General features: G+C 63.6%; 53 protein-coding genes, 1 tRNA gene and 6 pseudogenes (2 of these 60 running past the window's edge). 29 read left to right on the forward strand and 31 right to left on the reverse strand.

Annotation, left to right across the window (positions count from 1 at the left end; translation table 11 throughout):
- Positions 1-621 carry the end of a discoidin domain-containing protein gene (locus tag AC6IW9_RS00310; protein WP_497767714.1) on the forward strand. Its footprint begins 1,530 nt before the window's first position, so the window shows 621 of its 2,151 coding nt (coding positions 1,531-2,151); its start codon lies off the left edge, out of view; it ends in the stop codon at positions 619-621.
- Positions 622-750: 129 nt separating this feature from the next.
- Here AC6IW9_RS00310 and AC6IW9_RS00315 read toward each other — a convergent pair whose 3' ends face one another.
- Entirely contained in the window at positions 751-3,432 is a 2,682-nt protein-coding gene (locus AC6IW9_RS00315) for a PAS domain-containing sensor histidine kinase (protein ID WP_497767717.1), read from the reverse strand.
- Positions 3,433-3,725: 293 nt separating this feature from the next.
- Between AC6IW9_RS00315 and AC6IW9_RS00320 the strand changes: the two genes are divergently transcribed.
- Both AC6IW9_RS00320 and AC6IW9_RS00325 read left to right on the forward strand, forming a co-directional pair.
- Positions 3,726-4,085 (forward strand): phasin, encoded by a 360-nt coding sequence (locus tag AC6IW9_RS00320; protein ID WP_497767720.1) that lies wholly within the window; start codon positions 3,726-3,728, stop codon positions 4,083-4,085.
- Positions 4,086-4,131: 46 nt separating this feature from the next.
- Positions 4,132-4,671 (forward strand): phasin family protein, encoded by a 540-nt coding sequence (locus AC6IW9_RS00325; protein ID WP_497767722.1) that lies wholly within the window; start codon positions 4,132-4,134, stop codon positions 4,669-4,671.
- Between the two features lie 61 nt (positions 4,672-4,732).
- Here the strand turns inward: AC6IW9_RS00325 and AC6IW9_RS00330 are convergent, their stop codons facing one another.
- The 5 genes from AC6IW9_RS00330 to AC6IW9_RS00350 form a co-directional block, all read right to left on the reverse strand.
- A complete protein-coding gene (locus AC6IW9_RS00330) occupies positions 4,733-5,575 on the reverse strand; it encodes a shikimate dehydrogenase (protein WP_497767725.1) in 843 nt (280 codons plus the stop codon).
- A gap of 18 nt (positions 5,576-5,593) precedes the next feature.
- The gene (locus AC6IW9_RS00335) at positions 5,594-5,950 is read right to left on the reverse strand and encodes a toxin-antitoxin system HicB family antitoxin (protein WP_497767728.1); all 357 of its coding nucleotides are present in this window, start codon (positions 5,948-5,950) and stop codon (positions 5,594-5,596) included.
- A 327-nt stretch (positions 5,951-6,277) separates the two neighbouring features.
- A complete protein-coding gene (ettA, locus tag AC6IW9_RS00340; RefSeq protein ID WP_497767732.1) occupies positions 6,278-7,930 on the reverse strand; it encodes an energy-dependent translational throttle protein EttA in 1,653 nt (550 codons plus the stop codon).
- Positions 7,931-8,274: 344 nt separating this feature from the next.
- Positions 8,275-8,430 carry a hypothetical protein gene (locus tag AC6IW9_RS00345; RefSeq protein ID WP_497767734.1) on the reverse strand — a complete coding sequence of 52 codons (156 nt, stop codon included), beginning with the start codon at positions 8,428-8,430 and terminating at the stop codon, positions 8,275-8,277.
- A gap of 123 nt (positions 8,431-8,553) precedes the next feature.
- Entirely contained in the window at positions 8,554-9,669 is a 1,116-nt protein-coding gene (locus AC6IW9_RS00350) for an ISAs1 family transposase (RefSeq protein WP_497767011.1), read from the reverse strand.
- 155 nt (positions 9,670-9,824) lie between these two features.
- On the opposite strand from AC6IW9_RS00350, the gene AC6IW9_RS00355 reads away from it, so the two are divergent.
- Positions 9,825-9,901: transfer RNA gene (locus AC6IW9_RS00355), tRNA-Met, on the forward strand.
- Here AC6IW9_RS00355 and AC6IW9_RS00360 read toward each other — a convergent pair.
- From AC6IW9_RS00360 to AC6IW9_RS00380, 5 genes are all read right to left on the reverse strand, one after another.
- A complete protein-coding gene (locus AC6IW9_RS00360) occupies positions 9,858-11,072 on the reverse strand; it encodes a recombinase family protein (RefSeq protein ID WP_497772580.1) in 1,215 nt (404 codons plus the stop codon). The genes AC6IW9_RS00355 and AC6IW9_RS00360 overlap by 44 nt on opposite strands.
- A gap of 319 nt (positions 11,073-11,391) precedes the next feature.
- Positions 11,392-11,694: a DUF736 domain-containing protein gene (locus AC6IW9_RS00365; RefSeq protein WP_476160615.1), complete on the reverse strand. Its 303-nt coding sequence runs from the start codon at positions 11,692-11,694 to the stop codon at positions 11,392-11,394.
- 331 nt (positions 11,695-12,025) lie between these two features.
- The gene (locus AC6IW9_RS00370) at positions 12,026-13,033 is read right to left on the reverse strand and encodes a tyrosine-type recombinase/integrase (protein ID WP_497763867.1); all 1,008 of its coding nucleotides are present in this window, start codon (positions 13,031-13,033) and stop codon (positions 12,026-12,028) included.
- Entirely contained in the window at positions 13,030-13,950 is a 921-nt protein-coding gene (locus tag AC6IW9_RS00375) for a tyrosine-type recombinase/integrase (RefSeq protein WP_497763866.1), read from the reverse strand. The genes AC6IW9_RS00370 and AC6IW9_RS00375 overlap by 4 nt, the downstream gene beginning before the upstream one ends.
- Complete coding sequence (locus AC6IW9_RS00380) at positions 13,944-15,173, reverse strand: tyrosine-type recombinase/integrase (protein ID WP_497763865.1); 1,230 nt, start codon at positions 15,171-15,173, stop codon at positions 13,944-13,946. The genes AC6IW9_RS00375 and AC6IW9_RS00380 overlap by 7 nt, the downstream gene beginning before the upstream one ends.
- Positions 15,174-15,571: 398 nt before the next feature.
- Here AC6IW9_RS00380 and AC6IW9_RS00385 point away from each other — a divergent pair, with 398 nt between their 5' ends.
- The gene (locus AC6IW9_RS00385; protein ID WP_476160615.1) at positions 15,572-15,874 is read left to right on the forward strand and encodes a DUF736 domain-containing protein; all 303 of its coding nucleotides are present in this window, start codon (positions 15,572-15,574) and stop codon (positions 15,872-15,874) included.
- A 129-nt stretch (positions 15,875-16,003) separates the two neighbouring features.
- On the opposite strand, the gene AC6IW9_RS00390 is transcribed toward AC6IW9_RS00385, so the two are convergent.
- On the reverse strand, positions 16,004-16,273 hold the full coding sequence (locus AC6IW9_RS00390) for a recombinase family protein (protein WP_497767738.1): 270 nt from the start codon (positions 16,271-16,273) through the stop codon (positions 16,004-16,006).
- 472 nt (positions 16,274-16,745) lie between these two features.
- Between AC6IW9_RS00390 and AC6IW9_RS00395 the strand changes: the two genes are divergently transcribed.
- Together AC6IW9_RS00395 and AC6IW9_RS00400 are read left to right on the forward strand one after the other, a co-directional pair.
- Entirely contained in the window at positions 16,746-16,997 is a 252-nt protein-coding gene (locus tag AC6IW9_RS00395) for a type II toxin-antitoxin system Phd/YefM family antitoxin (RefSeq protein WP_497767741.1), read from the forward strand.
- A 2-nt stretch (positions 16,998-16,999) separates the two neighbouring features.
- The gene (locus AC6IW9_RS00400) at positions 17,000-17,434 is read left to right on the forward strand and encodes a type II toxin-antitoxin system VapC family toxin (protein WP_497767744.1); all 435 of its coding nucleotides are present in this window, start codon (positions 17,000-17,002) and stop codon (positions 17,432-17,434) included.
- 644 nt (positions 17,435-18,078) lie between these two features.
- Here AC6IW9_RS00400 and AC6IW9_RS00405 read toward each other — a convergent pair.
- From AC6IW9_RS00405 to AC6IW9_RS00415, 3 genes and pseudogenes are all read right to left on the reverse strand, one after another.
- A pseudogene (locus AC6IW9_RS00405) lies at positions 18,079-19,920 on the reverse strand (S8 family peptidase); the annotation flags it as partial.
- Positions 19,920-20,912: an AAA family ATPase gene (locus AC6IW9_RS00410; RefSeq protein WP_497767748.1), complete on the reverse strand. Its 993-nt coding sequence runs from the start codon at positions 20,910-20,912 to the stop codon at positions 19,920-19,922. The gene AC6IW9_RS00410 and the pseudogene AC6IW9_RS00405, both read right to left, overlap by 1 nt.
- Before the next feature lie 308 nt (positions 20,913-21,220).
- Positions 21,221-21,343: a hypothetical protein gene (locus AC6IW9_RS00415; RefSeq protein WP_497767751.1), complete on the reverse strand. Its 123-nt coding sequence runs from the start codon at positions 21,341-21,343 to the stop codon at positions 21,221-21,223.
- 450 nt (positions 21,344-21,793) lie between these two features.
- Between AC6IW9_RS00415 and trbB the strand changes: the two are divergent.
- From trbB to AC6IW9_RS00455, 8 genes and pseudogenes are all read left to right on the forward strand, one after another.
- Positions 21,794-22,693, forward strand: a pseudogene (gene trbB / locus AC6IW9_RS00420) (P-type conjugative transfer ATPase TrbB); the annotation flags it as partial.
- Between the two features lie 10 nt (positions 22,694-22,703).
- Positions 22,704-22,892: pseudogene (locus AC6IW9_RS00425) on the forward strand (IS256 family transposase); the annotation flags it as partial.
- 167 nt (positions 22,893-23,059) lie between these two features.
- On the forward strand, positions 23,060-27,061 hold the full coding sequence (locus tag AC6IW9_RS00430) for a CHAT domain-containing protein (RefSeq protein WP_497772581.1): 4,002 nt from the start codon (positions 23,060-23,062) through the stop codon (positions 27,059-27,061).
- Positions 27,058-28,308 carry an alpha/beta hydrolase gene (locus AC6IW9_RS00435; RefSeq protein WP_497767754.1) on the forward strand — a complete coding sequence of 417 codons (1,251 nt, stop codon included), beginning with the start codon at positions 27,058-27,060 and terminating at the stop codon, positions 28,306-28,308. Before AC6IW9_RS00430 ends, AC6IW9_RS00435 begins: the two co-directional genes overlap by 4 nt.
- 771 nt (positions 28,309-29,079) lie before the next feature.
- Positions 29,080-30,459, forward strand: coding sequence for a lipase/acyltransferase domain-containing protein (locus AC6IW9_RS00440; protein ID WP_497767756.1), 1,380 nt, complete (start codon positions 29,080-29,082; stop codon positions 30,457-30,459).
- Between the two features lie 41 nt (positions 30,460-30,500).
- Entirely contained in the window at positions 30,501-31,961 is a 1,461-nt protein-coding gene (locus tag AC6IW9_RS00445; protein WP_497767759.1) for a M17 family peptidase N-terminal domain-containing protein, read from the forward strand.
- Complete coding sequence (locus AC6IW9_RS00450) at positions 31,958-32,182, forward strand: hypothetical protein (RefSeq protein ID WP_497767762.1); 225 nt, start codon at positions 31,958-31,960, stop codon at positions 32,180-32,182. The genes AC6IW9_RS00445 and AC6IW9_RS00450 overlap by 4 nt, the downstream gene beginning before the upstream one ends.
- 22 nt (positions 32,183-32,204) lie before the next feature.
- Positions 32,205-32,963, forward strand: coding sequence for a hypothetical protein (locus tag AC6IW9_RS00455; protein WP_497767765.1), 759 nt, complete (start codon positions 32,205-32,207; stop codon positions 32,961-32,963).
- Here AC6IW9_RS00455 and tnpC (AC6IW9_RS00460) read toward each other — a convergent pair.
- The 3 genes from tnpC (AC6IW9_RS00460) to tnpA (AC6IW9_RS00470) are packed head-to-tail and all read right to left on the reverse strand — an operon-like array spanning position 32,849 to position 35,293.
- A complete protein-coding gene (gene tnpC, locus AC6IW9_RS00460) occupies positions 32,849-34,486 on the reverse strand; it encodes an IS66 family transposase (RefSeq protein WP_497763766.1) in 1,638 nt (545 codons plus the stop codon). The genes AC6IW9_RS00455 and tnpC (AC6IW9_RS00460) overlap by 115 nt on opposite strands.
- Positions 34,487-34,535: 49 nt before the next feature.
- Positions 34,536-34,889, reverse strand: coding sequence for an IS66 family insertion sequence element accessory protein TnpB (gene tnpB / locus AC6IW9_RS00465; protein WP_497763765.1), 354 nt, complete (start codon positions 34,887-34,889; stop codon positions 34,536-34,538).
- On the reverse strand, positions 34,886-35,293 hold the full coding sequence (gene tnpA, locus AC6IW9_RS00470; protein ID WP_497763764.1) for an IS66-like element accessory protein TnpA: 408 nt from the start codon (positions 35,291-35,293) through the stop codon (positions 34,886-34,888). The genes tnpB (AC6IW9_RS00465) and tnpA (AC6IW9_RS00470) overlap by 4 nt, the downstream gene beginning before the upstream one ends.
- 77 nt (positions 35,294-35,370) lie before the next feature.
- Here tnpA (AC6IW9_RS00470) and AC6IW9_RS00475 point away from each other — a divergent pair, with 77 nt between their 5' ends.
- Both AC6IW9_RS00475 and AC6IW9_RS00480 read left to right on the forward strand, forming a co-directional pair.
- Positions 35,371-36,555: a phospholipase D-like domain-containing protein gene (locus AC6IW9_RS00475; protein WP_497767769.1), complete on the forward strand. Its 1,185-nt coding sequence runs from the start codon at positions 35,371-35,373 to the stop codon at positions 36,553-36,555.
- Between the two features lie 909 nt (positions 36,556-37,464).
- A complete protein-coding gene (locus tag AC6IW9_RS00480; protein ID WP_497767772.1) occupies positions 37,465-38,928 on the forward strand; it encodes a hypothetical protein in 1,464 nt (487 codons plus the stop codon).
- Positions 38,929-39,066: 138 nt separating this feature from the next.
- Here AC6IW9_RS00480 and AC6IW9_RS00485 read toward each other — a convergent pair whose 3' ends face one another.
- The 7 genes from AC6IW9_RS00485 to AC6IW9_RS00515 form a co-directional block, all read right to left on the reverse strand.
- Positions 39,067-40,830 carry a recombinase family protein gene (locus AC6IW9_RS00485; protein ID WP_497767775.1) on the reverse strand — a complete coding sequence of 588 codons (1,764 nt, stop codon included), beginning with the start codon at positions 40,828-40,830 and terminating at the stop codon, positions 39,067-39,069.
- 155 nt (positions 40,831-40,985) lie between these two features.
- Complete coding sequence (locus AC6IW9_RS00490; RefSeq protein WP_497767779.1) at positions 40,986-41,273, reverse strand: hypothetical protein; 288 nt, start codon at positions 41,271-41,273, stop codon at positions 40,986-40,988.
- On the reverse strand, positions 41,270-41,476 hold the full coding sequence (locus tag AC6IW9_RS00495; RefSeq protein WP_497767781.1) for a hypothetical protein: 207 nt from the start codon (positions 41,474-41,476) through the stop codon (positions 41,270-41,272). The genes AC6IW9_RS00490 and AC6IW9_RS00495 overlap by 4 nt, the downstream gene beginning before the upstream one ends.
- Positions 41,477-41,531: 55 nt before the next feature.
- The gene (locus AC6IW9_RS00500) at positions 41,532-41,930 is read right to left on the reverse strand and encodes a DUF4326 domain-containing protein (protein ID WP_497772582.1); all 399 of its coding nucleotides are present in this window, start codon (positions 41,928-41,930) and stop codon (positions 41,532-41,534) included.
- A gap of 277 nt (positions 41,931-42,207) precedes the next feature.
- Entirely contained in the window at positions 42,208-42,882 is a 675-nt protein-coding gene (locus AC6IW9_RS00505) for a hypothetical protein (RefSeq protein WP_497767784.1), read from the reverse strand.
- Entirely contained in the window at positions 42,879-43,067 is a 189-nt protein-coding gene (locus AC6IW9_RS00510; RefSeq protein ID WP_497767787.1) for a hypothetical protein, read from the reverse strand. The genes AC6IW9_RS00505 and AC6IW9_RS00510 overlap by 4 nt, the downstream gene beginning before the upstream one ends.
- Complete coding sequence (locus AC6IW9_RS00515) at positions 43,064-43,210, reverse strand: hypothetical protein (protein WP_497767790.1); 147 nt, start codon at positions 43,208-43,210, stop codon at positions 43,064-43,066. The genes AC6IW9_RS00510 and AC6IW9_RS00515 overlap by 4 nt, the downstream gene beginning before the upstream one ends.
- A 62-nt stretch (positions 43,211-43,272) precedes the next feature.
- Between AC6IW9_RS00515 and AC6IW9_RS00520 the strand changes: the two genes are divergently transcribed.
- From AC6IW9_RS00520 to AC6IW9_RS00535, 4 genes are all read left to right on the forward strand, one after another.
- Positions 43,273-43,545, forward strand: coding sequence for a spike base protein, RCAP_Rcc01079 family (locus tag AC6IW9_RS00520; protein WP_497767794.1), 273 nt, complete (start codon positions 43,273-43,275; stop codon positions 43,543-43,545).
- A gap of 170 nt (positions 43,546-43,715) precedes the next feature.
- Positions 43,716-44,117, forward strand: a complete 402-nt coding sequence (locus AC6IW9_RS00525; RefSeq protein WP_497767797.1) for a hypothetical protein — start codon at positions 43,716-43,718, stop codon at positions 44,115-44,117.
- Positions 44,118-44,248: 131 nt separating this feature from the next.
- Entirely contained in the window at positions 44,249-45,109 is an 861-nt protein-coding gene (locus AC6IW9_RS00530; protein ID WP_497767800.1) for a hypothetical protein, read from the forward strand.
- Positions 45,106-46,431: a phage capsid family protein gene (locus tag AC6IW9_RS00535; protein ID WP_497772583.1), complete on the forward strand. Its 1,326-nt coding sequence runs from the start codon at positions 45,106-45,108 to the stop codon at positions 46,429-46,431. Before AC6IW9_RS00530 ends, AC6IW9_RS00535 begins: the two co-directional genes overlap by 4 nt.
- On the opposite strand, the pseudogene istA reads toward AC6IW9_RS00535, so the two are convergent.
- From istA to AC6IW9_RS00550, 3 genes and pseudogenes are all read right to left on the reverse strand, one after another.
- Positions 46,352-47,146 (reverse strand): annotated as a pseudogene (istA, locus tag AC6IW9_RS00540) (IS21 family transposase); the annotation flags it as partial. The gene AC6IW9_RS00535 and the pseudogene istA overlap by 80 nt on opposite strands.
- Before the next feature lie 83 nt (positions 47,147-47,229).
- A complete protein-coding gene (locus AC6IW9_RS00545) occupies positions 47,230-47,400 on the reverse strand; it encodes a hypothetical protein (protein WP_497767804.1) in 171 nt (56 codons plus the stop codon).
- Positions 47,401-47,743: 343 nt separating this feature from the next.
- Positions 47,744-48,208 (reverse strand): hypothetical protein, encoded by a 465-nt coding sequence (locus AC6IW9_RS00550; RefSeq protein WP_497767807.1) that lies wholly within the window; start codon positions 48,206-48,208, stop codon positions 47,744-47,746.
- 139 nt (positions 48,209-48,347) lie between these two features.
- Between AC6IW9_RS00550 and AC6IW9_RS00555 the strand changes: the two genes are divergently transcribed.
- Together AC6IW9_RS00555 and AC6IW9_RS00560 are read left to right on the forward strand one after the other, a co-directional pair.
- Positions 48,348-48,443, forward strand: a complete 96-nt coding sequence (locus tag AC6IW9_RS00555; RefSeq protein WP_497767810.1) for a hypothetical protein — start codon at positions 48,348-48,350, stop codon at positions 48,441-48,443.
- On the forward strand, positions 48,428-48,625 hold the full coding sequence (locus AC6IW9_RS00560) for a sugar transferase (protein ID WP_497767813.1): 198 nt from the start codon (positions 48,428-48,430) through the stop codon (positions 48,623-48,625). Before AC6IW9_RS00555 ends, AC6IW9_RS00560 begins: the two co-directional genes overlap by 16 nt.
- On the opposite strand, the gene fcl is transcribed toward AC6IW9_RS00560, so the two are convergent.
- Entirely contained in the window at positions 48,619-49,587 is a 969-nt protein-coding gene (gene fcl, locus AC6IW9_RS00565) for a GDP-L-fucose synthase (protein WP_497767817.1), read from the reverse strand. The two genes, AC6IW9_RS00560 and fcl, sit on opposite strands and share 7 nt — an antisense overlap.
- Before the next feature lie 156 nt (positions 49,588-49,743).
- Positions 49,744-50,529: an IS5 family transposase gene (locus tag AC6IW9_RS00570; protein ID WP_497767819.1), complete on the reverse strand. Its 786-nt coding sequence runs from the start codon at positions 50,527-50,529 to the stop codon at positions 49,744-49,746.
- 50 nt (positions 50,530-50,579) lie between these two features.
- On the opposite strand from AC6IW9_RS00570, the gene AC6IW9_RS00575 reads away from it, so the two are divergent.
- From AC6IW9_RS00575 to AC6IW9_RS00600, 6 genes and pseudogenes are all read left to right on the forward strand, one after another.
- On the forward strand, positions 50,580-51,068 hold the full coding sequence (locus tag AC6IW9_RS00575) for a GNAT family N-acetyltransferase (protein ID WP_497767823.1): 489 nt from the start codon (positions 50,580-50,582) through the stop codon (positions 51,066-51,068).
- Positions 51,069-51,240: 172 nt separating this feature from the next.
- Positions 51,241-51,858, forward strand: a pseudogene (locus tag AC6IW9_RS00580) (IS630 family transposase); the annotation flags it as partial.
- 94 nt (positions 51,859-51,952) lie between these two features.
- Positions 51,953-52,360, forward strand: coding sequence for an IS66-like element accessory protein TnpA (gene tnpA / locus AC6IW9_RS00585; protein WP_497763764.1), 408 nt, complete (start codon positions 51,953-51,955; stop codon positions 52,358-52,360).
- Entirely contained in the window at positions 52,357-52,710 is a 354-nt protein-coding gene (gene tnpB, locus AC6IW9_RS00590; protein WP_497763765.1) for an IS66 family insertion sequence element accessory protein TnpB, read from the forward strand. Before tnpA (AC6IW9_RS00585) ends, tnpB (AC6IW9_RS00590) begins: the two co-directional genes overlap by 4 nt.
- A 49-nt stretch (positions 52,711-52,759) precedes the next feature.
- The gene (tnpC, locus tag AC6IW9_RS00595; protein WP_497763766.1) at positions 52,760-54,397 is read left to right on the forward strand and encodes an IS66 family transposase; all 1,638 of its coding nucleotides are present in this window, start codon (positions 52,760-52,762) and stop codon (positions 54,395-54,397) included.
- A 126-nt stretch (positions 54,398-54,523) separates the two neighbouring features.
- Positions 54,524-54,859 (forward strand): annotated as a pseudogene (locus tag AC6IW9_RS00600) (transposase); the annotation flags it as partial.
- A gap of 114 nt (positions 54,860-54,973) precedes the next feature.
- On the opposite strand, the gene AC6IW9_RS00605 reads toward AC6IW9_RS00600, so the two are convergent.
- Positions 54,974-55,960: the 3' portion of a DEAD/DEAH box helicase gene (locus AC6IW9_RS00605; protein ID WP_497767826.1), read on the reverse strand. 732 nt of this gene lie beyond the right edge of the window; the window shows 987 of its 1,719 coding nt (coding positions 733-1,719); the start codon falls outside the window, past its right edge — the gene reads right to left on this strand; its stop codon occupies positions 54,974-54,976.

Consider the following 55,960-nt stretch of genomic DNA (forward strand, 5'->3'; position numbering starts at 1 on the left):
TATGAACTCGCGCAGCAGTTCGTCGCGCCGTACTTCGGATTGCCTCCGGTTTCGCAGGAAGGCGAGCCGGAGGGCGCCGGGGAATTGGTCATCCACATCCGATCCGGAGATATTTTCTCGACCAATGTGCATCCCCTCCTCGTTCAGCCGCCGTTGAGCTACTATACGACGATCGTGAACGATCTCATGGGCCGAGGAACGATCGACCGGGTCGTCATCGTCGCGGAAGATCGGCTGAATCCCTGCATCGACGCGCTGGAATCATATCTCTCGACGAATGGCGTACCCGCTCGTCTTCAAAGCGGCAGCTTGTTCGAGGATTTGGCCTGTCTGCGCGGAGCCCGGCATCTGGTCTTCGGCTCCAGCACGTTCGGCCCTGGCGTATGTCTCCTTTCCGGGCGGATCGACACTTTGCACGCGTTCGACGAGAGCGGATTTGCCGGCCTTCCGAACATCCGCGAATTGATCGTGCTCGCCCCGCGGGCGGGCTCCTATATCGCCAAAGGCGATTGGAAATGCACGCCGGAGCAGCTTCGGCTGATGCTCGAGTTTCCGCCGGAAGAGCTCGAATGGCGCAGATCGGCGACGACGCAGATCCCGTCAGCGGACGCAGCGGAATAATCGCCCCATTGCAAGTCTCGGCGAATTGCGCGCCTGAGGCCTCGACGATCCGATAGAGCGAGGGTGGACCACGAGCCTTCGGGCTCGCATGCCCGCGTCAAATCGATTCGGCCATCCCGCGGAGCGATCTCATTCCGCCGCCAGCACCTGCGGCGGCGGAAAGGCGACCTCGACCAGAGTGCCCTCGTTCTTGCGGCTCGCGATCGAGAAGGAGGCGTGGTTGGCCTCGATCAGCGCCTTGGTCAGCGGCAGGCCGAGCCCAGTGCCGCTGGCCTTGTGCGGGCCCACCTGGCGGAAGGGCTCCAGCGCCGTCTCGATCTCGCTCTCGCTCATGCCGATCCCCGTGTCCTTCACGCGGATCACGACGAAACCGGCGTCGGTGAGCGCGCTCGACACGATCACCTGCCCGCCCGCTTGGTTGAACTTCACAGCATTGGAGAGAAGATTGAGCAATATCTGCCGCAGCGAGCGCCGATCGGCCAGAACGCGCGGCAGGCGCGGCCACAGCGACAGCCGAATGAGGACGCGGCTGCGATTGGCCTGCGGCTGCATGATCGACACGCATTCGGCGATCATCGCATTGGCGTCGATGCGCTCGACGTCGAGCTCCATCTTGCCGGCCTCGATCTTCGACAGATCGAGCAGATCGTTGACGAGGCTCAGCACATGCTCGCCGGACGTGTGGATATCCTTCAGATATTCCTTGTAGCGCTCGCTGCCGAGCGGGCCGAACCGCTCCTCCATCATCACCTCGGCGAAGCCGATGATGGCGTTGAGCGGCGTCCGCACCTCATGCGACACTTTGGCGAGGAAATCGGTCTTGGCGGCATTGGCGCGCTCGGCCTCGCGACGCGCGGCGTCGAGCGCCTCGTCGGCGCCGCGGCGCGGCCCGAGCTCGCGCAGAACGGCGCAGCGCCTCTGCTCCGACGCCGCGCCGAGCGGTCGAAGAGTCAGATGCAGAGCGCGCGACGGCGCCCCTGCGCGGGCGGACGCCCGCAATCCGTCGGCGGCCGGATCGCGGCGGCGCAGATGATCGGCGACCGCTCCCCGATCGGCCTCGGCGAACAGCGCGGCGAGCGGCTCGCCGAGCAGCGCATCGGGCTCCTCGCCGAACAGGCGGCCGAAAGCTCCGCTCGCGCCGCGAATGCGGCCGTCGCGATCGACCATGGCGCAGGCGGCGCCGGTCGCCTCGAGCGCTGCGCGCAGCTCCTCGGCCTCGCGGCGGCGGCGCGCCAGCTCGGTCTGCAGCGCGCCGAGCCGCGCGGCGTCGGCGGAAGGCCGCGCGCTGCGCAAAGTCACGAGCGTCGCCGGATCGCCGTCCCAGTCGATCGCCTGCAGGCGCGCGTCGGCGTCGAGATATTCGCCCTCGCGGCCGCGCAGCTCGAGGACGGCGCCGCCGCCGTCGCCGGCATCCTGCAGCCGCGGGCCGGCGAACAGCCGCGCGGCTCCGCCCTCGGCGGCGAGCGCGGCGAGATCGGGATAGCCGAGATAGTCGAGCAGCGTGCGATTGGCGTAGAGCGCCCGCGCGCCGCGCGCCACCAGCACGCCGACCGGGAGCCGGTCCAAGAGACGGCGGGCGCGGTCGGGGCCGATCGGAGCCGGCTCATCGGCTTCGGCCGGCGGCTCGCGGTCGGTCGCCTGCTCCACCGCCTCGATCAGCTCGCGCGCCGGGCCTTTGCCCGGCTTCGATCCGGCGCCGAGCGCGCGGGAAATTTCGTCGAAAGCGGCGCGCTCGCTCGGCGTCAGCGGCTCGGCCGCCCCGCCTTCCTCGAAGCGCGCGTGAGCGAGCTGCGGACGCAGCGGCACCACCTTGGCGCCGGCCGACGCGACAGGCTGAGCCTCGGCTGTGTCCGTCTCCGGCGCGACGGGTTCTGGAACGGTCGCCTCCACTTCGGGCTCCGGCGGCTCCGCGCGCAGCCGGCCGACATGCAGCACGCCATAGCCCTGGAAGCCGCCGAAGCGCCGGCCATCGTCGAAGATGGGGAGCGCCCCGAGCGTCACCGGCACGCGCGCCGCGCCGCCTTGCAACGGCCAATCGAGCTCGACGCCGCTCCAGGAGCGGCGCGAGGCGAGGACATCGGCGAGGCGGCCGCCGGGATCGAGACGCAGGCGGCGCGCAGTTTCGACGAAACTGCGGCCGGCGATGTCGCCACTGTCGCGGCCGACCACATCGGCGAGCGTCGCCGTCACGTCGACGATGCGCCCCTCGGCGTCGGTGCGCCAGAGGAAGCGCTCGGGCCGCGCGGGCTTCGCCGCCGGCGGCGTCTCGGGCGTCGGCTCGATCGATGCGGGCGGAGGAGGAAGAGGAGGCGCCTCGGAGGCCGGCTCGTCCGCCTCCGAGGCATCGACGATCGACGGCGCGCATTCGGATGCGAAAGGCGGCGAAGGCGCGGTCGGCGACGCGGGCTCATTCTCGGGGCGCGCCCTGACGCCGAGCGCGGCGACGAGGAAAAGCCCGCCCTGCTCCGCCGCCCGCGTCTTGCGGCAGAGGATGGTCACCGTCTGGGCGATCGGCCCGAAGGAAAAGCGCAGGCGCTCGAGACGCGGCGCGGCGCCGTGCAGCGTCGAGACCGCGAGCTCGGCGAGGCGGCGGGCGCCCTCCTCCTCGCCGCGGAACAGCCGCTCGCCGAGCGCCGCGGCGTCCGCGCCGAAGGCGGCCCGGGCCGATTCGTTGAGGTAGACGATCTCCGGCGGCGCGCCCGCGGCCGCGACGATCGGCGCACCGGAATCCTCCAGCGCGGCGAAGGCCGGATCCTCGCGAATCTGCACGGCCGCATCGCCCCCGCTCACAAGCTCGACCTGCTCGCTCATCTCGACTGCGCCCCGAACGCGGCCGATCGACGATGGGTGATCGGTTAAGAGAAATTTAAAGGTTTCGCGCGGCTTGGTCTATGCGGCAGAAGCCGTTTCAACAAAGTTCGATGGTTATGGTGAACGGCCCCGCTCGGGGCACAAAGCATGTTGCATTGCAACATGAGTTGCGCCATAGTTCCGCCGTCCGGCTCCCCGAGAGACGGATCGGGCGTGATGTGCAGCGTCGCCGTGCCGACGGTCGCGATCGGTCCGGCGAGCCCCGCAGCGACGCGATGAGAAGGATATTCTTCGTGAGCGAACCGATCTTCCAGATTCCGAACGAAGTCCGCGACTTCGCCGAAAAGAGCATGGAGCAGGCGCGCAAGGCGTTCGAGGGTTACGCCGGAGCGGCGCAAAAGGCGATCGGCTCCCTGGAGACGACAACCTCCTCGTTTCAGACCGGCGCGACGGATGTGAGCGCCAAGGCGCTCGGCTATGCGGAGGCCAATGTCAACGCGGCCTTCGAGCTCGCCCGCAAGCTGCTGCATGCGAAGGACCCGCAGGAGGTGCTCACCCTGCAGACGGAATATGTGAAGACGCAGGTCGAGTCGATCCAGGCGCAGGCCAAGGAGCTCGGCGCAGCGCTGCAAAAGGCGACGACCGGCCGGTAATGGCGCGCCGCGGCGCGCGGCGTTTTGCAACAAGGAGCCTGCAGCGATGGCTACCCAATTCAAAGGTCCCGCGAAGCCGCGCGCGACGCCCAAGTCCGCGCCGATCTCCCTCAAGGACGTGCTCGAGGCGGACGAGCCGGTCGCGGCGCCTGCCGACACGCCTTTCGCCGCTCCGGCCGAGCCGGAGACCGCCGCGGCCGAGCCGGTCCCGAGCGAGCCCGCGGTCGAGGTCCTCGAGCCCGCGGCGTCGGTTCCAGAGCCGGTCGTCGTTCCGCCCGAACCGGTCGTTGCCGCCGCCGTGACGACGGCGAGCGTCGCGCCTGTCACGCCGCCGACCGTCGACGCCTGCGCCCTGCCTCTCAAGACGCTCGATCTCTTCAACGAGAACGCCGCCGCCGTGCTGGATTTCGCTCTGGCGCTCGGCAGGGCCAAATCGGTCGGCGACGCGCTCGAGCTGCAGTCGCGCTTCGCCAGCGAGCGCTATTCGAGCCTGATCCGCCAGGCCGGCGAACTCGCCGAGCTGACGCGGCGTGTCGCGGTCCAGAGCGGTCCGGTGAAGCTGAGCTTTTCCGCCTTCATCGCGTGATGTCTACACAAGGCGGCGTCGCTCACGAGGGACGCCCCACTGCCGATTTGGCGACGCCGACCTAGAGTGTCGCCTCGACCATTGCGCGCAGCTCCGGCGTCGCCTCGGGCATGATCCCGAACCAGTCGCGAAAGGCCGGCCGCGCCTGATGGATCAGCATGCCGAGGCCGTCCACGGCGGCAAGGCCGCGCGCACGCGCCTCGGCAAGCAACGGCGTCTCCAGCGGGGCGTAGACGATATCGGCGACGAGCGCCGCGGCGGGCAGCGCGTCGAGACGCAGATCGAGCGGCGGCTGGCCGACCATTCCCTGACTCGTCGTGTTGACGACGAGCGCGGCGTCCGCCAAGCGCGCCTCGCGCCGCTCCCAGCGATCGGCTGCGACCAATGGTCCGAAATCCTGCGCCAACGCCTCTGCGCGCTCCAAGGTGCGGTTGAAGACCGTGATCTCCGTCGCCCCGGCGTCGATGAGCCCGGCGACGACGGCGCGCGCGGCGCCGCCCGCGCCGATGACGACCGCCGGTCCGGCGTCGGAGCGCCACATGGGCGCCGCGGCGCGCAGCGAGGCAGTGAAGCCGAAGCCGTCATAATTGCGCCCCGTGAGCGCTCCGTTCTCTTCGACCACCACGCAATTGACGGCGCCGACGCGCCGCGCCGTCTCGTCGAGCTCGTCGACCAGGGCCTGCGCCGCCTCCTTATGTGGGATGGTGAGGTTGCAGCCGGAAAAATTCAGCGCCGGCAGCGCGCGCAACGCCGCCCCCAGCCGGCCCGGCTCGATCGCGAGCGGAATATAAGCGCCGGCGAGCCCGTAGCGGGCAAGCCAGTAATTATGGATCATCGGCGAGCGCGAATGCGCGACGGGCCAGCCCATGACGCCGGCGAGCAGAAAGCGGTCCTGGCCGTGCATGGTCGCTCCTCGATCTGGCTAGCCGGAGGGAACGGCGCCGATGCGCGCCGCTCCTAGGCGACTTCCGCGAGTCGCTCGGCGATGAACTGATTGACGCTCGCGCCGGCCTTCGCGGCTTGCTCGGCGATGCGCCTGTGCAGTTCGGGAGGAATGCGCAGAGAGAGCGCCGGAATAGGGCTTCTCGGGCTCGACGCCGCGCTCTTTGCACCACTCTCGATAGTCCTCGATCGTCTCGGCGAGCGCCCGGCGCAATTCGTCTATGTCGCGGCCGGCGAAATGAAGCGCGGCGCGCGCGTCGACGACGACGCCGTTCATGAGCGCGTCGCCCTCCTCATAGCCGACCTCGGCGATATAGCCGTCATGCTTCAGGATCATGGCTTCACTCCCACGCTTTCGAGGAAGCGGCGAACCGCTGCGACGGCTCCCCTATCGGTTTCCGGCCGAGGGGGGCGGGCGATGGAAAACCGCCTCGCAGCCGGGAGCAGGAAAGCGGACGCGTGAGCCGCGCCGCTCGGAACGCCCCGAGCGCAACGAGGAGGCTCTCGATTTCCGTCCAGCGCAGGTCCGAAGGGACCGGACGGGCGAAGATCGCCTCCGATATGCGCCGATGTTTCGCGTTCATCGGGCTTTGATACCAGAATAGGGCGGCCCGGGAATTTCCCGGACAGCCGAGACCGGACGACGAGGCGAGCCGCGCAGCGGCTATCGCGAGAATTTCTTGTATTTCAGGCGATGCGGAATCACGCTGTCGATGCCGAGACGGCGCTTCTTGTCCTCCTCGTAATCGGCGAAATTGCCCTCGAACCATTCGACATGGCTGTCGCCCTCGAAGGCGAGCATATGGGTCGCGACGCGATCCAAGAAGAAGCGGTCGTGCGAGATGATGACGGCGCAGCCGGCGAAATCGGCGAGCGCCTCCTCCAGAGCGCGCAACGTGTCGACGTCGAGATCGTTGGTCGGCTCGTCGAGCAGCAGCACATTGGCGCCGCGCTTCAAGATCTTGGCGAGATGCACGCGGTTGCGCTCGCCGCCCGAGAGCATGCCGACCTTCTTCTGCTGGTCCGTCCCCTTGAAATTGAAGGCGCCGCAATAGGCGCGCGAATTGATCTCGCGTTTTCCCAGATAGATGATGTCATTGCCGCCGGAAATCTCTTCCCAGACGGTCTTCTTGTCGTCGAGCGCGTCGCGCGACTGATCGACATAGCCGAGCTGCACGCTGTCGCCGACGGTGATGGAGCCTCCGTCGGGCTTCTCCTGGCCGGTGATCATGCGGAAGAGCGTCGTCTTACCGGCGCCGTTGGGGCCGATCACGCCGACGATGCCGCCCGGCGGCAGCTTGAAGGAGAGATCGTCGATGAGCAGCCGGTCGCCGAAGCCTTTCGACAAATGGTCGAAATCGATGACGTTGGCGCCGAGGCGCTCGGCCACTGGAACGACGATCTGCGCGGTCGTCGGCGCCTTCTCGTTCTGCTTGGCGACCAGCTCCTCATAGCGCTGGATGCGCGCCTTGGACTTCGCCTGGCGTGCTTTCGGCGAAGAGGCGATCCACTCGCTCTCCGCCTCGAGTGAGCGCTGGCGGGCCTTCTCCTCGCTGCTCTCCTGCGCGAGGCGCTTCTGCTTCTGCTTCAGCCAGGAGGTGTAATTGCCCTCGTAGGGAATGCCGCGGCCGCGGTCGAGCTCCAGGATCCAGCCGGTCACATTGTCGAGGAAGTAGCGATCGTGGGTGACGATCAGGATCGCGCCCGGATAATTGCGCAAATGGCCTTCGAGCCAGTTCACCGTCTCGGCGTCGAGATGGTTCGTGGGCTCGTCGAGCAGCAGCATCTCCGGCTGCTCGAGCAGGAGTCGGCACAGCGCGACGCGGCGCCGCTCGCCGCCCGAGAGCTTGGTCACATCGGCGTCGTCGGAGGGACAGCCGAGCGCCTCCATGGCCTGATCCACCTGGCTGTCGAGGTCCCAGAGGCCCTTGGCCTCGATTTCGTCCTGCAGGCGGGTCATCTCGTCCGCGGTCTCGTCGGAATAATTCATCGCGAGATCATTGTAGCGGTCGAGGATCGCCTTCTTGCCGGCGACGCCGAGCATCACATTGCCGCGCACGTCGAGCGCGGAATCGAGCTGCGGCTCCTGCGGCAGATAGCCGACGCGCGCGCCCTCGGCGACGAAGCCCTCGCCAGCGAACTCCTTGTCGATGCCGGCCATGATGCGCAGCAGCGTGGACTTGCCGGCGCCGTTGACGCCGAGCACGCCGATCTTGGCGTCGGGGTAGAAGGAGAGATGGATATTGTCGAGAACCTTCTTGCCGCCGGGGTAGGTCTTGGTCAGACCCTGCATGTGATAGATGAATTGGCGCGCCATGGGTGATCGGTCTCGCTCGGGTGGGAGTGCTCGGCGCGTTGTTTAGCGCCTTTTGCCGGGAAGTGAAAACCGGCTTTTTTCACATGCGCGTCTCTCGACCGCGGCGGACGGCGGTTCGCACGAGCGAGTCGGCGCGACCGGAGCCGTCTCGCCACGAAGGCCGATAAATCCGCCAATTCGAGCCTTTCGCTGCGCGACGTCCAGTCGTTCCGCAGAAAGCCCGAGCCGGTCACCCGGACGGCCCGATGCCGGAGGTATTTGCGCGCCGAGTCGCGCCGCCTTCGCGCCGGCTTCCTGCTCCCGCAAAATCCCGACGATCTGCTCTTCCGTGAACCGTTTCTTCTTCACATGTCCGCCCTGCGATCGGCCGGACTCTGATCGAGGCTGGTGGAATTTCTCGAGGGCAGATTATAGAGGAGGAGCTCGACTCCGGCCGCCTGCCGAACCGCGCCGACCGAACGCTTCGCGCCGAAAGCCCAGGCTGCGCCCGATGTCGTCATCGCGCTGCCGGAGCTCGCCGTCTATGACGCGCTCACTTCTCTCGCAGACAACTCGAGATAGCCTATGCCCGACTTTCCCCGGACAGCCGTGCGCCGGGCGTGGACAGGGGAATCGCTTGAAACTCATCGCCACGGCTGGGTTATGGCTCGGAAGAGGTAATCATCGTTCCAGGCGGCTGTTTTCTTTTTGATTTTGAGGCTGGCCTTATCGGGGATGTCCTTGATGAGGTTGAGAGCGGCATGCCTGATCGTCGCCATGTTGGCGGGCCCGTTCTCGGTGCGAAGACGCATCAGGTCGTCATGGAACACGACGTCGAGCACCCAGTGGAGACCGTTCTCTACACTCCAGTGGGCCCGGGCCGCGTGGGCGAACTGCTCGGCGGACAATAGCGCCGAGGAGAGATAGTAACGGCGCGCCACGCTCGTCTTTCCATCCCGCTCCACCGTCGCCTCGATCATGCCGATCATGGCGAGCGCCGGAAAGCGCGGCTCGCCGGGAAAGCGGCGGTCGGTCGAGAGCCAGTCGACCGTGTGAGACACATAATGACGGCGAACCTCGATGCGCCCATGATCGCCGTCGGTCGTCTCGTGAATGTCGCAGGCTTCCCGCTCGCGCTCGAAATAGAAGCGCACGTCCTCGGCGAGCGTCGGCCAATTGTCCTTCAGGGCGAGCAGATAGTCGGCTCCCTCGGCGCGGATTTTCTCGGCGATCTCGCGCTGACATCCCATGGCGTCGATAGTGACGAGCGCGCCCTTCGGTTCCAGGCGGTCGAGCAGCAGCGGAATGGCGACGATCTCGTTGCTCTTCTTGTCGACCGCCTCTTGACCGAGCACGAGGCGCTGGCGCGAGGCCCAGGCGGAGACCAGATGCAGCGGCGAGCCGTCCTTGCCATGCGCGCGGCGCGAGGTCTTGCCGTCGATCGCCACAATGTCGGGCTCCTTCTCGCGCAGGCTCTCGACCCGATTGGTGAAGCATTCGGCAAAGAGCGAGGCCGGCAGGGCGTTCATCACGTCGTTGAGCGCGTCATGGGAGGGGACGCCCTTCGCGAAGGGCAGGAGACGCCGCAGAAAGTCGAGCTTTTGCCTGGCCCAGCGCTCGATCTCGCAGAAATCCTCGGCCCCGGCCATCGTCCCGCACAGGACGATCAGCAGGATTTCCGGCAACGGGTAGACGACCTTCCACGCTTGGCGCGGGTCCTCGAGGGCGGAAAAATGGTCGAGAAGACTGGTCTTGGACATCGAAGGCCTCAGTGAGTCGAGGCCCTCTATGAATCACGGCAATTCCCGCGCCGAAACTCCCCTCCAGTTCGAGCGATTGCCCTGCGGGCGTGGACAGCGGCTTGACGGAAACCGCCGCGCGCGCCTATATCGCGCTTACTCGCGGCGGAGAAAGTGGCGGAGTAGCTCAGTCGGCTAGAGCAGAGGAATCATAATCCTTGTGTCGGGGGTTCGAATCCCTCCTCCGCTACCACCGATCCCCCCGACGCCGCGATCCGCATGTTGGGGTAGACGTTGGGCGCGCCCATCAGCAAAGCCAGGCGACCCTGAAGCTCTAACTTGAGCCCCTCTTCGGACGGCCTGACGATCACCTTCGCCACTAGTTCGCGGATTTTTTCTGCCGCCTCCTCGTTGTCCGGGGTCACGCCACGGCCGAAAACGTCGCCCAGCTGCCCGACCAGCTCCTCGTAATGCCGTAGGGCGGCCGGGTGCAGGCCGACGATCTTTTCCGGCTCTGGCTGGGTCTCGAGCTCGGCGATCAGCGCCAGCTTTTGCGCCTGAGCCTCCTTCATCCTGGGTCCGAGGACATCGACCGGCACTCGCTCGGTCTCATAGTCCGACCACATCCGGTCGAGAGAACGCTGAACCTCGGCCAGCCTGCTCTCCAGCTTGCCGCGCTGCCGGACTTTGTCCGCCGCCAGCCGTTCCCGCTCTTCCTGGTAGGTGCGCACGAACTCCTTCAAGAGCTTCGGCGCCTTGAGATGCTGTTGAAGACCGGCAAGAACGGCCTTCTCGATTTCGTCGAGATAGAAAATCTTTCGGTTCGTGCAGGTTCCAGCCTCTCGCATCGTCGAACAATGGACCCGGACCCGACCATGATCGCGATCCTTCATCGATAGGCCGCCGCCACAGAACCCGCACTTCAGAAGACCGGATAGCAGAAACTTCGCCTTTCGCTGCTTTTGAGGCGCCTCGAAGGTCCGCTCGGCCTTTCGCTGCTGCGCCGCCTCGAACACGTCCTTGGCGATGATCGCCAAGTGCGGCGCATCCGACCGCTTCCATTCGTCCGGCGGGTTCGAGCGCGAAACGCGTCGACCCGTATCCGGATCCTTGATCATTCGGACGCGGTTCCACACGACGACGCCGGCATAGAGCTCGTTGAGGATGATGCCGTGATGTCGCTTCTTGTTCCCGTTGATCGTCGACGGCGTCCAATTGACCCCGCGAGGCGGTCTCGCGCCTTCCTTGTTCAGCGCGTGGGCGATTTCCCGTGGCGTCTTGCCGCGGACATAGTCCTGGAAAATTCGGCGAATGACCGCAGCTTCGGATTCGACGATCTCCAATTCGCCCGGCTTGCCGGCCACAGGCCGATAGCCATAGGCCCGGCCGCCGGCGTGGCGCCCGTCTCTCACGACGCCCTGCATTCCGCGTCGAACCTTATGAGCTAGGTCGGTCAGAAAAAGCGATCCGAGAAGTCCGCGCACGCCAATCTGAATCTGATCCGCGACTCCTTCATGAACCGCGCGCAGCTCGACTCCCAGGAAATTGAGCCTCTTCCAAATTCCTGCAAGATCGATTTTATGCGGTGCACCGCATAAAGTAGATTATGCGTAGCGCGCGATTATGTGGAGTCTGGCGCCGGGAGTGGCGGCTTTCCGGGGCTTTGGCGGCGATGTCGCTCCGCATAATAACGGGGCGAAGTCCGCGACGCCCTGCAGTGTGGCAGGGCGTCGCGGGCGCCGATCAGCGCGACCAGATCAGCGCGTATTCGCCGTTCTCGCCCTCGAACAGGTTGGCGTAGATGGGGGCGGTGAACGACGGATCGTCGAGCTTGACCGAGTGATAGGTGCGGCCCTCCTTCGAGGTCCGGCGCCATGCGGCGCCGATCTCGACTCCTGAGACGACCACCCGGAGGTCGGGGGCCTTGTCGCTGGTGGAGGCGGGATCGCTGGGGACGAGGCGCGCCTTGGCGTCGATGGCGAGGGTCTTGATCGCGCCGGTGTAGACGCCATCGTTGCTGCGGGTGAACGAGCCGATCTGGGACATGATGTAGCTCCTCTTGCTGTGTTCCAAGCCCGCGACCATCGCGGCCTTGTGGCGATCAGGAGCCCCGGGACGGCCGCCCCGCACCTGCAAGGCCGCAGCGCCAGCGGAGGACGGCGGGAGCCGAGCTTGTTGTCCCGCGAGGAGCCTCCCGCAGGGAGGCGGGGAAGAAGGTTGGCGACGCTGTTGCGGGGACGAGGCCGGGTCGAAGACCGCATCCTGGGGCCGATCCGCCCACACAAAGGCCCGTTGGTCGCGGCGGCGACACCGCGCCCGAGGAGACATCCCCGATCATGCCGTCGCCGCAACAATCGCGGACGCCCGCCGTCCGCACTCATGTCGGCGCCGTGTGCGCATCGGCCATCAGCGATGCGATCAACGCGTCAGGCGCTTTGAACCGACCACGTCGCAACGCGGGCGGGAGCACCGCTTCGACGGCCTCGAGCTTTTCGGAGGGATCCATCCCGAGGTAGATCTCAGTGGTTCGGATATCGGCATGACCGAGCCACAGTGCGACCTTGCGGATATCACGCGTGGCCTGGAGCATCAGCACCGCGCAACTATGCCGCAACAGGTGTGGCGACAGCGCGCGATCAACCAGCGTGGGGCATTGTCGTGCAGCGGCCCGACCATGTTTTTCGAGGATATATTCGAACCCGGCCCGCGTCATCGCCATGCCTTGCGCGTTGACGAACAGCTCGGGCGCTTGCGGCTTCCCACGCACTGCGAGCCAGGCGCGAACGTCACGCGCGGCGTCCTTCCAGAGCGGCAGGCTGCGCTCGCGGCGCCCCTTGCCGAACACGAGGATGCTGGGGCTGGGTTGCAGAATGATGCGACTCATCGTCATCCCGACCAGTTCGGAGACACGCAGGCCGCCGGCGAAGCACAGGTGCAGCATCGCCCGGTCGCGGATCCCCGACCGGGTCGAAGTGTCCGGCGCATCGAGGATGGCGCGCACCTCCTGCATCGTCAGATGCCGGATGAGCTTGTGATCATGGCGCTTGCCCGGGATCGCATCGATCTGCGCGACCTGCGCCAACGCGCTCGGGCGCTGAAGTTCGACGTAGCGCATGAACGCCTTGATCGCGGCGAGCCGCAGGTTGCGCGTCGCCGCGCTGTTGCCGCGATCTTGCTCGATATGAGCGAGGAACGCGAGCACCATCGCGGCGTCGATCGCTTCCAGCGTAAGCCGCGATGGCCGCGTCTTCAGGCGATCGGCGGCGAAGGTCAGCAAGAGTCGGAAGCAAGTCGCATAGGCCTCGCAGCTGTGCGCGCTGTACCCGCGTTGCCGAGGCATGTGCTCGCGGAGGAACACGGTGATGAGCGGTGCGATCGGCGTCATACGATCACCTCCGCAGCCAGCATTTCGGCGGCCGCGGCGATGTCGCCCATCAAGTCGGGCGTCGCCTCCAGATACCAGTAGGTGTGTCGGATATGGCCGTGCCCGAGATAGGTCGAGAGCGCCACAAAGTCGCGGGCGACATCCTCGCGGCGCATGGCGCATCGCGCCAACGCGCGCGTCGCAAAGGTGTGGCGCAAGTCATGGATACGCGGGCGACGTGGTCGATCCGGCGCGATCCCGGCCTTGTCCAGGATCACATGGAAGGCTGCATGTACCGCTCCGAGCCCCATCGGTTTGCCGCCGACCGTCAGGAACACATGATCATCCACACTCGCGACTGTCGCCCGGATGCGCAGATAGGCGTCGAGCGCTGCAACAACGCTTGCGTGCATCGGCACAAGCCTGCTTTTGTTGAACTTCGTCTGGCGGATGTGCAGCACGCCGTCCGGCAGCAGATCGCCGAGTCGCAAATTCAGGGCTTCCGAGACGCGCAGCCCGGTCGCGGCGAGCAGGCCGATCAGCGTCGCGTGGACGTGTCGCCTGAGAGGGCTGGGCTTTTGACGCCGCAGATTTGCGGCGGCGTCGAGCATCCGCGCCAGTTCGTCAGGCGTGTAGATATACGGCGCGGGTCGCGAGCGCGGACGATAATACGGACGATGCCGTGGTATCTCGTGCCTCGAGTCCTCGGCGTGCAGGAACCGCGCGAAGTCGGCTATTTCCTGAAGCCGGCGATAGCGCATGTCCGGCGTTGAAGAGACCGTCGCCGTCCAAGCGAGCGCTGTCGCGGTGCGGATATGGCTGTCGCCATTGGCCACGGCATGGCGGGTGAACGCGTCGAGATGCCGTGCGGTCTTTTCGAGTTTGAAGCCGAGCGACCGGCGCAGCGCGACATAGCGGAGAGCATCGTCGATCAGCATGACGCGTCTCCCGGCCAGGGCTGTGTGATCGTCGCCAACAGCGTCATGTCGACCTTGGCGTAGTGCGCGGTCATCGCGGGTGAGCGGTGGCGTAGCACCGCACCCACGCCAGCAAGGCTAACACCGTGCCGCAGCATCGATGTCGCCGCCGAGTGTCGCAGCACATGCGCGCCTTTGTGTCGGCTCTCGACTCCCGCGCGTCCGAGTGCGCGCCGCACAACGCATTTGATCGTGCCGCGGTCGATGGGCCTGAGCGGCGCATAGTCGGTTAGGAACAGCGCACGTGAGCCTGGGAACGCGGGACGCGCGCGTTTGAGATAGGCGATCAGCGCATCGCCGACCTCCTGACTAAGCGGTAGCAGCTCTTCGCGACGCCCCTTGCCATGCACTCTGATATTGCCCTGTCGCCAGTCGATATCGTCGAAGCAGAGACGCGCGACCTCGCTGGCGCGCATCCCAAGCCGCACGAGCAGCAGGATGATCGTGCGGTCGCGCAGTCGCCGCTCCCCGTCGCACGCGGCGATAACGCGCGCGATGTCATCCTCGGGAAGAAAGCGCGGGATCGAAGCGAGCCGCCACTCCGCCGCGGGTGGCATGGCGTGGTCGAGCCCCAGCGGACAGCGACCGGTCGCGATCAGGAAGCGCACGAATGCGCGGATCGAACCACCAATACAATTGAGGCGTGAGACCGAAACGGAGCCGGCGCGGCCCAACATGTAGCCCCGGATCGCCGCGGCGTCATAGGCGGACGGGTTGTCGCCGAGCGCGGCGACGAACGGGATGATCGCGCCGGCGTATGTGGCGAGTGTCGTTTCGGCCAGCCCCTGCTGTTCACGCGCCCATGTCATATACTCGTCGACGATTGGCGGCCTCGAGAGCGCTGGCATCGGCGGCAGGGCGCCGCGATCTTCGAGATAGGCGATGAACAGCTTGCCCGTCTCGACGGCGTCTCTGTTGACGTCGCCTCGGAAGCGCGGGCGATATCCCGCATTGATCAGCGCGAACGATGCGGCGTGCGCGGCGCGGACCGTGTCGAACGCATAGCCCTTCTCGCGCGCCCAATGTGTCCAACAGGCGAGCAGCCTGATCCGCTCGACGATCGTCTTGTCGGTATAACGTCGTTGTCGTAGCCACGCGGTAAAATCGTCGGCGTGATCGGCGGCAAGTCCCGCCCGCAATCGGTCTTTGACGTCATTCTTCCTTACATAGACACCTGTTGGCACGGTTTGCCTCCTCGTTGGTTGGAGGCGGACTTTGGAGCGTGGGCTTCCACGTCCAAAGCGGCGATCGCGCTGATCGGTGATCGCCATCGAGCGCGGTGCCTGATCGATGCTGGGGGCGTTCTCCTCGGGCGCGGTGTCGCCGCCGCGACCAACGGGCCTTTGTGTGGGCGGATCGGCCCCAGGATGCGGTCTTCGACCCGGCCTCGTCCCCGCAACAGCGTCGACGACCTTCTTCCCCGCCTCCCTGCGGGAGGCTCCTCGCGGGACAACAAGCTCGGCTCCCGCCGTCCTCCGCTGGCGCTGCGGCCTTGCAGGTGCGGGGCGGCCGTCCCGGGGCTCCTGATCGCCACAAGGCCGCGATGGTCGCGGGCTTGGAACACAGCAAGAGGAGCTACATCATGTCCCAGATCGGCTCGTTCACCCGCAGCAACGATGGCGTCTACACCGGCGCGATCAAGACCCTCGCCATCGACGCCAAGGCGCGCCTCGTCCCCAGCGATCCCGCCTCCACCAGCGACAAGGCCCCCGACCTCCGGGTGGTCGTCTCAGGAGTCGAGATCGGCGCCGCATGGCGCCGGACCTCGAAGGAGGGCCGCACCTATCACTCGGTCAAGCTCGACGATCCGTCGTTCACCGCCCCCATCTACGCCAACCTGTTCGAGGGCGAGAACGGCGAATACGCGCTGATCTGGTCGCGCTGATCGGCGCCCGCGACGCCCTGCCACACTGCAGGGCGTCGCGGACTTCGCCCCGTTATTATGCGGAGCGACATCGCCGCCAAAGCCCCGGAAAGCCGCCACTCCCGGCGCCAGACTCCGCATAATCGCGCGCTACGCATAATCTTCCTGGTCACGCGAAATACGATCCAACGCTTCGATCAAAATGACATCGAACGCGCCGTCGCGGGCCGTGTCGAGAAGACGCATCAATCCATCGCGGCCATACATCGAAGCGCCAGAACGCGCTCGATCGTCGTAAACGCCGACGATCTCCAGATCATTGCGTTCGGCGTAGTTTCGGCACACCGCCACTTGGTCTTCGATCGAGCGTTCGTGCTGTAGTTCCGTCGAAAAACGGGCATAGATCGCTGCGCGCTTCATCGGTCTGCCTCCGCAATGAGGTCGCTTCGACCTCTCGGGCCTTCCGATGATCCTCCCGCGCCGCGCTTCGCGCAAGCGCTTGAATGATTTCGACAAGAGAAATTTGAATATCCGAATCGATTTCGACGATTCCAGCTGACCGGCCGGAACCTTTCGGTATTTTCGAACCGTCCTTGTGCGTCTTGGATTTCGACATGGCGACGAAAATCATCGCAACGAAGGTTTCGTGAGGAAAGCAGCCAAAGCGTATAGTCGTGAAATCGGCGGCGGCGTCGTGCAATTAGGATGGGCAATTGTCGTCTCCTGGACCTGCGCTTTCGGAAACACCTACGTAGTTTCCTGACCCGTGGTTCTCCGCCTCGAAATGCGTTCACATCGTCTGTCACAGATCGGCGGCGAACATGTGCGGCCGACGCTTGCTCTTGCCTCTCAGGCAATATATGACTACAGGTAGTCATATTTGGAGAGAGCTATGAAGGAGCTGCAGCTCAAGGACGCCAAGGCCACGCTCTCCGCGGCAGTCGATCGCGCCGTCGCGGGCGAGCCCACCGTGATCACTCGGCACGGCCGTAAGGAGGCGGTGCTCGTCTCCTTCGAGGAATGGGAGCGCCTCGCCAAGGCGCCGAGCTTCGCCGACCTGTTGCTGGCATTCCCCGGCAAGCCGGGAGACCTGCCCGCGCGTCGCCGTAAGCCCGCGCGCGCCCTGCGCGGCGCCTCGCTCTGACCTTGTATCTGCTCGACACTAATATCGTGTCGGCGGATGCGCCGGCCAAGCACCGCGTCGGCCCGGAGGCTTTCGCGGTTTGGGCGCACGAGCGCTCCGAGAGCCTCTATCTCTCGACAGTGACCATCGCCGAGATCGAAGCCGGCATCGCGCGCGCGGTCAGAATCGGTGCCGCAACGAAGGCGGAGCGCCTACGCCGATGGCTCGCGGCATTGGAGCATTTCTACGCCGAGCGTATTTTACCTTTCGGTGTCGACGAAGCCCGCCAGGCGGGAGCGATCCTCGACCGGGCGCGGGCGCATGATCCCGGTTTCGAGGACATCGCCATCGCCGCCACGGCCGCCGTGCGCGGCTTCACCGTCCTCACCGCCAACGAACGCCACTTCGCGCCGCTCGGCGTCCCGTACGTCAATCCGCTGAAGCAATTGCCTCGCTGATAAGATCCTTTCTGACCGATAGCACGCGCAGGAGTGGGTCGGGTATAGATGTCAGTTTCGGGGGTCGTGATCGTAACGATCAGCGCGTAATGCGAGGCCTTGATGTAGCCTTCGAGGTTGGGACGCTTATTCCACCAGCCATAGGTCGGCACTATGGCGATATGGTCGCGGGCCGCCAGATCGGCCGCCTCGCCGCGCCAGATGTTGGAGCGGAGTGAGCCCAAGAATGGCAGCGAAGTGTTGCCCTTGAAGATCCACTCGCCGGTTTCGCCGAAATGGTCGGCATCGTAGTCGTCCTCTCGGGCCGCCTTGTTGATGCGCCGGACGAAGGCCTGAGTGGTTTCGGGCGCTCGTTTGACGGCGAAGCGAAGGCCGTGGGACTGGTAACCGAATTTCGTCGCCCAACCGCGGGCACCCGGGTTCGGCTCTATGTAATAGGACAGTGTGACGCGCATGGTCACAGGCGTATGAAGCAGCCGCTCGAGTTCTTCACGCGGCCAGGGAATGGCGTGAAGCTTCATTTCGCGAGGCTTCACAGCGGCACCGTCCTTATGGAAGGGCGTAATGCTCTCTTGGGCGATGAGGGTCAAGGAATTGTCCGCGCTTGAAAGCAGCTGCCGGACGTTCGGCACGCCGTAGCCGAAACAGCGGACCAAGCCCTCGTAATCGATGAAGCCTTGCGCGTCGGTGAAGCGGGCCAACATGGCCGGCGTCCACTCCGCGGAGTGCACCATGAGGGCGCGCACAGCTTCAGGCGTCAGATCGGGGTATTTGGCCCATAGCATTGCGACAAGATGGGCCGCGATAGCTGTCGCGGCGCTCGTGTCGCCGAATGTCACGAGGGGCTTGTTCGTTCCGAAATCGTGGGCTGTGCTGAGCAACTGCAAGCGATCGTCGATGTAGTCGGGTTCGGCATGATCGGGATGGAGACCCATATTGCCTGCTTCGAGAACGATATCGGGTTTGATCGGCCATCGGGTGCGCTTCCAGGTCATTGAGGTGCAACTGGCCGGCGCAAGATCGCCGACCCGTGCCAATGCCTGCCAGCCGGGATATTTCGTCTGGTCGATGAGGGCCTTATCGGTGTAGCCGCCGACGGTCAGCGCGTTCCAGGCCTGCGCAGGATCGTGAACGCCATCCGTCATATTCGCGTCGGGATAGTGGCGGCGGTCGGCCGTGTTTCCGGCAGAGATCAGCATCAGGCGCCGAACGCCGTCCGTACGGCCTGATGTGAGGTCATCAATGGCAGCAGACCATGAAGACGGCCGGCCGCGATCGCGATCGTCCGTTGCTGTGACGGCCATGCAGTACGCTCTCAGGCGGTTCGGCATCACTTCAACCCTGTTGACGCTTTCGGTCGTCACGGCCCCATAGAGCGTCTTCTCATGGGGATCAGCGGGATTGATGAGTTTGACGGACTCGATACGGTGCGTGAGCGGAAGCGGCCCGTTGCTCGACATCACGTCAATGAGATCGCCGTAGATGGCCAGACCGGCCATCGGCGTGCCGTGGCCGAGTCTTCCCCGGTCGTCGACGCCCCATGCCGGCTTGTATGCGTGCAAGCCGCTGGGATCGGCGACGGGCCTGATCAGCGGATGCTCGTGATTGAGACCAGTATCGAGAAGGCAGACATACGGCGAGTTCTCGGGCGGCGCTAAGAGACGCGCAACCAAATCATCGACCCATGCCTGCTGCTCGACCGACGTCATGGCGGTGAAGAAATCTGCGGTAATCTTGGCGAGACGCAGTTCAGCTACAGCGCCGATCAATTCATTCGAGCGTCCGAGGTCGCGGGCCTTGCCGTAGACGAGAACGATCTTGCGATCGATAAACTCGATGACCTCCTCGCCAACCCGCAATTCGAAGGCGGCAGCATGCTCACGAAACCTCACAAGGTGGTCGATATCATCGGAATGGCGCAGCCAGACTTCCCAGGTCTGATCATCGTCGAGGCCGGGGAATGGTACCGTATCCGTCCAGAGCGCTTCGAGCGCCGCGACGCGGATATCGGAGATGTTCGCGATGAGATCCTCGTTCTTGGGTCTCGTTTGCCCCTCCCTGTTCGGCTTGGTCTCTTCCTCGGCGTAAGCCGTGACCTTCTTAAGGAAGTATTCGAGCATGCCGTCCGGGACAAAGACCGCCGCCTGGGTGAGGCCGTTCGGCTGCGATCGCACGTTGAGCAGTTCGATGCCGCTGCGGGTAACGTCGAAGCTTTCGAATTTCATCTCGAAATCTGGCGCGCTTTCGAACTGCAGCGCGATGCCGTGGCCGCCGTCGACACCGCGCGCCTTTTGCTCCTCGATGCGGGCTTCCGATACCGCGGCGGCCTGCTCGATCTTGCGCTTGAGATCCGCAGCGTGTTGCGCGCGGTTGACCGGCGCCAGGCGGAACTTGCGCGGCACGGAAAGGGGACTGCGGAATGCGGATGGGGTGGCAGTGTTGGGATCGAAGAGATGGGGATGCAGCTGCACGTTGTCGGGCGGCATCAGGTACCTACCTCATGGCCAGATCCCGTGGCCAATCGCTCTCGGATGGCGGCTATGAGATCGGCATGCGTAACGCTCTCGCGCTCGTCAACCAGGACGTCCTTGATGGCGTCTTCGGCCGCGCGCACGATGTCGGCAAAGCTGAGACCGAGAGCAGCCTTGGCGGCATCGGCCCATCTGACTTTCAGCGTCTTGATCGACGAGAGCCTGTTCTTGAGGACAAGCGTGATGCGTTCGACGTCGGGAAGGTCGAACTCGATGATGTCGTCGAAGCGGCGGAAAAGCGCGCGGTCGAGCAGGCGGACGTGATTCGTCGCAGCCACGATGAGGCTGTCGGAATTATCCTGATCCACCATCTGCAGGAAGCTGTTCACCACGCGGCGGATTTCACCGACGTCATTGCCGAGACCCCGCTCCGAACCGATGCTGTCGAATTCGTCGAAGAGATACACACCGCGCGTCTGATTCATGGCGTCGAAGACGAGGCGCAACTTGGCCGACGTCTCGCCCATGAACTTCGTGATGAGGCCGTCGAGGCGGACGACGAAGAGTGGCAAGCCGAGCTCGCCCGCGAGCGCCGACGCTGTCATCGTCTTCCCTGTGCCCGGAGGTCCTACCAAGAGCGCCTTGCGGCGGGGCGAGAGACCGCGTGCGCGGATGTTTCGGACGGCCTTGTGCTCACGAATGACGCGCCCGAGGCGCTTTTCAAGCGCCTTACCAAGAATCATGTCGGAGAGCTTGGTCTCTGGGTACGAGACGGTCAAGAAATCAGCCAGCTCACCACGAGGACGAGCGAGCGGAATCGGCCCTCTACGATCGATGGCACTGCGGCTCTTGCCTTTATCGATGAGGTTCCGCAGCTCTTCCGCGAGCTTGCCATGACCGGCGCGCGCCTCCGTCGCCGCGATCTGCATCGCGACGGCAAAGAACTGGGGCTCGTCGCCTTCAGCATGGGAGGCGAGGAGAGCCTTGAGCTGGTCGGCGGTTGGCACGCGCTATCCCCAATCTTGATGCCATCTTATACGGGGGCTCCCCCCAAAGCATGGTTAATTGTAGCGTGCGGCCTAGCTTCGCACGAGAAATTTTCCTGAATTGGTTCTGCACGCGGACAAGCGGCCACGAACGGCGACCAGAATGTCCATAATTTCACGAGGCCATCGTTCGAATTTCAGATAGTCAGAGGTTCACTTTCATCCTCCTCCCGCGGTGGTTGCTTCCGATGGCCTGATTCCGCGTCACAGCGAAACCCGCCTCGGGCAAGCCCCAAAGGATACGCTCATCGTCTTTCGGCCGGGCCGCGTCAGAGCGGCAAGACGATACCGGCGGAGGCCATCGCAAGCGACGACTGCGTTAGTCTGACGCTCGACAATACGACGGCGCTCGCCGCCGCCCGCGCGGATTCGATCCGCTTCGTGCGCAGCATGGATCGTGCCATGATCGACCTGGCACCACGCGCTCCAGACCTGCTTCTGACGACCAGGGAAAGTGTCGAGCCGACCATCGGACCGGCACCTCCTACTGACCGGCTCCGCAAACCTGATCACTGCCGAACGCATCGAGATGAAGCGCGTTCGCCGCGCCTCCAGCGGGAACGATTTCGCCGGCGACGCAATGGGAAATCGATTCGTTCATTGTTCGACATTCTTGCTTCAATCCGCAAGCTCGAATTATTGGCGCTTATAGCTCACCTCGCCGTTCCCCTGTCTTTGCGCGCCAGAGCCCTACGCCTCCGTCGAGCTTGTTGCCAATAAGCGTATTCCGCCTTTCTTAATCGACCCCGCCCTCGAACCGCTCGCATGCGATTCGAGCGAACCCAGGGGCGAAGGTGACGATTCATTCCCACAATGCTGAAGCGATTTCACACGGCGCGCGCATGTTGCGCACCGCGCTGGAGCCTCAGATCGCCAGCTGGCTCGACGATGAGGGCGTCGTCGAAATCATGCTCAATCCCGACGGGCGTCTCTGGCTCGATCGGCTGACGAGTGGGCTGGAGGACGCCGGCGCGACGCTGCCGTCTGAGGATGGCGACCGGATCATCCGGCTCGTCGCGCATCATGTCGGCGCCGAGGTCCATCCGGAGGCGCCGCGGGTCTCTGCGGAGTTGCCGGAAACAGGAGAGCGCTTCGAGGGTCTGCTGCCCCCGGTCGTCGCCGCGCCCGCCTTCGCCATTCGCAAGCCGGCGGTCGCCGTGTTCATGCTCGACGATTACGTTGCCGCTGAAGTCATGGCGCCGGAGCACGCCGCGACGCTGCGCGCCGCCGTCGTCGGCCGGATGAATATCCTGGTTGCGGGCGGCACGTCCACCGGCAAGACGACGCTGGTCAATGCGCTGCTCGCGGAGATCGCCAAGACCACCGACCGCGTCGTGCTGATCGAGGACACGCGCGAGTTGCAGTGCGCCGCCCCCAATCTCGTGGCCCTGCGCACCAAGGATGGCGTCGCCTCGCTTTCGGACCTCGTGCGCTCTTCCCTGCGCCTGCGTCCCGACCGCATTCCGATCGGCGAGGTCCGGGGACCGGAAGCGCTCGACCTGCTCAAGGCCTGGGGAACCGGCCATCCCGGCGGGATCGGAACGATCCACGCCGGATCGGCTCTCGGCGCGCTGCGCCGGCTCGAGCAGCTCATCCAGGAAGCGGTCGTCACCGTGCCGCGCGCGCTGATCGCCGAGACAATCCAGATCGTCGCCGTGCTCGCCGGCCGCGGTTCCGAACGAAAGCTGATCGAACTCGCCGCCGTCAAAGGGCTGAATAAACGCGGTGAATACGCCCTCGCCGATCTCACGCGCATCAAATTCGGAGAGCGGAAGGCGCGTGGTCTCGGCGCTGATCGCCACCGCCTTCGCGCAGGAGGACGAAGGCGCCGCCAAGACGCAATGGCGCAAGGTCGCCGATCAACTGCGGCCGACGCTCCCGAAGCTCGCCGGTTTCATGGACGACGCCGAATGCGACGTGCTCGCCTATGCGAGCTTTCCCAAGTGTTAGTATCAGCGAAGAATCGATTTTGCCGCTATCGCCTTGACGCAGATGGCTCAGCCGCTCACATTCGAAGAACTCGCATCTTTGTGAACGAGGCGAATTTTCCCGCATCGGAGCCGCTGTCCCCGGACGGAGCCCCGGCGCCATGGCGTCCGAGCCTTGACATGAATGTCGATTTTCAGCTCACTGTCGTTCCCGCCGGGCGTTCGATCGCCGATCTCACATTGAAGGATGGCTTCCAACGGCATATCGGCCGCCGCGAAGTCGACTTCGATAGCGAATCTCTGCGCAACCATTTCGACCGGCTGTTCGACACGCGCGCCTGGCTCGCCCGCCATTGCGACGGAAAAGACGAGCAGGCGCGACAGCTCGCCGAGATCGGCGCCGTGATCGCGGAGCATATCTTCGGCCCCGAACTATTCGCGGCGCTGTGGACGCCGCAGTCGCCTCGTGTGTTAAAAATCCTTTTCGCTGGAGCGGAGCGGGCCGGCGATCTCGCCGCGGCGCTCGCGCGCATGCCCTGGGAGATCGCCCGGCCTTCCCCCGCCGCGCGGAGCCTCGCAGAGCGCAGCCTACGGCTGTGCATCGACGACGAAGCGGACGTCGGCCAGCCGGACGAGGCGCTCCCGCTCGCTCTGGAGGGGCCACTGCGCGTGCTGATCGTCTTCGCCGCGGCGCGCGCCTCGCGACCCCTCGCCGCCCGGCGCGAGCGTCGGGAGCTGGCGCGTCTCTTCGAGACCAAAATCTACCCCGAACGCAATGTCACCGTCGATTTCCTCACCCATGGCGTCACCCGTGAGCGTCTCGTCGAGCAGACGCAGAGCCGCGGCGGCTATCACATTCTGCATTGGAGCAGCCACGGCCATCAGAATCTGCTCGAGCTGGTGAAGGAAGATGGTGGGCTCGACCGAATCGAAGGCGGGGAGCTTCTCGCTCTGCTGCGCGAGGCGGGCGGCTATCTGCCGCGTCTCGCCGTGCTCAGCGCGTGCCATTCCGGCGCGCGGGCGCCGACCGATATGGAGAGCCTGTTGCAGGCGGCGCGCGCCGGCGATCCGCTCGAGAAGGAGACGCCGCAAGGGCCGGACGCGCTCGCCCACAAGCCCGGCTTCACCGGCACGGCGCAGGCGCTGCGGGCCGGCGGCGTGCCGAGCGTCCTCGCCATGCGCTTCGCCGTCTCGGACGAATATGCACGCGATCTCGCCGTCGCCTTCTATGACGCGCTGCTTGCCGACGCCTCCCCGAAGAATGCCGCCGAGGCACTCGCCCAGGCGCAGCGCGAGTTGTCGCGCCCGTGGCGGGACGTCTACGGCCCCTGCGATCATGCGACGCCCGTTCTCTTGGGCGTGGCCGATCCGGGCCTCGCGCCGCCGGCGGGCGAGAATGCGGAATATGATCCCGCCGGCAATCGGCGTCACGGCGTCGACGAATTGGACGCCGCCAGGACGCATCCGCATTTCGTCGGCCGGGTCTGGGAGCTGGCCGGGCTCGAGCGCGAATTCTTCGGCATTTCGAAGGATGCGGCGATCAAGCCGGTCGCCGTCGTCGCCGGCATAGGCGGGATGGGCAAGACGGCGCTCGCGGCCGAGGCGCTCGACCTCTGGGGCGCGCGCTTCCGCCATGTGCTGATCTATCAGGCCAAGCCCAACGAGCTGAAATTCGAGGACTGGCTGATCAAGATCGATCAGCGCCTGCGCGATGTCTCCGAGGCCTATGCCGAGCGCATGCGAAAACATCCGCTGGAGGCCATCTATCGCCGCCCGAGCGAGGAGTTCATGGGCGAGCGCCGCGTGGCGCGGCTCGTCGAAAATCTGATCGCCGCGCTGAGGCGCGAAGCCATTCTGATCGTGCTCGACAATTTCGAGACCAATCTCGTGGAGGGCGTGGGCGCGTCCGCATTGAAGTGCAAGGACGCCACCTTCGACAATTGCCTCGCGCGGCTCGCGGAGGCGCTCATCGGCTCGCGCTCGCGCGTGCTGATCACCTGCCGGCGTCCGCTCGCCGCGATCGAGAAGACGGCGCATCTCGTCCGACTCGGGCCGCTGCCGCCGGCCGAGGCGGTTCTGTTCCTCGGCGATCACGAGCAATTGCGGCGGCTCGCGCGCGGCGGCGAGGCCGAGCGCAGCCTCGCGACGCGCATATTGAACGCGAGCCGCTTTCATCCGCTGCTGATGGACCGGCTCGCCCGCCTCGCCGCGCCCGGCCTCGAGACGCAGCTCGAGCAGGCGCTGACGACGCTGGAGCAGCGCGAGGATTTCGCCGCTTTGCCGGAGCTGTTCGCCGGCAAGGGCGGCGACGCCGAGGAGATCGCCTATCTCGAGGACGCGCTCGCCCTCTCCATCGACCGCGCGATCGCCGAGGTCGGCGTGGACGCGCGACGCCTGCTGTGGATCATCTCGCTCGCCAATGAGCCTGTCGACTTTGGGCTACTGGCGGGGGTGTGGAGCGGGGAGAGCCTTGAGACGGAGCAGCTGAGGCTGCTGAAAGCGACGCTCGCCGATCTGGAGACAATGACGGCGGAACAGCAAGAATCGGCTCGCCAACTGCCGCAAGAGCTGGTGGCGAAACTCGACGCCCTGCCGCCGCCTCTGGTGCAACTCGACCCGCGGCCATTATTGTATGTAATGGAAAAGATCGGGCTCGTTGATATAGCAAGCGAAGGTCTGGACGGTGAAAATTTAGATATTTCTTGCCACGAGCTGGTGCGAGAACGCATTCTCCACTGGATGAGTAAAAATGCAACGGACAAGGGCGAGCTGAATGAAGCCGCCGTCCGTCTTGCTTATGCCGAGCGGCTCATCGTACATTTTCTAGCGATGCGAATGGACAATCAGGCTCTCGCGCTGAATGCCGGCGTCAAAGCATTCGTTTATGTCACGCAAGCACGGGCCTACGAGCGTTTAAGCGAATTTGCGAGCTTAGTCGTAATCAGAAGTAAAGACAACAACACTCGCGAACGTCTATTCCCACATTTGCAGGCCGCAGCGAACGCTGAGTTGGAGGGGCCGGCTCGCTGGAGTTGCCTCGCGTACCTTGCTGACGCGCTCCGTAAGGCGCACCGTTACGATGAAAGCCTGCCGCTCTACGAGGAAGCGGCTCTCTCGGCGCAATTCGCCGCTGCCGACGGCGGAGACACCGCGTTCCGAGCTCAAGGGGACTTAGCTTGGATTCTCGGCAATTGGGGGATCGCTCTTCGAAGAGCTGGGGACCTTGTCGGCGCACGAGAGCGTCTGCTTCAGAGCTCCGAGGCGTTAGAGCGATCCGGCCGGTCGTTCGCCGATGTCGTTGGAGTTGAGTTGGAGATATTGCGTATCGAAATCATTCAAGGGCACGCAGAATCAACCCTGCCACAGATCGACGATCTCCTGAGGAAAATTGTAGCGCAATGGAATGCGAACGCGAAGTCTCCGCCTACTCATGATCGCGACCTTCTCGCCCACGCCTTGATTGGCGCGCTCGACATCGCTGCCGACGCATTTCGTGCACTCAGGCGATGGAAAGCAGCACTCCGCTATATCGAGGCCATTATCGACATCAAACGACAACTGGCGCGACCAAAGGAGGATATCGCCCTCAATCGAGTGAGTCGCGCGGATATGCTATCGGAGCTGAATCGCTACAGCGAGGCCAAAGCAGAACTAGAGGCATGCCTCGACCTTTTGAACAACGATCCCTATGCAAAGTCCGCAGCGTTAGGGGCGCTTGCAAACATTTACAATGAACTCGGTGACCGAGGTGAGGCCATCGTACAGGAGCGTCGCTCCTTGGCATTGGCAGACACATTACCAGTACCGAGAGACAGGGCCGCGTCACATCATAATTTAGGAAATTACCTATCAAGTTCTGGTGGCAAGGAGAATTTTGCGGAAGGCGCCCGCCATAGCGTCGCAGCCGTGGCTTATCGCCTCGTAGCCGACTTGCGGCAGGACGTACAGACGAATTTCCGCAATTACATGCGCGTCTTCTACAAGGCCGCATCGACCGGCGAGGACCCCGCGATCCCGCGCCTCTCCGCCCTGCTCGACGATCCCGCCTTCCACGCCTTGCGCGAATGGCTTGCGGCGCGCCAAGTCGATCTCGACGATCTGCAATCTAAAATCGACCAATTTCTCGACGCCGCCCGCCAATCCGCCCAGCAAGCCCTTTCGCAGGAGCCGCCCACGCCATGACCGACACGCCTTCTCTCGACTCTCTCCTCGCCGCCCTCGAGGCCGCCGTACGCGACCAGGATCGCGCCCGCGCGATCAAGCTCGAGCGCGTCATCGCGCAGCATCTCGAGGCGGACGCCGCCGATCGCGAGGCGCAGGAGCGGCGGCTGCGCGCGCTGATGGAACAGCTCGAGGCGCCGCCGCCTCTCGTCCTCGAGCCTTTCAGCGAGCTGAAGACGCTGAACCCTTTCACGCTCGAACGCGGCGCGGCGCCCGCCGCCGAGCAGGGCGTCGATTATCCGGTCTGGTTCGCCACCAATCGCAAGCCGGAGGGCCAGAACTTCGGCGGCGAGCGCAGCGAGACCGTGACCCATGGCCGCGTCCTCGTGCATGTTCCGAAGGCGCATCGCTTCGGCGAGACCGGCTCGTCCTGGTGGACGCGGCTCTGGCGCGGCGACGACCGGCTGCGCGTCAAGGAGATCGCGGCAGCGGCGCTCGATGTCTTCTACGACGGCCTGCGCCAGGCGCTCGCGGAAGCGCGCGAGGACGGCGCGCCGCAGGCGCTCGTCTTCCTGCACGGCTACAATGTCTCCTTCGCCGACGCCGCCATTCGCACCGCGCAGATCGGCTGCGATCTCAAGGTTCCGGGCCCTGTCGCCTTCTTCAGCTGGCCCTCGCGCGCCTCCGCCTCCGCCTATCCCGCCGACGAGGCCAGCATAGAGGCGAGCGAGCGGCATATCGCCGACTTCCTCGTCGACTTCGCCGCGAGATGCCGGCTCGACGATGCGGCGCCGCGCCTGCATCTCATCGCGCACAGCATGGGCAATCGCGGCCTGCTGCGCGCGCTGCAACGCATCGCGTCGGATGCGCAGACGCGCGGAAAGGTGAAGTTCGACCAGATCATCCTCGCGGCGCCGGATGTCGACCGCGACCTCTTCCTCGATCTCGCCGCCCTCTATCGCCAGCACGCCGAGCGCGTCACGCTCTATGCTTCGGGCGCCGATCTTCCGGTGCATCTCTCCTCGAGGCTGCACGACGCGCCCCGCGCCGGCTATTTCAAGCCCTACACGGTCGCCGAAGGCGTGGACACGATCGCCGTGCCGGACTTCGACGTCGACCTGCTCGGCCATTCCTATTTCGCTCAGGCCGAAGCCCTGCTGCACGACATCTACGATCTTCTCCGCCTCGCCGATCCGCATCCGAAACATCGGCAGAGGATCGTCGCGGCGACCGAGGATGGCGTGAGCTTCTGGGCGCTGCAACGATAGGCGGGGCGGCGGGAATGCTATGGCACCGGCAGAGCGTGGCCGAGCGGACGTCGTTACAATTCAAGAAGGCTCGGCACGCTAAGGTGGCACTCCAGAAAATGCATCACGCGGACAATGCCAGATCCAATGAAAAGATCGTCGTCTTGTCAGGTCGGGGGGATCGGCGGAAACGGGCCTCCGCCACCAATCCAACAATAAATCAATAAAACCAATATATTGCATGAACTCGCGTAGTCGATTTCCACAGCGAGCCGCTACCATCTTTCCGGGCAAAACTCCCTCCAGAATAATGCGAGTTCGCCGACAGTACCTCCTTCGTCGGAGTTTGCAAAACGCGACGCCGGGGCGGCGACCACTTGTTTCGTCAGAGAAGTCTGCTCCCAATGAGACTCCCGTGCTAAAGCCGAGGAACGTCTTCGATCACGGCCGCGCCCAAAGGGTCGCGCTTATTTTTGCAATGAGACAGCTTGAAACTTGGCCTCGATTTTCTAAGAGTTTATGCCCATTGGCTTTTACCGAATGGATTGATGTCATTTGGTCGCGCTTCAGAAACCGTGAAGACACTTGGATTGGAAAGGCGTCCATCGCGAGAACTTCACGGATCGAATCGACGAGCGTCTGCTAAAGCGTCCACGGCCTCGCCTCGATCTGAATCTATCATTCTGGATCGTTCGCCGATCGCGATTGACTCTAACAAATTTAATTGGAATCCTCTTATCATTACAGCTGTCGACCACGCGCTATTGCACTTTTTTTTCAAAGGATTTCCGAATGGCTTTCGAGCATCTCGTCATTGTTCTGCCGGGGATCAGCGGCAGCGTTCTCGCCAAGGACGGAAAGGAAATCTGGGGGTCCTCGGCAGAGGCGATCTGGCGCGCCGTCACCACGGGCGGGGACAGCATTCGGCAGCTTCGGCTTCCCGCGCCCGACGACCCGAATGTCGACGATCTCGGCGACGGCGTCACGGCGACCGGCCTCGCGCCCGATCTGCACATCATCCCCGGTCTTTGGAAAATCGACGGCTATAGCGGGCTCGTGCGACGGCTGCGGGAGGAGCTCGGCCTCGAGCCTGACAAGAATCTGCTGACCTTTCCCTATGACTGGCGGCGCGACAATCGCGTATCCGCGCGGCGGCTCGAACGCTTCGCCAATGAGAAGCTCGTCGCCTGGCGCGCGGCCTCGGGAAATCGCGACGCCAAAATCGTCTTCGTCGTCCACTCGATGGGCGGGCTCGTCGCACGCTGGTTCCTCGAGGTCCTCGGCGGCTGGAGGATCGCCCGCGCGCTGGTGAGCTTCGGCACGCCCTATCGCGGATCGCTCAACGCCCTCGGCTATCTCGCCAACGGCTATGCGCAGAGCGTCGGGCCGCTCTCGCTCGACCTCACCGACACTCTGAAATCCTTCAGCTCGGTCTATCAATTGCTGCCGGCGTTCGAATGCGTGGACCGCGGCGGCGGGCGGCTCGAGCGAGTCGGCGAAATCGCCGGCCTGCCGGGCGTCGACGCCGCGCGCGCGACCGAGGCGCTCGAGTTCTATCGCAAGATGCGAGAGGCGCAGGAGGCGAACGCCAAAGCCCAGGACTATGTCGATGGGAAATACGAGATCTTTCCCATTGTCGGCGTCGCTCAGCCGACCTTTCAGTCGGCGATCGTCTCCGAGCAGGGCGTGACGCTCTCGCGGACCATCGGAGGCAAGGACGAGAGCGGCGACGGCACCGTGCCGCGCGTTTCCGCCGTGCCGCTGGAGCTCGATCATGCGCATAGGGAAACATTCGTCGCCGAGACGCATGGCTCCTTGCAGAATTTCGACGCGGCGCTGGTTCAGCTCGTCGGCGCGCTGACGGGGCTCGACATCGATCTCGGCCATTATCGCTTCGCCGCGAACACCGTCTCTCTCGACATAGACGACGTCTATCCCGCCGAAGAGGTCACGATCCGCGCGACGCCCTCCATCGACGTCCCTGTCAGCGCCAGGATCGTTCCGGCTTCTGGAGGCGGAGCGGCCGTCGACCTCCCTCTCACGCCGCAGCAGGACGGCGTCTATGTGGGACGGACGCGCCTCGAGCCGGGCGCCTATCGCGTGGCGGTCGTCGCCGATTTCCACAGTGGGCCGGCGCGCGCCAACGATCTTTTCCTCGTGCATTCCGCCTGAGGCCCACCGCGGCTCAGCGGTCTCGCAATCGGAGCGTCGTCATGACCGAGCCGGAGCGCGTCGAGCTGGAGATCGTGCTATGCAGCGGCGACATAGCGAGAGTCGCGACGCCTTTCGTCGTCTGCCCGCATTATGAGGGACTGCCGCTCGCGGGCGCCGCCAAGGCGTTCGACAGACTGGCCGATTGCTGGCTGGCGCGCGCGCTCGAACTCGGCATGATCAGCCTGACGCTCGGACGCATCTTTCCGATCGCGCTCGAGCAATTCGTCGCCGAGCCGCTTCCGGTGGAAATGCTGTTGCTCGTCGGCATGGGCGAGCCCGGCGCGATGACGCCCGACGATTTGCGATTTCTGTTCTCCAATGTGACGATCGCGGTCGAGGCGATGGGCGGGACGAGCTTCGCTTCGGCGCTCGTCGGCACGCGCCGGAAGGAGTTTTCCATCGAGACGGCGGTGCGCGCCTTCGTCGAAGGCGTTCTCGACGGCCATCAGCGCCTGATCGCCATCGCCGCGCAATCGCCACGGACGGGCGAGCGGCTCACGGCGACGGCAAAACGAACGCTCTCGGTCATGCTCGTCATCGACGACGAGCGTAAATTCGCGGAGATCGAGGAGGCTTTCGGCCGGGCCGCGGAGGATTATGCGGCTGAATTGCAGGTGACGACGCGACGCGGCGAGCCGCTCGGCGCGGCCGGCCCCGGCGAGGAGGGGGGCGACGCCGAAGAGCGCGACGAGGAAGAGCTGGTCACGCTGCTGAGGGTGACGCGGCGGGGCGGCCCGGCCATCTCCGACTCGCGGCCGGAGTTCGACGTCTATGAATTCTCGGCCGCATGCGACCGCTCTGTCGTCACGCTGCGCGAGCATGAGATCAGCCGCTTTCTCCTCCAGAAGATTCCAGAGCGTCTGATCGGCGCGAAGAACGCCGGCTTGCGTGATCGGCTCGCGAGATTTCTGCAGGCCCTCGTCGCGCCGCGCGATTTCGAAGGCCTGCTCACCGCGGCCGACTGCCTCACGGTCGAGGTCGACGAGGCCGCGGCGCGCATCCCGTGGGAGATGATGGCGCATCGCACGCAGAGCGGGCGGACGAGATATCTGGGCGGACAGATTTTGATCTCGCGGCAGATGCGCTCGGCCTCCGGGCCGCCGCCGAGCTCGCCGCCGCCGTTGAACCGCCAGCTCCGCATCCTCGTCGTCGCCGACCCGGCCGCAGGCGAGCTGGCGCTGCCCAGGGCGCGCGAGGAGGGTTGGGCGGTCGTGGAGATGATCGAGCGCGCCTGCCGGGCCTGGGAGGGGGTCTATGATTTTCGCGTGACGATACGCGTCGGCTCGGCGCAGGACGGCGATCAGGAGCTCGAGCGCCGTCTCGGCCGATACGCCGCCCAGGACGGGCGCTTCGTCGAGAGCGCCGCGGCCTGTGAGCCGGTCGAGATCGCTATTCGATCCGGCCGCCCAAATCCACGGCCGCGCAGATCGGCCCATTCCGCGAGAGTCTCCATTATGTGATGCGCGGCGAGCCGGTGGGACATGCGGTGAAGGACCAGTTCGGCGGCCATTTCGCGTCGCTGTCGACGACGCTGCTCAGCGCGGTCTCGCCCACCGCCGCGGCGTCGTCGCGTATGAGCGACAAGGACCTCGTCGCCTATTGGCTGCAACGCAACGACGCGCAGAATTACGTGACGTTGGGCGATCCCGCGGCGCGGCTGCGGGTCGCCGATTTGACTTGAGCACCGATTGGAGCCGATCGTCATGACCGAAGCTGTTCTCGCGAAAATTTCCGACGCTGTCCGCAACGCCTTCGCGCCCGTCCTGCCGGCGGTCGCCGCCGCGCGGGCGAAGCTCTCGGCCGATGCGACGGTGATCGCCGTGCGCCCCGGCTACGCCTATCCGGCGACGGACGCGCCAATTCCCGCCGTCGTCGTCGCCGTCCAGCCCGGGACGGCGACGCAGCACGCCTCCGCGCTCGCGGCGGAGCTCGACGTTCCGGTCGTGATCGCGGATGCGACGGTCGAAGAGCAGCTCGCGAAGGAAGAGGCCGCCGCTCCATCCTTCGGCGCGCCGGGAGCGCCGACTTCCGCTTTCGAGCGTCTCATCGTCGGCGACGAGGCGCTCGTCTTCGCGCCGCCGAAGACCGGCTCCTACACGCCGCCGGAGCCGCCGAATCTGCCGCTCGTGAAACAGCGGATGCAGCTCACCGTCTGCGTCAGCCCGGAGGCCGGCTGGAGCGAGCTGGAGAGCTTTCTCGGCGAGACGGGCGAGCGTCTCACCGTAAGCGCCGTTGTCGTCCCATTGCCGCTGGAATGGAAGAATAGCTTGCAATTCGTTGCGACAAGGCATTGCAAGCCTTTGGCGCAAAGCTTTGTCAGCGATTGGTTCAGCGCAATGGTGAGCGATCAGGCGGCTGGCGTCGGCGACGAGGATTTGAAGGCCCAGGGCATCAGCTCGTCGATGCGCGACTGCGGATGGCCATCGGCGATCGCCTCGAGCGTCGCCTTCATCCAGGCATAGGGATCGACGCTGTTCAACTTGCATGTCGCAATGAGCGAAGCGAGACGTGACCAGGAACGTCCACCTTCATCGTGCCCCGCGAATAACGCATTCTTGCGCGTGAGAGTCAGCGGCCGAATCTGATTTTCGACGAGGTTGGTGTCCATCTCGACGCGTCCATCGTCGAGGAACAGGGTCAGCCCGGCCCAATGATTCAGAAGATAGGCGACCGCCTTGCCCATGTCGCTGCGGCCGGAGAGGCGAGCGGCCTGGGCGCGCAAAAACTCTTCGAGCTCGACGACAAGAGGCCGCGACCGCTCGGCGCGAACGCTCTGCCGGATCGGCGCCTCTTTGCCCCGGATGTCCGCCTCGATCGCATAGAGCGCGGCGATGCGCGCCAGGATCGCCTCGGCGATGGGCGAGCCCGCTTTCGGCGTGGCGGCGATGATCTCGCGCCTGCCATGGCTCCAACACCAGGCGAGCCGCAGTGGGGCGCCACCTTTGCGCTCGGCGCGCGCCAGACGATGATAGCCGCCATAGCCGTCGACCTGGAGAACGCCGTCGAATCCTTCGAGCATCCGCTCGGCGTGCTCGCCGCTGCGACCCGGCGCGTAATGATAGACCACGATCGGCGGATCGGCGCCGCCGTGCCCGCGGTCGTCGCGCAGAACCGCCCAGAGATAGCCAGTTTTCGTCCGGCCGCGGCCGGGATCGAGAACCGGCGCCCGAGTCTCGTCCATGAATAGACGGCCGGACAGCTTCATCAGCGCGCTCATGCGCTCGACGATCGGCGCGAGGTGGAAGGCCGTCGTTCCCATCCAATCGGCCAGAACGGCGCGGTCGAGCATGATCCTGTGGCGCGCGAAGACCTGCGATTGACGGTAGAGCGGCATGTGCTCGCTGAACTTGGCGACCGCCACTTGCGCCAGCAGCGCCTCGGTGGGAACGCCGCCCTCGATCAGATGCGCAGGAGCCGGCGCCTGGGCGACGCCCGCGCATCCTGTCGGACAGGCGTAGCGGGGCCGCACGGTCTCGATGACGCGATATTGCGCCGGCGTCACGTCGAGGCGGCTGGAGCGGTCCTCGCCGATCCGAACCATCAGGCCGCAGCCGCAGGGACAGGCGAGGCTTTCTGGCTCGATCACGCGCTCGACGCGCGGCAGATGAGCAGGAAAGGCGCGCGCGGCGCGGGCGGCGCGCTCCCTGGTCGCCGGGCGCCCCGAGCGGCGCGCGCGATCGTCTTCCCGCTCCTGGACTTCGGCAATGGCGATCTCGATATCTTCCAGAACGAGCTGTAACTGATCGGGATCGAGTTTCTCCGAACGCTTGCCGAAACGCGCGCGTTCATATTCCTTGACGAGCAATTGCAGACGTTCGACCGTCTCCTTCGACGCTGCGAGCTCGCTCTCGGTGTGAAGGCGCGCGGCGAGCTCATGATCGGCGCGGATGCGTTCGGCTTCGAGCATGGCGCGCTGAGCTTCGAACAATGCGCGTAGTTCGGCAGGCAGCTCTGCGAGTCTGGAGGGATCGAAGCTCGGCGTCACGTCGGCGAATCTATCGCAAGCGAGGCGCCGAATGAAGCCGAAGTTGCGATCAGTTCGCCGCGGTCGGCGTCGCCACGATCCGCTCGCCGACGCGCTTCCAGTTGAGCCCGTCGAATAGAGCTTCGAATTGCACCCGGCTCAATTGCAGGACGCCGTCGCTGATCTGCGGCCAAGAAAAGCGGCTATCGCCGAGACGCTTGTAGACGAGCACGAGTCCGGTTCCGTCCCACAGCAAAATCTTCAAGCGATCCATTCGCTTCGAGCGGAACACGACGATGAGCCCGGAATGCGGATCGAGTCCGAGCTTGTTTTGCACGAGAGCGGCCAGCGCGTCATGCCCGCAGCGGAAATCGACGGGACGCACGGCGAGCACGATCCGCAACCCTTGCGACGGAATGATCACGCGCCGCGCTCCAGCGCCGTCATGATCTCGGCGATGCGCGTCGACGCGGTGTCCTGATCCAGCCGTAACACGACCTTGCCGACGACGATCTCGATCTTCGCATCGCTCTCGTTACGAACGGAGGGCTGCTCGAGCTCGATCTCCACGAACTCCGCGGGACCGTCGGTCACCAGCGCGAGCCGCCCGGTGCGCGCCTGGCGGCGCCACTGCGTCAATTGCTGCGCGCATATCCGATATTTGCGGGCCACGTCGGCGACGCGCGCTCCAGGCGCGAGACTCTCTCGTACGATCCGGCCCTTCAGCTCCTTCGACCACAGCCGATTGCCCGAACGTGAACGACGAAAATCCACACGTCCGACAAATCCTGCGCCAAAAGCCGTTTCGATCGTCGCATTCTCGTTCATCTTCGGATCCTTCCAGAGACATGGCTGTCCCTCAGAAGAATCTCACATCCGAAAATCCTTCCGAACCCGAAGAATCAATGGGGTCGCAACGGCGCTTACGTCTCACCGTGGCCATGTATCAATTCACTGCGCCGCATATTTTCGACGCCGTGAAGGCCGCTGTCGCGCCGGCGGGGCGGGAGTTCGAGCTCGTGCTCCATCCTGTGCCCGAGAAGCCGCCGTCCTCCGGCGTCAAGGCCGATGATCTCGAGGAGGTCGCCGGCGTCGTCGACCCTCTGTCGGAAACGCTGAAGTCGCGTTTCGAACTCGCCTGGGCGACGCTGCATTCGCGCGCCAATCCGGACGGATTATGGGCCTCCGCCTATCACATCAAGGTCGCGGTGCGCGACGGCGGGGCCGTGTGGTGCTCGAGCGGAAATTGGCAATCGTCGAACCAGCCGAACATCCACCTCTTCGGCCCGCGACGCGATCGGCCGCCCGTCGGCTTCCAGCGCAAATACAACCGCGACTATCACGCGATCATCGTCGATCCGAAGATCGCCTCGATCTTCGAGGGCTATATCGCGCGCGACCACGATCTCGCCGCGGCGCAGGCGGCGGCTCCCCAAGCGGGCCCCGAACCCGATCTCTTCGTTCCCGAAGAGCCCGAGGCGCCGCCCGCCTTCGCGCGGCCGCCGCGCTATTTCGAGCCTTTGCGCCTCGACCGCGAAATCTCGGTGCAGCCGCTGCTGACGCCCGACAATTACGCCGAACATGCGCTCGAACTGATCCGCTCGGCGCGCGAGAGCGTCAGATTCCAAAATCAATATATCAATTTCCGCGGAACGAACGAGGATTTCGCCGAGTTCAAGCTGCTGGTCGGGGCGTTGAAGAGCAAGATCGACGCCGGCCTCGACGTGCGGATCATCTGCCGCGATCTCATGAAGCAGGAGAGTCTCGATATTCTGATCGCGCTCGGCTTTCCCAAAGAGGCGTTTCGCTTTCAGCCCGCCTGCCACAACAAGACGATCATCGTCGACGGCAAGCGCGTCATGTTCGGCAGCCATAATTGGTCGAACGAGGGCGTGAAGACGAATCGCGACGCCAGTCTCGTCTTCGACGATGAGGAGATCGCGCAATATCTCGCCGAAATCTACGATTACGACTGGGACAATCTGGCGACCGCGCATCCGGCCGCCTCGCGCCCGCGCGTCGCGCATAGCGGCGACCCGACGCCCGCCGGAATGCGGCGTATCGCCTATTCGGCAGTTTTCGACGACTGATCGACGCGTTTTGAAAAAATCAGCATGCGAGCGTTACCTTCGGTTTCACTGGTCGTTCACATTTGACGCTTCCAACGGATACGTCGCGCTTCTGAAGAAGATCGACTTGAATTGGTCGCCATTTGAGTGTCTGTCATGATTCGACGGATAGAGTCGTTCTCCAGATTGTCGACCTGTGTCGCGCTCGGGATGTCGAGTGCGACCCTTTGCGACTGCGCTATTCCGGGTCCCTTTCCGTTGCTGGCTCACAAGGAAAAGAAGCGAGATCGAGCGCGCGATGGACCGACGCGGCGATCCAGTTTATGGTTGCCGCGTAGTTTGGCTGAAGGACTGGTCGGCGATAATCAATCTGCATCTGACTTTGCATTAGGCGTTTGCTTTTAATCCGGGGGCACTCTGAAGACTCTGAATGCCTGACCGGCGGCCAACGTCGCATGGTCCGCCGTCAAAGCGACACGGTTGCGCAGCCCTTCGCTGGCTTCCAGCGAGTTCACGACTTTCTCCGCGAGAGCCGGCTTCAGCTTCTCCGAGCTTGCTGCCGAAAGCGATGCGCTCCATGGCTTCCTTACAATCAAAGCTGCCCGGAGTCTTTCTACCATTGACAGGCCGTCCTCTGGCGCGAGTCTAATAATCGGCGTCCGCTAATGCGCTGCAGTGGGCTAACCACCGGCCCTAGCTCTTCGACGGGAGTAGATTATGTGGAGCGTTCGTTTCGCTGTGGATGTCTTTCGGCTTTGTCGGTGTTCGCAGACACTAAAAGGCGCATTGGTGCTTCTGGTCGGTCTAAGCTCACTGTGCCTAGGTACGGCATTGGCGGGTTATGACGACATAAGAACCGTCGAAGGTTGGGCCTGGTCACATATTAAACGAGGTGAGATTGCAGACTTCAACAGACGCTGCGACACGCCCATGTTGGATCCGAAGAAAGAAGACGACGCGCGCTGGAAGGACGACTGCCGACAACTTTCCGCCGACTTTTTACGAAATGTGCTGACGCAAGCGCCATGGAAAGAGGCGACGACGTTCGCAGGAGTTCGGATCGCTGGTGCCCGTATTGTTGGCGAGTTCGATCTTACAAACGCGAAGCTCGTTCGCCCAATTGAGATCTCATATAGCCAGATCACGAACAACATTAATTTGCGCCACGCGCGGACAGACAGCCTGATCTCGTTAGATGGATCCCTGATCTACGGTGCCTTCTACGCAGATAGTCTTAGATCGGAAAGTGACCTGTATCTTCGTAACGGTAATGAATTTAGAAAGCCAGTAATTCTGAACGGTGCAAAAATTGATGGTCGCGTTGAGCTAACAGGATCCAGTTTTGACGGCCCACTAAATGCCAACTCGATTCAGGTTGGCCTCGACCTTCTCATGTACTCGGACCCTGGAAATATAGCGCTATTCAAAGATATAGATCTAAGTAACGCAAAGATCTCTGGACAGGTCTATATGACTGAGTCCTATTTCAATGGGACGCTACTAGCAGAGGGAGTAAAAATCGAGGGAGACTTGTTCATGGGCGATGCCCATTACGCTGACAATGTTGCCATGGCATTCATGCATATTCGCGGCAGTCTTGATTTGCGTGGTGCTAATTTTTCCAGTTTGGACCTCTCAAGCGTAGTTATTGACAGGGATTTACAGCTGGGTATGTCAATCAATTCAACTGTTTGGGCGGGAAGAGACGGAAAGCCCGGAACACTAAACCTACGAAATACGCACATCGGCGGTCTCATGGATACAAAAAATGTGTGGCCCGCCAAAGGGAACCTTCGTCTGGACGGGTTCACGTTTCGACATCTTGACGGATATGCAGAAGAGGCCAGAGCAGAGACGCGCAGCATGGAATGGTGGGATAGGGATTGGGCTAGACTCGATTTGAATTATAGCCCTGTTCCGTATACGCAGCTAGCCGCCGTGATGACGAATTCAGGTGACCGCGATTCTGCGAACAAAATCCGCTTTCTCGGCCGAGAGCGCGAACGTGAGGAGGCATGGTTACGTCGCGATTGGGGCAATTGGCTTTTCTTGTCTGCACTCAGTTACGTGGCCGGCTACGGAATTGGCTCCTACACTTTCCGTGTTCTCTATTGGGTTCTCGGCTTCTCTGTGGCCGGCGCTGCGGTCCTTTGGTGGTTTGTGCCGGCGGCGCGCGCAGAACATAAAGGGAGACTCTGGTGCATCGGTGCCAGTCTGGGACGACTGCTACCCGTGATCGAAATCAACAGAGAGTTCACGGAATTCTTCAATGACCCGAACCGCATGCGCATGAATTGGTGGCAAAGCATTTTTTTTGCCGCGCTCGGCGTTGCTGGCTGGTTCTTGGGAGCAGTGCTGGTCGCTGCTGTTTCTGGGCTGACCCAAAGCGGGTGAGACGAGCGCACATGCGCGGTCAACAAGATCCTGTCGTGCTCGGCCGTCTTGGGAGCCGCGATCAGAGTAGGGGACGCAGGAAGGGGCGGTCGCTATCTTTTGACTACGACGTGCAAGGCCGAGTTCATCAGCCGGGAATCATCGACTGGCTGATCGCATAACCGACGACCCAGCGTGATCACGGGCCTTTGGTTTTGAAGAGGTAGCGGGTAATGCCAATGAAAACGAAAACGCGAGATTATTTCGTCGGGGGGATCGGCGGAAACGGGCCTCCGCTACCAAAAATCCCCCATGCGTTCCGTTGCGATCGACTGCCGGCGCGCCGAGGCCGGAAAGATCGAGGATCGCCGCGAGCTTGCCGACGATCTCGACTCTCGGTTGCTCGCCTTTCTCGGCCTTATGGACAATGATGCGCTCGACGAGCTGGCGGAACGCCGGATGCGCGAGAGGTGAGTCGCGGGCGTCCAGCCGGGCGGCGAGCGCCTCGAGCATCTCGCGGAAAGCCTTCACGGCCATCGGATGAAGCGCGACGACGTTCGCCGGTGCTTCCGCGGCCGCCAACCCCGCCGTCAGGTCTCGGCGCTCCCGATCCAGATCCTCCAGCTTGCCGCGCATCGCCGCAAAGGCCGCGCCCCCCTGTGCGATAGCTTCCACCATGCGGGCGACCTGCCTCTCGACCTCGGCAAGCCGCACCTCGGCCTTCGCCCGCTCGCTCCGGTCGGCGCCGGCGAGGCGTCGGCGCTCTTCGTGATAGACCTTCACGAACTCGGCGATCAGCTCAGGCTGGTCGAGCTCCTCCCGCAGCGCCTCCACGACTCCCGTCTCGATCCGGTCGAGATAATAGGACCGGCGATTGTCGCAGCTGCCACTCTCCGTGGCCCGGCTGCATCGAATCCGCGGCCGCCCATTGGCGTTGTCGTGCTTCGCCATGCCGGCCCCGCAGGCGGCGCAGCGCAGCAGTCCGGACAACAGCGAACGCTGATAGCGTCGCGGTCCGCGCGGCTCGGGCCCGCGGGCCAGGCTCGCGCGCTTGCGCTCCGCCGCCCGCCCCCAAGTCTCCTGGTCGACGATCGCCAGCTGCGGCGCCGACGTGCGCTGCCACTCCGTCTCCGGGTTCGGCCGGGAGATGCGCTTGCCGGTCGATGGATCCTTCACCATACGAACGCGGTTCCAAACGATCTCGCCGGCATAAAGCGGGTTCTGGAGGATTCCGTTCCCGCGCTCGCCATTGCCGTTGATCGTCGAGGCGTTCCACGCCATGCCACGAGGCGGCGCGACCTTATCGCGATTGAGATCGTGGGCGATGTCGCGGGGCGAGCGGCCGTCCCCATATTCAGCGAAAATCCGCCGGACGATTGCGGCTTCCTCCTCTATGATCTGCGGCCGTCCCGGCTCTCCTGGAGTCGGCCGATAGCCATAAGAGCGGCCGCCGGCGTAGCGGCCTTCGCGGATCACGCCGGCCATGCCGCGGCGAATCTTCTTGACCCCATCCTCCCTGAACAGCTGGCCAACGAGCCCGCGCAGCCCGACCGTCACCGTATCGGCGACACCATCATGGACGGCCCTGATCTCGATCCCAAGGAAGGTGAGCCGGCGGTGAACGCCGGCGAGGTCGGCCATGTCACGAGACAGGCGATCGAGCGCCTCTACGACGAGGACGTCGAATTCCCGCGCCTCCGCTGCCTGGAGCAGCTGCTCGAGCCAGGGACGACCGAACAGCGACGCGCCCGAGCGCGCGCGGTCCTCATAGGTCGCGACGACGGAGAGGCCGTCGCGGTGCGCCGCGGCGCGGCACAGGGCAATCTGGTCTTCAATGGATTGATCGCGCTGCAATTCTGTCGAGAAGCGCGCATAGATCGCCGCGCGTCTAGACGCCGTTCGGCGAGCGCTTTCCGTCGCCATCGGCGACCTCCCGTTTGCCTGCCGCCCGGCTCACCCGAGCTGCCGCATCATCGCGACGCGCGGCCTCGCGCGCAAGCGCCCTGACCAGCTCCAAGAGAGCCGGATCAGGAGGCCCGCGGCGACGGTGCGGCTGGTGCGGGGAGGCGGTCAAGAGATCAGTCTCCCGGGAAATCCTCGGGGTCCAGCGTTTCGCCCGGTTCGAGCGCGGCGAGAGCGCCGGCGCGGGTGAGGCGGTAGCAAACATGGCCGCCGGTTGGTGACGGTCCGGGGACAATTGTCGCGGCCCCATTGCGAACCATTGTCAACCACACCGATAGATCGGCATTGTTCTCGCGAGAGACCCATTGGAAGCCGATCAGAGACGGATTTTGTTCGGCGCCATCGAGCCCGAGCGCGTGGCGCGCCAGCTCGCGTTCGCGCGGGGTGAGGGTCGCGGCGGTCATGGCAATTCCTTCGTGACCATGCCCGGCTTCGCCTCGCGCACGAGCGCGACGAACTCGTCTCGGTCTTCCTTCGACCCGAAATAGAGGCAAAGCGGGAGCGCCTCGTCGAGCATCTCATCGGCAGAGCGACCGCGCTCGGCGAGCACGAAGGCGACCAGATCGTCGACAGGATCGCCTTGTCTCAACATCGCATCGCGCTGCATGCGACCGTAGAATTCTTCACAGCGTTTGCGTAGATTTTCCTGCTTTGTCACAGCGTCACCTCTTCGCAGTAGAGCGGTTCGCGATTTCAAGCAGAACATTGCAGTGACACGGCGAGGCCGGCATGCACCAGCAGGCGAGATTTTTGCCCCGCAGCTCGCCGAGGCTCGACAAGATTGCCGTGCGGTGCCGATCGCTCTCAGCCCCTTGCCACCAGTCGCGGCCGCTCTGTGACGGCCCCAGCCAATCGCGAAAGCACTCAACGACGAAGGCGGGCGCGGTCTCTTTGTTCGCGAAACCGCTATCAATCGCGGTCGAAATCAGGAACGGGTTCCCCCATTTGCTCGGCCGCGCGCAGTTCACCGCCTGCAGGCCGTTGGTCGCGCGCGAGAGCGCCTGCAAATCGAAGCCCTTGCGACGGGAGAGCTGGAGGCGAACAGGGTGGATGTCAGCCATGATCCAACGCCTCCTTCCCTTCAGGAGTCGCAGCGCTTCGGCGGCCTTGTCCTCGAGAAACGAGCCTCTCCCCATGGGCGAGAACACGATCTCGTCGTCTGTGATGACCGGCTCGTCGCTCTCTTCCTCGATCGCCCCCGTCTTCAGCATGTAGAGCCTGTATGGCGTCATGCGCGTCTCGACTTCCTCGCCGAGAAAGAGGCTCGCAATCGCCGAAGCGGTCACGTCATGCTTGCGGAGCGCGAGCCATTGCCCGCGGCTTTCGATTTCGATACGCTCAATCGACATCGGCATATACCCTGCGCGTCTTCACCATGCTGACGTAGTGCTGCGACAAGCCGTGATCTTGCCCGATAATCTTTTGTATGCGCGGATCGGCGCGGATCGCGCGCACCTGATCTTCCGTTAGCCTGATGCTGTTTCTACGGTTTCTGACTTGCTCGAGTGGCGTCGCCCATCGGCAGTTGGCAGGCTCATAATTGCCATTGTTGTTGATGCGATCTATCGAGTGATTTGCTGTCGGCGGCTCACCCATGTCGGCAAGGAATGCTTCGAACGAATTGAGCCATCGTTCGCAAACAGCTATCCCTCGTCCGCCATAACTATCATAGGCGCGATTGTTCTCGTTGTAGCACCGGCTCTTCATGCCGGACCAAGCTTGGTAAGCGAGAGGCTGTTTTCTTCCACTCCTCGCCCCATGCTTCAGCCGCGCAATCGCCGCATTTTTTGTTCTCTCGCATCCGCAGGATTTCGAATGCCCATTTTTCAGGTTATATTCGAGAACTACGATATCCGCTCCACATGCGCATTTGCACAACCACGCGCGGCGTTGCCCTTTCTTTGTTGGCTCGACAAGGGTCAGTCGACCGACATCGACGCCCGGCGCGAGTCGATCCGCGACCGCCGCAGCGGCGCCGCCGAGTGAGGTTTGGGGGGATGTCGAAATGGTCATGAGCGCGGCTCCTCGCAATAAACATCCATGAATGCCGAAATCCCGCGATCCCGAAACGACGTATTCGGGACCATCCAGCTCGACGCGGCGTTGCGCTCGCCGACGAGATACGATCCGGCGCCAATGTGATAGGTGACGACGATCGCTTCCTCGCGAGCGCCGATTTCGACGTATCCACGGTTCATCGCGAGACTCCCGTATGCGCATGGTCGAGCGTCGAATGCTCGGCATTCGGGTTGCCAGCGAACGCGCCGCGCTCGCGCAGATCGTCGAGGATCAGATCTTCGACGAGATCACTCTCGTGCTCGCGCAGCGCCTCGGCGATCATCGAGCTCGCGCCGCAGCGCATGGCGATGGAAGAGCGCGCGAAGGCGCAGAGGAGAGTTGGCGATGCCGGTCGATAATTTCGAGAACGAAACGAAAAATCTACTCGGATCGGCGATCGACGTGGTTGCTCTCACGCCGAACAACAGCGCCGATCTCGCGATCATTCCGCGCGCGCTGTGGGTCGGTGTCGGCGGCGATGTTGCGGTCATCATGCGTGCTGGCGCATCGGCTGTGACGTTCAAGAATGTTCCGAGCGGCACATGGTTAGAAATTCGGCCGAAGCGACTGATGGCGACGAATACGACGGCGACCGACATTCTCGGGGTTACGATCTGATGCTCGGGGTTGGAATCGGCATCGCTCGCAAGGGCGCGAAGCCGCAGTTTTTCGACGCTTTCACGCGCGCTGATGAAAACCTCGAAGCGTCGCCGCTATGGACGCTTCTTTCAGGAGTGAGCGCCGGCGCCGCCGTGAGGTCGAACGCTCTCGCGTGCTTGGTTGTAGGTATGAACGAAAGCGCCTATGTGGCGCCGAATTGCGGCAGCGCCAATCATTGGGCGCAGTGCAAGAATCTCGCGAATATTTTGGGTTCGTCGCCGTTCTGCCTCGCCTGCCGCGTGGCTAATATGAATAATTTCGTCGGCGCGCGGCAGGCTGCAGATAATTGGGAGCTCTATCAGCGCGTCGGCGGCTCGTTTACGGCGCTCGGATCATCATGGCCGAGTGTGACTGTCCCGGCGATCGTCCGGCTTGAAGTGTCGGGCACGACTGCGAGACTGCTCGTCGACGGCGTGCAGCGGATTTCCGCGACGATCAACGCGGGCTTGGTATCGAAGCGGGTCGGTGTGATCGCGCGTGGCACAGTCGTCAATCCATGGCTCGACGATTTTCGTTCGGGAGCGCTGTAACTGTTTGAAGCGGGACGCCGCTTCGATATCCGCCGCCGGGATGAACGGGCGTTCGTGAGCCTTCACGCAAACAGGCGACCGCCGCCGGGTTTTCGGGCGCTCGTGACCTCCACGCAAACAGGAATGACCAAATGGCCGATCTCGACGATATCCTCGCCGAGGGCGCAGACGCGCCCGCGAATGAGCAGACGCAGCCCGAACAGGCCGCTGCGGAGGGCGAAGGGGCGACGCAGGAAAGCGCGGAACAGGGAACCGTTCCGGTCGCAGCTCTGCACGCCGAACGCCAGAAGGCGAAGCGCTATACCGAACAGCTCGCCGAGGTGAACCAGCGCCTCGCGGAGCAGCAGGCTCGCTTCGATCAGTTCGTGGCGTCTCTTCAGCCGAAGCCAGCGCCACAGCCGCAGGCGGTAGTCCCGGACATGTTCGACGACGGCGCCGGGTTCGTGCAGCACCATGTTCAGCGGGCAATTACGCCTATTCAGCAAGCCATGCTGCAGCAGCGTGATCAGATGTCGCTCATGTTCGCGAACGAAAAGCATGGCGCCGAGAAGGTGGCGGCGGCGACGAACGCGCTGAAGGCGGATCGAGCGCAGTTCGAAGCCGTCTATCGTCAGATCATGGCCTCGCCGCATCCCTACGGCGCTTTGGTCGAGTGGCATGGGAAGCGGCAGCTTCTTTCCGAGATCGGCTCGGACCCTGCCGCCTATCGGGAAAAAAATCAAGGCCGAAATCTTCGCCGAAATGCAGAAGGGCGGAGGGCAGCAACAGAGCGCGCAAGCGCCGGCCACTGCCATGCCGTCCAACTTCGCGACGGCGCGGAACGTCGGCGGTCGGTCGGGCCCCGCCTGGAGCGGCCCGACGCCTCTCGCGGATATTTTCGCAGGACGATAATTCCGCGACCTCTTCGAGGATCACGTAAATGGCCGATACGAAAGCCGCATCCGGTCTCACGCCGCAACAGTGGGACGATCAGTATTTCACAGAGTATATGACCGAAAACCGTTTCGCGGGCGAAATGGGAACGTCGGTCGGCAGCATCATCCAGGTCAAGGAAAACCTGACGAAGAAGAAGGGCGACCGCATCACCTTCGCGCTCGTCAACCGGCTGAAGAACGACGCCATCACCGGCACGGCGACCATGGAAGGCAACGAGGAGGACGTCGACTCCCGCGACTTCGTGGTCACCATTCAGAAGCGCCGCAACGCAGTTCGCGTCGCCGAGCAGGAAGAGCAGTTCTCGGCCATCGGATTGCGTGATGCTGCTCGTGACGTGCTGATGACTTGGTCGCAGGAGGACACGGAGCAGCTCATCATCCGCGCGTTGCCGTCGATCAATGGCGTGCGTTACGGCTCGGCGTCCGAGGCGAACAAGGATGCGTGGCTCGTCGACAACGCCGATCGCGTGTTGTTCGGCGCGGCGCGCTCGAACAATTCCTCGAACGATCACTCGGCGTCGCTTCAGAATGTCGACAAGACGGCAGACAAGTTCAACGCTGCGGCCGTGTCGAAGATGAAGACAATCGCCGAGACGGTGGCGAACCCGCTCATTCGCCCTGTGCGCAGCAAGGCGAGCAAGGGACGGCGCTACTACATCATCTACGCGCACCCCTACGCCTTCAACGATCTGAAGAACGACGCGACCATCACACAGGCTCAGCGTGAAGTGCAGCTTCAAATGGAGAACGAGCGCCTGTTCGAGGGCGGTGATCTCTACTGGGACGGCTGCATCATCAAGCAGATCGAAAAGAAGATCAACGACGCGCACGGCCAGCGATGGCGTTTCCGTCAGGGCGGAAGAAGCCGGCTTCTCGACTTTGCCGATGGCTCGGCGATCATCGTAGAGCTGGCGAACACAGACGACGAGTGGACGTTTCACTACGCGAACGCTTTGCAGGCCGATCCGGCGAGCGCGCTGCATGTCGGCGCGATCATTTACCACATCAGCACCGGGACGATTTTCGTCGTCACCGCCATCGGTGCGGCCGACGACGAGCATTCGAACGCCTACCCGATCACGATGGTGCAACAGAACAATCTGCGCACCACGAACGCCGGAGCCTATTCGGCGCAACTCCTGACGGACCTGACGCTTTCGGGCTATTCGCTGATCATCGACACACAGATTATGCTCCCACGCCAAGTCCACTACGGCACGTTCACTTCCGGCTCGAGTGCCGTAGCGAACGTTTCGCGCGGTGATGGCTACGGCGGGAACCTCACGACCTTTCTCACCACACCCGCCCTTTTTGGCGGAAGACGATGCGGTCGGCGTAGGCGTGGATCTCGACCGGGGCGCCGACGGCGCTCGCATTGACCGAGTATTTATTGTTGTCGAAGCGCACGAGACAGATTTTCGACACCGACGCCGTCAACTCGTGGAATCCGTCGAACCGCCCGCGCGGCGGGACGAGCTTCGGGCGCTCTTCCTCGAATGCCTCCCAGATTGTCTTGTCCGCGATCTCCGGATGCGGATGCGCCTTGGCGTAGGCGACGCATTTATCGAGAAGCCATGCGTTCATATCGTCATAGGTCTTGAACCGCAGGCGCGGCGTGAAGAACCGTTCCCGCGCCAGGCCGACCTGATTTTCGACCTGGCCTTTCTCCCAGCCGGACGCCGGCGTGCAGGCGACCGGCTCGACGAGATGGTGGCTGCACATTTGCGCGAAGCGACGATTGAATTTGCGCTCCTTGCCGACGAAGATCGTCTCCACCGCCGTCTTCATATTGTCATAGACGCCGCGCGTGCAGGCGCCTCTGAAGAAGGAAAAGGCGCGCTCATGCGCGTCGAAAACCATCTCCTGCGTCTCGCGCGGATAGGCGCGAACGAACAGCATGCGGCTGTGGCGCAGACGCATGTGCGCGACCTTCACAGTCGTCGTCACGCCGTCGAGCAGAACGATCTCATGGCTCCAGTCGAACTGGTAGGCTTCACCCGGTTCGAAGCTCAACGGCACATAGGCGGCCGCCGTTGCCGCGCCTAGCTCGCGGCGCCATTTGCGCGCATAGCGACGCACGGCGTCATAGCCGCCCGCCCTTTCAACCAAAGCGAGCGGACAGTCCTGGCTTCACCAGAGGGGGGCAATTTTCGACGCCGATTCCCCTCGTATGGGGGTCAAATTTGCACGCCGAATAACATATCGAGAGCGGCGATCAGTGCGCGGGCGAGAAATTCACGATCGGGCGCTTCGGGAGGCGGGCGGTCCGCGCTCACTTTCCACCATTCATCGATCTTCTTCAGGCGCGAATCGATCTCCGGCAACACGGCCTCGGCGCGCCCTTGCATGACGTCGATGCGTAGCGCTTCCAGCTCGCTTCCAATCGCATGGATCAGAGGTTTGCCGAACCGTCGCGCCGCATCGGCGCTTTGCAGACGCTTGTCTCGGGCGGCGGAAAGATTGCCGGTTTTTCGGAGCGCAACGGCCCAACTGCTCAGAATCCAGCCGAGGTCCGACTAGGCTTGGAGCGCCGAGCTGTCGCCTGAATCGGCGGCGGCTTGCGCCATTCGTGCGGCTTCAGCGTAAAAAGCCGAAGCGATATCGGACCGACCGGCGCCATAGAGCGCATCGGCGAGATAGGTTAGGCAGCTCCAACGGTCCTTGCCTTCCGGCGCAGAATTGGCGGCGGCTTCAAGATGTGGCAGCAGACGTTCCAGAAATCTCGGGTCTGACGCGCCGGTCACGATCGTGCTCGCCACCTCCGCCAGATGGCCGTAGGCTCCCGCCTGCACGAGATAAACGATGGCTCGGGCCCCGGGCCTCCAGCGCCTCATCCGCAAGGTCATGCAGCATCATTTTGAAAAATGCGCACAGCCGCTCGGCGAAAGCGAGGCGGATCGCGCTTTCACGCCACTCGGCCTCGTCGGCTGCATTTTCGTCCACCCAGAGCCGAACCCGCTCGCGCACCAGCTCGTGACAGGAAACGGCGGGATTTCCATCCTGCTCGTCGTCTCGCGCCACATCGACGAGCCCGATCGCCTCCAATCGCTGCAGCAGCGGCGCCGCGTCGGGCCGATCCAGCGGCAGCGGCAGCACTTCGATCTGCGCCAGGAAGACCGGCGGCATCGACACCGGATCGGCCAGCATCGCTTTCATCAGCCTCATCTGCTGAGTCTCGAGGCTTTCCCCGCTCCTGCATCGGTCCAGACGATCCGAGAGTGACGCGTGTGGGGCGTCTGATACGTGGATCGAGCATCGACGAGCGCCGCAGCTTTTCAACGTCATTCGGGGCGAGATGTCGATTGTCGGCCCTCGGCCGCATGCGCTGTCCACGCGAACCGAGGGCCGCAACCTCGAGGAGCTCGACTATACGCCGTGCGCCATCGCGTGAAGCCCGGCATGACGGGATGGGCGCAGGTCCGAGATTTTCGTGGGGAGCTCGACACTTTGGACAAGCTCCAGAACCGTGTCGACTGCGATCTCTATTACATCGACAATTGGACGTTCTGGCTCGACATCGATATCGTCGTCAGGACGGTGATGATGATATTTTGCGACAAGCGCGCCTATTGATCCGCCAATTCGATCGTCGCGAATTCCGGCGGAGAGATGGTCTTCTTATTGGCGAGGAACCAGTCATAGGTCCGCCGGACTCCCTCCTCCAGCGAGATTTCCGGTCTCCATCCGAGCGATCGGATGCGGCTCGAATCCATGACCTTCCGAGGCGTTCCGTCCGGCTTCGTCGTGTCGAAGATGATGCGTCCGGGATAACGGATGGCGTGTTGGACGGTCTCCGCCAATTCGCGAATCGAGACTTCGGAGCTGGCGCCACAATTGATGTGTTCATGTTCGTCGTAATTGTCGAGACAGAAAACGACGCCGCGAGCGAGATCGTCGACATGCAAGAATTCTCGGAGAGGCGTCCCGGTTCCCCATACGACGACCTCGGAACAGCCCGCCTCCTTCGCTTCGTGGAATTTCCGAATCAGGGCGGGGAGAACATGGCTCGTCTGCAGATCGAAATTGTCGTTCGGGCCATAGAGATTGCAGGGCATGACCGAAATATAGCGGCGGCCATATTGTTTGCGATAGGCTTGACAGAGCTTGATGCCGGCTATCTTCGCGATCGCGTACCATTCGTTGGTGGGCTCCAACGGGCCTGTCAGCAGCGCATCTTCCTGGATCGGCTGCGCGGCGAATTTCGGATAGATACAAGAGGATCCGAGGAAGACGAGACGGTTGATGTCGGCCGCATGGGCGGAATGAATGATGTTCGTCTCGATCGCTAGATTGTCGTAGATGAAGTCCGCCGGAAATGTGTCGTTGGCGTAGATTCCACCAACCTTTGCGGCCGCGAATACGATAGCATCTGGTCTATTCTGCTTCAGCCAGACTTCAACGGCGATTTGATTGCGAAGATCGACGGTGGAGCGATCCACTTTCACCACTTCGTCGCCCCGTGCCTCGAGATAACGAGTGATCGCCGATCCGACCATGCCTTTGTGTCCAGCGACCCAAATTCTGCGCGCGCTCATTTGTCAAAGAACCTTTCTACCGAAAACACTCGACCTACATTAGAACAAAATTCCCTGGCGCCGCAACAAAATACTGCCTAAGTACAGTTTCTGTCGACGATCTCATGACCCGGCGAAGAGACGCGCCACGTCTTCAACACGGCGCGCGTCGAGCGGCTATCCCGAGCAGAGGATAGGCGAGAACGGATACGAGGCTCCGAAGGATGCGACGCCTATCATTACAGTTGCTCTTAGAGCCCGACTCGAAAATCGAGCGATCTGAGGCTCGCGCCTCGCCAGCCTGCGCATGAGCAGAAAAGCAAGGGCGACGAGCAACCACGCCAGCGACGAGTTTGTGGTGGCCTCGAAATCCTCGGCGAGGCGGCGGGCGCGATTGATCCAACCGAAGGTCCTCTCGACGACCCATCGCTTCGGGAGCGCCACGAAGCCTTTGACGTCCTTATCCGCTTTCTTGACGATCGTGACCGCGATCCGGCTCGCCTCGAAGGCGGCTCTCTGCGCCTCATCGCCATTGTAGCCGCTATCGACGAAGCACATCGTCACGAACGGGCTCTTGCGATGCACATCGCGGAGCAAAGGAGCGAGGGCGTCGCGGTCTTGAACGTCGGCGGGGGTGATCTGGCATTCGATCGGCAGGCCGAGCGTATCGACGGCGATCTGACGCTTGCGGCCTTTGATCTTCTTGGCGGCGTCGAAACCGCGCGGGCCGCCGGCCTCCGTGGTCTTGACCGACTGGCTGTCCACCACGATCGCCGTCGGCGCCGCCTCGCGACCTTCCGCTTCGCGCGCGTCCATGACCAGAAGGCAGACGATCTGCGCCCATAGGCCGCTGTCACGCCGAGCGTAGAACCTGTTCTGGACGGTGGTGAAGGGTGGAAACTCCTTGGGCAGGAGCCGCCACGGGCAACCGGAGCGGATCAAGTAGAACAAGGTCGCCGTCATGCGCGACCTGTTTCAGAGCGATGACGGCGGCTGACAACCGGACAGGAGACATGAAAAACAACGAGATTAAAATCAGGGCTGCCACAGCCGGGGATGCCGCAACAATCGCGGAAGTTCGTTCCGATGCTATCTGCAATATAAGCCCTTCATATTATGATCCGTCTCTTCTGGATGAATGGGCAGGGTCTGTGGAGGAGCGCGTTCAGAGATTACTGTCCAATGCCGCCGACATCAGGATTATCGCCGAAATCAACGGCGCTATCGTTGGATACGGTGAGCTGGTTACGAAAGAGAATCTTTTAGGCGCATGTTACGTAGCATCATCGGCGGGCGGCAAAGGCGTTGGCAAAGCGATTGTCGCGGAGCTCGAACGGATAGCCCGTGAAAAAGGGCTCGGGCATCTGCAAATGGAAAGCTCGGTGAATGCCGAACTATTTTATATCGGTTGCGGCTATCAGGTTGTTGATCGCGGAAAGCATGCCATGCGCAGTGGCGCGATTATGGACTGCATCATGATGCGAAAGGAGTTACAGGAATAACGAGAGCAACGCTCCGTTAACGAACTTCCCGGGGAGGCGGAGGGATCGACGACTTCGGCCGGCTACCTAGAGCATCGTCCGAGCATGGCGATTCAATAAAGCGGGACGGATTCCCATATCTGAAGCGGAGCGCCGATCGGCATTGAGCGGCGCGAGCGGCTGGGAGGGGATCATGGCGCTGTCGATGGATCTTCGCGAGAAGGTGATGAAGGCGATCCGGGGCGGGATGTCGCGCCGACAGGCGGCGGCGCGCTTCGATATCGGTCCGGCGACCGCCGTGCGTTGGGCCAAGCGCGTCGAGATCACCGGCGAGGTCGCGCCGGGCAAGATGGGCGGCGACCGCCGCTCGCAGCGTATCGAGGCGCATGCCGATTTGATCCTCGCGCAGATAAAGGACAAGCCCGACATGACGATCATGGAGCTGCGCGACAAAATCCGGAAGCGCCATGGGCTCGCCGTCGGCTATGGGACGGTGTGGCGATTCCTCGCGCGCCATGGGATCACGCGCAAGAAGAAGACCGGCCATGCCTCGGAACAGGACAGGGATGTCGCCGCGGCCCGAGAGGAATGGTTCGAGGGCGAGCTCGATCTCGATCCTGAAATGCTGGTGTTCATCGACGAAACGAGCATCTCGACGAACATGGCGCGGCGCTTCGGCCGGGCGCCGCGCGGCGAGCGTTGCCGGGCGTCTGTCCCGTTCGGACATTGGCGGACCAAGACGCTGGTCGCGGCGCTGCGCCTCGATCGCATCGACGCGCCGATGACGATCGACGGCGCGCTCGATGGTAAGCGCCGTTGCGACCCCATTGATTCTTCGGGTTCGGAAGGATTTTCGGATGTGAGATTCTTCTGAGGGACAGCCATGTCTCTGGAAGGATCCGAAGATGAACGAGAATGCGACGATCGAAACGGCTTTTGGCGCAGGATTTGTCGGACGTGTGGATTTTCGTCGTTCACGTTCGGGCAATCGGCTGTGGTCGAAGGAGCTGAAGGGCCGGATCGTACGAGAGAGTCTCGCGCCTGGAGCGCGCGTCGCCGACGTGGCCCGCAAATATCGGATATGCGCGCAGCAATTGACGCAGTGGCGCCGCCAGGCGCGCACCGGGCGGCTCGCGCTGGTGACCGACGGTCCCGCGGAGTTCGTGGAGATCGAGCTCGAGCAGCCCTCCGTTCGTAACGAGAGCGATGCGAAGATCGAGATCGTCGTCGGCAAGGTCGTGTTACGGCTGGATCAGGACACCGCGTCGACGCGCATCGCCGAGATCATGACGGCGCTGGAGCGCGGCGCGTGATCATTCCGTCGCAAGGGTTGCGGATCGTGCTCGCCGTGCGTCCCGTCGATTTCCGCTGCGGGCATGACGCGCTGGCCGCTCTCGTGCAAAACAAGCTCGGACTCGATCCGCATTCCGGGCTCATCGTCGTGTTCCGCTCGAAGCGAATGGATCGCTTGAAGATTTTGCTGTGGGACGGAACCGGACTCGTGCTCGTCTACAAGCGTCTCGGCGATAGCCGCTTTTCTTGGCCGCAGATCAGCGACGGCGTCCTGCAATTGAGCCGGGTGCAATTCGAAGCTCTATTCGACGGGCTCAACTGGAAGCGCGTCGGCGAGCGGATCGTGGCGACGCCGACCGCGGCGAACTGATCGCAACTTCGGCTTCATTCGGCGCCTCGCTTGCGATAGATTCGCCGACGTGACGCCGAGCTTCGATCCCTCCAGACTCGCAGAGCTGCCTGCCGAACTACGCGCATTGTTCGAAGCTCAGCGCGCCATGCTCGAAGCCGAACGCATCCGCGCCGATCATGAGCTCGCCGCGCGCCTTCACACCGAGAGCGAGCTCGCAGCGTCGAAGGAGACGGTCGAACGTCTGCAATTGCTCGTCAAGGAATATGAACGCGCGCGTTTCGGCAAGCGTTCGGAGAAACTCGATCCCGATCAGTTACAGCTCGTTCTGGAAGATATCGAGATCGCCATTGCCGAAGTCCAGGAGCGGGAAGACGATCGCGCGCGCCGCTCGGGGCGCCCGGCGACCAGGGAGCGCGCCGCCCGCGCCGCGCGCGCCTTTCCTGCTCATCTGCCGCGCGTCGAGCGCGTGATCGAGCCAGAAAGCCTCGCCTGTCCCTGCGGCTGCGGCCTGATGGTTCGGATCGGCGAGGACCGCTCCAGCCGCCTCGACGTGACGCCGGCGCAATATCGCGTCATCGAGACCGTGCGGCCCCGCTACGCCTGTCCGACAGGATGCGCGGGCGTCGCCCAGGCGCCGGCTCCTGCGCATCTGATCGAGGGCGGCGTTCCCACCGAGGCGCTGCTGGCGCAAGTGGCGGTCGCCAAGTTCAGCGAGCACATGCCGCTCTACCGTCAATCGCAGGTCTTCGCGCGCCACAGGATCATGCTCGACCGCGCCGTTCTGGCCGATTGGATGGGAACGACGGCCTTCCACCTCGCGCCGATCGTCGAGCGCATGAGCGCGCTGATGAAGCTGTCCGGCCGTCTATTCATGGACGAGACTCGGGCGCCGGTTCTCGATCCCGGCCGCGGCCGGACGAAAACTGGCTATCTCTGGGCGGTTCTGCGCGACGACCGCGGGCACGGCGGCGCCGATCCGCCGATCGTGGTCTATCATTACGCGCCGGGTCGCAGCGGCGAGCACGCCGAGCGGATGCTCGAAGGATTCGACGGCGTTCTCCAGGTCGACGGCTATGGCGGCTATCATCGTCTGGCGCGCGCCGAGCGCAAAGGTGGCGCCCCACTGCGGCTCGCCTGGTGTTGGAGCCATGGCAGGCGCGAGATCATCGCCGCCACGCCGAAAGCGGGCTCGCCCATCGCCGAGGCGATCCTGGCGCGCATCGCCGCGCTCTATGCGATCGAGGCGGACATCCGGGGCAAAGAGGCGCCGATCCGGCAGAGCGTTCGCGCCGAGCGGTCGCGGCCTCTTGTCGTCGAGCTCGAAGAGTTTTTGCGCGCCCAGGCCGCTCGCCTCTCCGGCCGCAGCGACATGGGCAAGGCGGTCGCCTATCTTCTGAATCATTGGGCCGGGCTGACCCTGTTCCTCGACGATGGACGCGTCGAGATGGACACCAACCTCGTCGAAAATCAGATTCGGCCGCTGACTCTCACGCGCAAGAATGCGTTATTCGCGGGGCACGATGAAGGTGGACGTTCCTGGTCACGTCTCGCTTCGCTCATTGCGACATGCAAGTTGAACAGCGTCGATCCCTATGCCTGGATGAAGGCGACGCTCGAGGCGATCGCCGATGGCCATCCGCAGTCGCGCATCGACGAGCTGATGCCCTGGGCCTTCAAATCCTCGTCGCCGACGCCAGCCGCCTGATCGCTCACCATTGCGCTGAACCAATCGCTGACAAAGCTTTGCGCCAAAGGCTTGCAATGCCTTGTCGCAACGAATTGCAAGCTATTCTTCCATTCCAGCGGCAATGGGACGACAACGGCGCTTACGCTCGATGGGCGCTCGTTCCTGGCCTATGTCGAGCAGGCTCTGGCGCCGACGCTTCGAGAAGGCGAGATCGTGGTGATGGACAACGTGCCCACGCATAAGGTCGCCGGCGTAGGGCAGGCCATCGAAGCAAGAGGCGCAAAGGTCCTATACCTTCCGCCCTATTCGCCCGATTTTAACCCGATCGAGAAATCCTTCGCGAAGATCAAGTCGGTTCTGAAGCGCATCGCTGCGCGGACCGTCGACGCGCTCGACGCCGCGGTCGCGCAAGCCCTACAAAGCGTCACACCGAGCGAATGCACCAATTACTTTGTAGCGTCCGGCTATGATGCAGCTTGATCGGATTCCGCTCTAAAGGGGCAACGACTTTGTCTTTGGTGTTGAACGGACGCAAATTCTGGTCTCGAGCCTCGTCGAAGAACGCGCGACGGGCTGAAGGGGCCTGGAGGCCCGTCAGCTCCGCGACCGTTTTTCGCGCCGCGGCTTCTGCCTTCGCTTTGGCGCCGCGTCTCTCTTCGGCGGTTTGACGTTTCTCGGTTCGGATGAACCGTTCAACCACTCGACACGAATGTTGTCGCCGCCCGGCCGACGCATATTGACGACGAATTGCGCAGCCGCCGGCTCGGCGATTTCGACCTTCGTTTCATGCTCGAAGATTTGGATCGCTCCGATGTCTTGCCGCATGAGATTTCCCTTGCGACAGAGCATCGGCAGCAACCATTTCGGATCGGCGTTCTTCGTTCGGCCGATGTCGAGACGAAACCACGCGGCGGCACCAGACAAGCGGGACGGACGCGGCGCTTTGACGAGCTTTTCGCCCGATGCCCGCGGCGCGCGCGGTTCCCGGCGTTCCGGTTCCTGTCCGGGATCGACGACGGCCTCGGTCGCGGGAAGTCGCGCGCGGTAGAGACGAACGAGCATTGCGCCGAGCTGTTCGGGCGATCGCTCCGCGAGAAGCAGCTTCGCCGCTTCGAAGTCCTCTTCTCTTGGAGGCTCCAGCAACAGCGGATCCTGCATCATGCGCTTCCGATCGAGTTCGTTGATCTCTTCGGCCGAGGGCGGCCCGCTCCAGAAAGCATGAACGCCGGCGTCTCGGAGCAGTCGTTCGGCGCGATGACGTCGCGCAAGCGGAACGAGCAGCACGCTCACGCCCTTGCGCCCGGCGCGCCCCGTCCGACCGCTGCGATGCTGCAAAGCTTCCGCGTCATGCGGTAGATCGGCGTGAATGACGAGGTCGAGGTTGGGCAAATCTATGCCGCGCGCTGCGACGTCGGTCGCAACGCAGACCCGCGCTCGCCCGTCGCGAAGCGCCAGCATGGAGTGGTTGCGCTCGTGCTGACTGAGCTCACCCGACAAGAGCACGGCGGCGAAACCACGCTCGAGCAAGATTGCATGCAGATGCCGAACGGACTCACGCGTATTGCAGAACACGATCGCCGT

Source organism: Methylosinus sp. shoA (assembly GCF_059718125.1).

Coding starts and splice junctions, on each gene's coding strand:
- AC6IW9_RS00455 (WP_497767765.1), top strand. CDS start 32,205: ATGACCGAAGCTGTTCTCGCGAAAATTTCCGACGCTGTCCGCAACGCC.
- AC6IW9_RS00440 (WP_497767756.1), top strand. CDS start 29,080: ATGGCTTTCGAGCATCTCGTCATTGTTCTGCCGGGGATCAGCGGCAGC.
- AC6IW9_RS00345 (WP_497767734.1), bottom strand. CDS start 8,430: ATGACGACATCGGGCGCAGCCTGGGCTTTCGGCGCGAAGCGTTCGGTC.
- AC6IW9_RS00510 (WP_497767787.1), bottom strand. CDS start 43,067: ATGAACCGTGGATACGTCGAAATCGGCGCTCGCGAGGAAGCGATCGTC.
- AC6IW9_RS00330 (WP_497767725.1), bottom strand. CDS start 5,575: ATGCACGGCCAGGACCGCTTTCTGCTCGCCGGCGTCATGGGCTGGCCC.
- ettA (WP_497767732.1), bottom strand. CDS start 7,930: ATGGCGCGCCAATTCATCTATCACATGCAGGGTCTGACCAAGACCTAC.
- tnpA (WP_497763764.1), top strand. CDS start 51,953: ATGAACGAGAATGCGACGATCGAAACGGCTTTTGGCGCAGGATTTGTC.
- AC6IW9_RS00480 (WP_497767772.1), top strand. CDS start 37,465: ATGTTGGATCCGAAGAAAGAAGACGACGCGCGCTGGAAGGACGACTGC.
- AC6IW9_RS00385 (WP_476160615.1), top strand. CDS start 15,572: ATGTCCCAGATCGGCTCGTTCACCCGCAGCAACGATGGCGTCTACACC.
- tnpA (WP_497763764.1), bottom strand. CDS start 35,293: ATGAACGAGAATGCGACGATCGAAACGGCTTTTGGCGCAGGATTTGTC.
- AC6IW9_RS00475 (WP_497767769.1), top strand. CDS start 35,371: ATGGGGTCGCAACGGCGCTTACGTCTCACCGTGGCCATGTATCAATTC.
- AC6IW9_RS00505 (WP_497767784.1), bottom strand. CDS start 42,882: ATGACCATTTCGACATCCCCCCAAACCTCACTCGGCGGCGCCGCTGCG.
- AC6IW9_RS00570 (WP_497767819.1), bottom strand. CDS start 50,529: ATGACGGCGACCTTGTTCTACTTGATCCGCTCCGGTTGCCCGTGGCGG.
- AC6IW9_RS00325 (WP_497767722.1), top strand. CDS start 4,132: ATGGCTACCCAATTCAAAGGTCCCGCGAAGCCGCGCGCGACGCCCAAG.
- AC6IW9_RS00350 (WP_497767011.1), bottom strand. CDS start 9,669: ATGTCCAAGACCAGTCTTCTCGACCATTTTTCCGCCCTCGAGGACCCG.
- AC6IW9_RS00485 (WP_497767775.1), bottom strand. CDS start 40,830: ATGGCGACGGAAAGCGCTCGCCGAACGGCGTCTAGACGCGCGGCGATC.
- AC6IW9_RS00550 (WP_497767807.1), bottom strand. CDS start 48,208: ATGAAAGCGATGCTGGCCGATCCGGTGTCGATGCCGCCGGTCTTCCTG.
- AC6IW9_RS00495 (WP_497767781.1), bottom strand. CDS start 41,476: ATGCAGCGCGATGCGATGTTGAGACAAGGCGATCCTGTCGACGATCTG.
- AC6IW9_RS00500 (WP_497772582.1), bottom strand. CDS start 41,930: ATGGCTGACATCCACCCTGTTCGCCTCCAGCTCTCCCGTCGCAAGGGC.
- AC6IW9_RS00390 (WP_497767738.1), bottom strand. CDS start 16,273: ATGAAGCGCGCAGCGATCTATGCCCGTTTTTCGACGGAACTACAGCAC.
- AC6IW9_RS00415 (WP_497767751.1), bottom strand. CDS start 21,343: ATGCTGCGCACGAAGCGGATCGAATCCGCGCGGGCGGCGGCGAGCGCC.
- AC6IW9_RS00575 (WP_497767823.1), top strand. CDS start 50,580: ATGAAAAACAACGAGATTAAAATCAGGGCTGCCACAGCCGGGGATGCC.
- AC6IW9_RS00370 (WP_497763867.1), bottom strand. CDS start 13,033: ATGACGCCGATCGCACCGCTCATCACCGTGTTCCTCCGCGAGCACATG.
- fcl (WP_497767817.1), bottom strand. CDS start 49,587: ATGAGCGCGCGCAGAATTTGGGTCGCTGGACACAAAGGCATGGTCGGA.
- AC6IW9_RS00395 (WP_497767741.1), top strand. CDS start 16,746: ATGAAGGAGCTGCAGCTCAAGGACGCCAAGGCCACGCTCTCCGCGGCA.
- AC6IW9_RS00515 (WP_497767790.1), bottom strand. CDS start 43,210: ATGATCGCCGAGGCGCTGCGCGAGCACGAGAGTGATCTCGTCGAAGAT.
- AC6IW9_RS00555 (WP_497767810.1), top strand. CDS start 48,348: ATGTCGATTGTCGGCCCTCGGCCGCATGCGCTGTCCACGCGAACCGAG.
- AC6IW9_RS00545 (WP_497767804.1), bottom strand. CDS start 47,400: ATGCAAGGGCGCGCCGAGGCCGTGTTGCCGGAGATCGATTCGCGCCTG.
- AC6IW9_RS00520 (WP_497767794.1), top strand. CDS start 43,273: ATGCCGGTCGATAATTTCGAGAACGAAACGAAAAATCTACTCGGATCG.
- AC6IW9_RS00375 (WP_497763866.1), bottom strand. CDS start 13,950: ATGCTGATCGACGATGCTCTCCGCTATGTCGCGCTGCGCCGGTCGCTC.
- AC6IW9_RS00490 (WP_497767779.1), bottom strand. CDS start 41,273: ATGACCGCCGCGACCCTCACCCCGCGCGAACGCGAGCTGGCGCGCCAC.
- AC6IW9_RS00365 (WP_476160615.1), bottom strand. CDS start 11,694: ATGTCCCAGATCGGCTCGTTCACCCGCAGCAACGATGGCGTCTACACC.
- AC6IW9_RS00430 (WP_497772581.1), top strand. CDS start 23,060: ATGAATGTCGATTTTCAGCTCACTGTCGTTCCCGCCGGGCGTTCGATC.
- AC6IW9_RS00525 (WP_497767797.1), top strand. CDS start 43,716: ATGAACGAAAGCGCCTATGTGGCGCCGAATTGCGGCAGCGCCAATCAT.
- AC6IW9_RS00315 (WP_497767717.1), bottom strand. CDS start 3,432: ATGAGCGAGCAGGTCGAGCTTGTGAGCGGGGGCGATGCGGCCGTGCAG.
- AC6IW9_RS00530 (WP_497767800.1), top strand. CDS start 44,249: ATGGCCGATCTCGACGATATCCTCGCCGAGGGCGCAGACGCGCCCGCG.
- AC6IW9_RS00435 (WP_497767754.1), top strand. CDS start 27,058: ATGACCGACACGCCTTCTCTCGACTCTCTCCTCGCCGCCCTCGAGGCC.
- AC6IW9_RS00445 (WP_497767759.1), top strand. CDS start 30,501: ATGACCGAGCCGGAGCGCGTCGAGCTGGAGATCGTGCTATGCAGCGGC.
- AC6IW9_RS00360 (WP_497772580.1), bottom strand. CDS start 11,072: ATGCAGGGCGTCGTGAGAGACGGGCGCCACGCCGGCGGCCGGGCCTAT.
- AC6IW9_RS00535 (WP_497772583.1), top strand. CDS start 45,106: ATGACCGAAAACCGTTTCGCGGGCGAAATGGGAACGTCGGTCGGCAGC.
- AC6IW9_RS00335 (WP_497767728.1), bottom strand. CDS start 5,950: ATGATCCTGAAGCATGACGGCTATATCGCCGAGGTCGGCTATGAGGAG.